This is a genomic window from Lyngbya confervoides BDU141951, assembly GCF_000817775.3.
Classification (GTDB): Bacteria; Cyanobacteriota; Cyanobacteriia; order Thermosynechococcales; family Thermosynechococcaceae; genus Lyngbya; species Lyngbya confervoides.
On sequence record NZ_JTHE03000057.1, the window covers coordinates 1 to 40,892 of the forward strand.

The window sequence follows — 40,892 nt, forward strand, 5'->3', positions numbered from 1 at the left end:
TAAGAATAGTATCAGATACTATTCTTATTCTTGCCTGTCCACCCTAACTTTTCTGTACCGTTTCTTAACTATTTGAATATCTTATTCTTTCCGCCTGCTGCAGCGTAGAAAAGATAAAGGAAGCAAAGAAGCATAGCGATCGCTGTGGGGATCGCTGTGGGCCTGAAATACGTGTGATGGCTGAAAGTATTGCTGTGCATGGGTTTTATCGCTATGAGATGAGGGTGCGAAGAGGTTTTGAGGTGTGTTTCTGTTCTAGAATGCTTGGGGATCGCCCTAAAATGATCACGATAGATAATATATTCTTATTCATTTATCTTTACTATTTCTTTTGTTCGGTTAACTATCTTGACTCTTTTGGTTTTAGTTGCTAGGTTTTTTCTTCGTTTTATAGGCGTTTCAGCCTTTCCTTTTTTCTGTTCTTTGTTGCCTTACTTTGATTATTAGATAAGAAGCTGTTAGAATGTAGTCAAGAAAGAGAGGGGCGTTGAAATGAATCGGTCGGATCGTATCGAGATTCAACGGCACTTGCAGTCGGGTTTAGATATTCGCGATGTTCCCTATCTCGTTCGGGTGAAGCCGGCTAAGCCGCCAGAAGCGGTCTGGTGCAATGGCAGGCTCATCATTGGCGTCTCTAGGAAGCGTTTGAGGGCTCTACATCTCTTCTATCGCTTCCGGTTTGCAGGTATTTAGGTTTCTCTTTATGGCACGTCGAATGCTCTCGTCTGTGGCTCAGCAGGCTAAGGATCTGAGGCAGCAATTGAAGGCTGTTTTTCCCCTTTGTAAGTTCAGGGTGAGATCGTCTAACTACAGCATGGGCTCTTCTATCCGGGTGAGCTGGATTGATGGCCCTACAGTCGCTGAGGTGGATGCGATCGCGAGTGGGTATGAATCTATCCGACGTGATGAAGGGTCGGGAGAAATCCTCTCGGGGGGCAATCGCTATGTCCACTGTGAAAGACGGTTCTCGATCGCGGTCTTTGAAGCAGCCGTCATGACGGTTTGTCGGGATTGGGGGGTGGAGCCAGTCCCTCCAGTAGTCTGTGGGCCATCGGAGTTCTCTTCGCCTCATATTCCTCATGAGGTTAATCCTCAGCGGGTTGGTGGAGGCGTGAAGGATCTTCAGTGGTTGGTGATGGATTATCTCGCTGAGCGGTCTTTCTATCCGGTTCAGGAGGTTGATGAGGAGGGCGATCGCGGTGGCGGCGGTGCTGGTGAGGCGGAGGTGTCTGTCTTGAAGCCGGGGTCGCCCTGGAATGCGTCAGCGCCTCATGCTACGGCGGCTGACCTACAAGCTGTGGAGGTGGTGGAGAATCACGCCAAAGATGGCTTTGAACTCTTTTTCCCCGGTAAGCCCGATCCGGCTACTCGACAACTTCTCAGAGCCTGTGGGTTTCGACCGGGCAAGAAGAAATCGGGAGATCGCTCCGGGCAGTGGTTTTGGTATGCCAAACGGACAGAAGGCACTACCGAGTTTGTACTGGGGCTGACGGGGTAGAGGTAGCGATTGCGGTGGAAGAGGATCGCGGGTCTGGTTGGGTTGATTTTGTCGTGTGATTGAAGGTTTAGAGAACGACGAATAACACACGCGATGGGTGGTGTCAGTTCGGTGGGAGGTTTGATGATGGCTTTTGATTTTCCAGTTTGTCCGGTTTGTCGAGGACACGGGCGCGTTGCGGTGAAGGGGGATTTGGAGGCAGTGGAGGGGCCGGTGTGTTCAACGTGTCAGGGCACCGGGGACTTACCGCGATCACTGCGAGAGGCGTTGCTGAGGGCCGCTGAGGCGGATTTAAGGGCGGCACGGCGGTACGGGGCAGTCGGCATTGCTCAGACGCATCACGGGCTACTCAATCTCAGCTATGAGCGGGAGGACCGAGTCTACGAGTTACGGCGTTTCGATGGCAGTGGAGGGGTATTAGCTCGTGGTCCTAAACGGGGGGTCTTACCGGCACTCATTCACAGTTATGTCCTGTTAGAGGCATAAGGCGGACAGCAGCAGTTTTGATGACAGTTCTTCAGATTTATGCAGGGGCAATCATAACTGGCTCTTTAGCTTATCTATTTTCATAGAACACAAACATAAAAAAGAATAGCCAAGAAAAGGAAATCAATAGAGAAAGACAAGAAAACGAAAAATAAGGCAGTCAGGGAAAAGAATAAATTCAGGCGTCAAGATAAATACCCTCATTTTGCCGAATCGTACTCATGACGACTTCGGTTTCTGATGGCCTGATCTTGTGTAGTTTTGTTGATTTCAGAGGCTCATCGCGATCGCATTTTTTCTTTGTCCTTTGATCGCATATTTTGTAACATTTGACGCCAACGTTCAGGTCAGATTACCCCCGTTTACCCACCGGAGGCTCGCAACAGTTGCCAGGTCGCCGCAATATCATGCAGTCGTTGCAGACCCCGCCACAGCGTTTTCACGCCCGGTTCGCCATCCCCTTTGCGGTCTAAAAACCCGCCGAGTTTCGCAATCCAGCGCACACACTGGCCAATACTGGGGGGTTCGAGCGGCAGTTCAGTGGTTTGATGAATCGTGCAGTACAGCGCTTGCCATTCCTGCTCTTCGAGAACGGTCTCCACTGAGTCATCAGGATGCACTCGCGCTTCATAGGTCAACCACAGCAGCCGCCAGGCCACAATCGAATAGGTCGCTAAAGCTCGCTCTAAACGGTCAGCGCTCTCTAGTTGCAAGGCTTCCAGACGACAGCCAGATTTTAGGGTGAAGTTATATCGTTCAATTAACCAGCGAAAGCTATAGCGTTCAAGGCATCGACAGGCGTCTTCAAAGTCATTCACGGGCAAGGTCGTCAGCAGTAACCAGCGAATTGCTTTCTCTCCGGCAGGCGGATGTTCTTCTTCGGCCAACACCACTTGAACGGCGATCGCTTCGAAGCTAGCCGCTTGCACGTGATCCTGGGGCGGTTGCAGCCAGAGCGTGGCATAGCGGACATTCAAGGTGGCCTGGCGGGGAGTGCGGTTCGGCGTGCGTTGGAGTTCTAGGGTTTTCTGGCCTTGGCAGGGTTGTTGGCGGCTCGCTTCGAACAAGGGTTGCACTTCTTCGGCGTAGGCGTCGCTTTTGGTGTTGCGGTTCTGGGCAGCGCGGATTAAAAACTCAGCGCGGGGGCGGCGCGGTTGGGCAAACAGGTCATAGATATCCCCTTCGCGATCCGTGATGGTGATGACCTCGACGGATTCGGGGATGAGTTGTTGGCTCGCGGCCTGATGCTCCAGCCAGCGGTAGCTTTCTTTCTCCTCGATCGCCGTTTGACGATCGCGATAGCCCGCACCACGCCGGGTCTTCTCTCTGGCCCACACGGTTTCTTGCAAGATGCCTAAAGGGACTCCGGCATCACTACTACACAGAGTGAGGTGGACTTTGAGTCCTGTGGCGGAGGCATCGCTAATCGGACCTAAGCCTCGGGTGCTGCGGTGAGTGCTGAAGTCCAATTCGGTCGTATCTTGGATTGTCAGCACCGTTGAGTGGTCTAAGCAGCGTTCGACTGTTTGATCCACGTGGCCGGACAGGATGGCAGATGGTGGAATCCGCCGATTTGACCAGAATTTATACAGTCCTTGAACGGCAGCGTCATCGCGGCTCGCTTGCAACACGCTCGCGTTCGGTTGGGCGATCAGGTCTTCCACGATCGTCAACAGTCGCTGTTCACGGCGACGATCACCCAAATTCGTGCTCTTTAACTCATCTTCGGCCCAGCTCATACTATCCACTCCTGACATTAGGGGGCTTTTAAAGTCATGAGCTTAGCGCGACTAGTAAACCTTGAAACTATTGATACATGACAGTTTATCTACTTCCTTATCTATCCATATCCAAAAGAAAAGTCGATTTTTGATCCCAAATGTCACCAAAACGAGGCTTCCTTATCTATTTTTTGGGCTTCCTTATTGGTCAGAGGCACGGCTGGGGCGAACACTGCAATCGCCATCGATCACGGCCTCGGTGAGCAAATACTCTCACTTCTTTTGAGTTTTGTATCAAGAAATCGCTACAGTCTTTGCCCAATAGGCATTCTGGCGGCTTTGGGTGAACTTTACTTGACCTCAATCAACTTCAACTAAGTCAATTCAACTTCAATTAACTTCGCCAATTCGTTACTAATCGTTGCTAAAAACACCGCTGAGGCTAACCACAAATTTCTTGGGAAACGCTCAAATCATTGCAGGTAAAGACTTTCAGAGCTTCGTGAATTGTTACGAAAGATGCGACTAAAGGATAGCCCAGAGGGAATTTAAGCTCCTTCAGCAGGCTGGGGTGAAGCGTATCATGGTGGATCCGTTTGACTTGAAGAACATCCCGGCAGATTGGGACGGGGAGGTGTTACTCGACAGTGGCGCGTATCGGGCTTTTAAGCAGCCTCGAAAGGCGTTATCGGTGGAGCAGCTCGTTGACTTCGTGATGGAGCACCGGCAGCGACTGACGGGCATTGTGGCCAGTGACATCATCGGTCAGCCGATCTCGTCGGTGCTCAAAACGTTACGGTTTCTGGTGCAGTTCGATCAGCGCTCCGTTGAGCTGGATGTGCAGGAGCGGCCTTGGATTATGGCGGTCTGGCAGTGGGGCGCTTCGCCACGATTGTTACCGGTCTTGATGCAGTGGGCTGATGTCGTCGGCATTGGTGGCTGTCAGCCCTGGCTCAAGGCCCGCAGTAAGGCGGAAAAGCAGCAGCGGGCGGAAAACTTTGAGGCGTTGGCTTTTCTCTGTCGATCGCTCTATCAGCGTTATGGCCCTAGAACTCACATCTTTGGTAATTGTTGGGAAAGAGCGATCGAAGAGTTAGCGCCTTTCGTCGCGAGTTCCGATACCAGTCATTGGATCACGCCAAAAAGAACCGGCTGTGTCGTGTTTCGGCATGACAAGGGGCATCTCGCTAAAGCGCCAGCAAGGGTGTTGTCGGAGGCACAAAAATGGTCGTTGGATGAACGGTGTGTCGAAAGTGCCAAGGCGATCGCATCATTTTTGGATGAGCCGGGTGACGCGCCCAGAAAAGTGCATCTCTCTGGATAACGGAAAGGGGGCTTTTCAGGTAGCCCTCATTGGTAAGCTGGAGGGCACCTTCACCCTTTAAGCACTGAAGTCGCTCATGAACGATGCCATCCTGGCAGAGCAGAAGACCGCATCACGGTAGATCCAGTTGAGCTAAATTGACAAAAAATGGTTTTGGGCTAACAGATGGCACATGTACCAATGCACAGTAAGACTGAACTGGTGGATGCATAATTTCCCGATCTTCCAGGACGGGCACAGTTTTTGTTCCAATGCTTTTTCCTCGGCTTCCAATGGGTTCCATCGGACCTCTATGATGGCTCAGATCCACTGTCTGCACCACCCGCTGCCCCAACCGCGATGCGGTATAGCGGGCTGTAGCTGCCGATACTCCACGTAGGGTGATGAGCGTATGGCAATTAGCCAATACAGCAGAGGTCGCACGGTCATCTCCAAGTTGGGCAACATCTTGCAGAGCCAAACAGATACCAACTTCTGCTGCTCGGGTTACAGAGAGCGCCTGTTCGTAGTCAATGCGAGTCTTAAGCCGAGCAGCTTCGTCGATGAGAAAGTAAAGCGAACGTCGATTACTTGTGTCACCGTCCTCAAAGCGTCGATACACATGGTTGAATAGCTGACTTAGCATCAGCCCAGAGAACGTTTCAGCAGCTTTGGCATCAGCCAGGGAAGCCCCAATCAACAGCAGAGTAGGCTGGGTATCAAGATCTGCTAAGCAAAAGTCGCTATGTCCAGTAACCTGCTCGATCGGTGGCACCGTGAATAGATGTAGTTCATTCAACAGACCGCTGACAGCACGGGACTGCTCATCAGGGCTGAAATCTAACAAATCTCGTAGATCATCCTTATAGTTGGTAAGGTCAGAATAACGGTAGAGCAGGTCTTTGAGTTTGTCAGGGTTAGCAACCAGGTGATAAAGATCTCGTGGTTTAGCCTGCTCTGCATAGACTGCTTTAACGACATGAATCAGGGCACGTAACCAGCGGCGATCGCGCTTGGTAAAAAAGAGATGAGGGTCGTTGGTATTCTCTCGTCCCATAATACTGGCGACTGCCGCTTCTACGTCCCGGTAGTCTTCAATGCCATCCAACCAATTCCAAGCGAGGGATTGAGTAGGGCGAGCAATATCCCAATACAGCACTTTGTAGCCTTGGTTTAGGGCTCGCTGTCCGAGGCCCCTCATCAAATCTCCTTTAACATCGACCATGACGACGCTATGCCCACCGCGTAGTAAATCCACCGCCCAGGGCTCCATAATGCCAGCAGTTTTACCAGACCCTGTCGGGCCAATCACAGCTGCATGTTGATGCAGGAGTCGGGTTGGTAAATAAAGTGACCCTTGGGGTAGTCCACCCGGCGATTGATAGCGCCCCAAGCTAACGCCTCCCTGCTTTAGGGGACTAAGTTCACTCGGGGCCGCCAACCCTCGATAGTCATGTACATCGCCTCGGGGAGGCAGTCTCGGCGAGTGATCTCCCGGTACCAAAATTTGGTTTCGCATAGGTTGAGGGCGATCTCGATAGGCATTCACCAGCAAAACCGCCAAACCATATATGACTTTGGATAACAGTGACACCACACTAAAAACAATCTGCAATGTCATTTGGAATACAAGCATCAGAAGACTAAACAGCATCATCATGGCTAAAACCTCTCTAGGGTAGGGTGAATAGGTTGTTGAGGTGTAACTCCGGGATGAGTTGGGGAAGTCCGGTCTGGCTGGGGCGTAGCCCCTCTAGCCAGGTACTCACCATCGCTGCGCAGGCGCTCTAGAGTGGCTCGATTTGGGGCAGATACATGGGCTGGCAGATGCTTCAACCCAGCTGTTTGAGCTAAAGCTAGGCGATGGCGACCGTTCACGACCTCATAGCGATCACCTACCCAATCCACTTTGATGTAGGCGCCATTCATTTTTGACCCGCTAGCATCATGGTCATAGAACTTGTGGTATGTATGCCCTAAAGATTGCTCAGATGGGTTTTGGCTTTGGCGTAGCCGTTGAAAGTCGCTAGCGGTGTAGTTTTTCTCTCGACAAAGTTGCTGAATCGCCTTTAGGTCTTGCATCCAAACATTCATTTGCTCTCTGGTATAGCCCTTACTGATCTGCCAATCAGAAGGCAAGTCACGAATAAAAACTTTGGAAAGATCGATTTCAAAGAAACCCGATTGCCAGGAAGGTGTCATAGCCTTTGCAGCCCTTCGGAAATGGAATTATTTACGTGAGTCTCTGTCCGTCAAGCAGATAAGCTAACTCCAATTGAAGTCATTGCTGGAGAAATCATCGAAAAAGCCCTCAGCTTATGAAGAGAGGGCCTTTCTCAAATGAACTACTCAATCATCCGATTTTCACTTTCGTAATCCACAGCCACTGGCTCGTAAGAACCATGGCCATTGTTAGATAACGCTCGATCAGCAGCGCTCCATTGGGGATAGAGTTTGGTAAAGTTCTCAACCTTAGTTGGATTCTCTTTGATCCAGCGCCGTACAGAAAGCTCCCATCGCTCATATTCCTGAACGGCTTCGATCTTGAGCACAGCTAGGGCCTTCTCTTGTTTTCGCAGTTCTGCTTGTTTTTCTCGCAGTAAGCTCTGGGCAGCGCCCAACTGCTTACGGAGATTCTGTCGCTCGCGGGCAATGTCTTCTTCCTTTTGCCAATATTGTTCTCGTCGCTGTAAATAAGTTTCATCCTGCAGCCGAGCTTCCTTAGCCTCAAGGTCTGTTAGCTTCTGTTCCTCGACGGCTTGCTCCCATTGCACAGTAACTAAGGCATTGCCCCAGGCAATCACCAAGTTAACGGTGGCTGCCAGGGCCGCCGCTGCAAAGGCAGTGAGTTGAAATCCAAAGTTTGCCTGTAACCGAGGAGGCAATTGGCTAATTAACCCCAGGAAGGCGAATAAAGTCTCTAAGAGTACGATAGTGAAGGAAGTCCACACCACTGGATTGCCAGTACGGATGTGGTGCCAAAAAGGAATTTGGTTAGCGTGGCGCTCATCGTCATGGTGCGATCGCCGGGGCTCAAACCGATAATAAGCAACAACAAAGCGGTAGATGCCCTGGAATTCGGCGAGGTTAAGGCAAACTGCACCGGCGATCGCAAACAGTAGCATCGGAATTTGATCGAGCGTTAATCCTTGCACCTCAATGCCTAATACTGCAGCAATACCCAAGAACAACATCAGGGATAGACCAACGGTTAGCGCCATTTCCCAAGGCTCGGGTTGAGGCTTAGGTGGGTGCTCCGAAGGCGGAAAATCATCGTCTGGGTTGGGATTGATATGAGGCTGGTTTGCGACCTCTGCTTCCAGAGCACCTACATCTTCAGTCAGCCGCTCAATCTCAGGTTGCAAGCTTTTAATATCTTCTTCCTGCCGAGTAACAGCATATGCTGGAGGGAGAACTTGGTGAAACCAACGCTGAAACAGCTCTGGGTTGCCAAATTCAAGGAGTTTAGCCAAGGGATGAGTATGAGGGTCTTTTAACAGCGAATCTTTATCGAAAGTGCCTAAGGACCAAGGCAACTGAGGGGAATCCCAAATCATTCCACCGAAAAGACCTAACCACCAGCGTGTAAACCACTTCATTAATGATGCTCCTTAATTTTTAAGCGTTCGATAAAACCAGAAATCCCGTCCTAAGGCTCAGTACAGAAACCCGATTTCTCTGGCTAAAATGCTGGAATCTAGTTGATTCGCCAACGCAGAAACCGGGTTTCGATAAACACTGAACAGATGTGCTAAAAGTTCCGCACCAGCGGCATCCATTCCGACGGATCTTGGCCCGCGAAATAGACATTGCCTGCAACTGGGGTAAAGGCGTTAGACAATGCCAATCGATTTTGCTCACTCAGCCCAATCACATAAATATGAACTTGACTGAGTTCTTCACCAGCGAAGGACGAAGTAACCGCTTTCAATTGAGAAACAATTTCTGGATTTGCAGTACCTTCAGTCACCAAATAGAAGTGCATTTCCTGGCCGCTAGGCAGTGCCTTAATGCGATCGCGCAAGCGCTGGATACCATTGACCAAAGCATCCTCAGGCGAGGGCGTTGGATCAAGCTCAACAGTGTCAGGATTGCTGTCTACTTCCCAATGCATAGCCTGCATAGCTTGCTTGGTTGCCGTAGCTGAATAGAGCACCTCTACATTGTCAGTGCTAGATAATCGACTAATCTCAACAAAATGCTTTGGACGAACCCGCTTAGACAGCAGATACAGTGAATCTTCAGTAACGAGTGCGGACTCAGGGGTGCTGGGCTGTAAGACAAACTGCACAAACACTTTTTGGCGTCCGGGCTCAGAGCACTGCAACTCAGGCAAATTACACGTTGACTCAGAAGTCTGGGGAGAGTTGCTGAGACTCCCCGCCAGGAGCAAAGCCGCTATAAACGAGACCCCGGTACCAATTAGGAAGGGTGCTTTCATCGTTGCAACTCCTACAGTAAAGTTCAAAATGCTTATCAACAGCATTGACGGGGCAGGTATGGGAACCCTGTAGCTGTAACTCCGTCTAGGTGCTAAGAGAAATAAAATCAGTCCAGGCTGTCGTCAAAGGGTTGCACGACCAAAGTCAGCCCTTCCCGGCCTAAGACTTGAACTGGGGTACCAACTGGCAGCTTAATCTTCAGAGGACAAGACGCCTTCCAGGTACCTCCATCTCCTCGATATTTAACTCGGCCAGTGCCGCGTTCATGAAGAGGGATTTCCTGAACCACCACAGCCTCTCTAAACAAGGAGGCTTGTGACTCATTAATAACCAAGCCAGGAGGAGGTTCTAAAGAGCGCAGTGAGTCACGATCTGGCTCTTTAGGGGTAAACGAATCTGACGGCAGCCTAGAAGACTGCCTAAACCCAAGAGAAAGTTTCATGGCAATATTGGGAATAGTAGTGCTGAAATACAGTGAGCGTGCTTAAGCTAGGAAGGCTTGGGGGGCTCAACACCTTCCGTAAGACGTGGTATCAAGAGCGACTCCGAGACAAATGCCTTTACTGCGCTCTCACAATCTATATGGCGACGCTAGGGGCAAAAAATCCGACACTTGCCTACAAATTCTCTTGCCAAGCAAAATGCACATGCTCGCAACTTTCGCTGTGCCAAAATTTACACTTCCCTTTTTTTGATGCTTAATCAGAGCATCTTCATTTGCGAAATGAGGCTATGAAAGAGACTACCTGACATGCACTTTGAGGTTTACAGCGATATCAGCACTTGCAGCAACTTCCTTCGTCAGCTGCTACAAGTGCTGCTAAACCGGCACTGACTAAGTTAAGGAGGGATAGATCCCAGAAACCTGCTCCAGGCAAGGGGCTTAGGCGTTTATCTGAAAATCGTCTGAATTCCTTGCTAAACAAGGGCTTTAGCGGTTCATCCCTCTTTTAGGACACCAGTGCCGCTAAACCTACTTAGTGGATGACACGCAAAACCTTAGTTAATCCGGCTGTGACATTTAATTCCAGCGATTGTATGCACCATGCTACAGAAAAAGATAGGTCAAGCCAGCACTCGGATAATGCATAGAGTACTACTAACCTACTGATGTTACTCAATCTTGGAGACCATGAACTACCCGCCAAGTTGCCATACGAGATTAAGCCATGCACTAGAGGCTGTTCCTAGATACCGCATAACGATGCAAGCGTGCTTGCCGGTCACAGGCTCAACTTTTAGCAAGCACCGTCTCTACCTAACTATTCGGCACTTAGCAGTGAAAGGGTGATATAACCTGAAGAGTCCTATCTGGCAGGGCTTTCAGTGGTATTTCTGACGACCAGCAAAAAGCCCTTCAGGCAGGGCAAGTGGTAGATCATCACCTCTCCAGAGACCAGTGCCCACAATTCAGACGCATGGATTACTCAGCCGTAGCTGCCCTCTATGGGAGAAAGCTAAGACTACCCTGCGCTATAGCGGACGTAATCCTCAGGTTCAATTGTCGGCAGTTGTCGGGAAACTCCACCTGCGATACTCCATATAAGTTTGAGGATGCACTGAGGGTATGCCTACTACCGACTACATAATGCAAGTAAACCTACAACCGTTAGAAAAGTAGTTTTTATGCCGCTTGACATCAATCCATCTGAGACCAGCGGGCCATATGTGGATGATTTCCTCAGTCCACAGCCTCAGCAGAAGTACTTCGTACCAATTTGTCTAAATACTTTTATGATCAATCGCCCATTTCTATATGAATATATCTATGAACTTGTACAGAAGAACCTAAACATGAATATCATTGTTGGCGATTATCTAGAACGTCATAATGTCATGTTTTTTTACGGCATGAGCGAGGATGATGCCCTAAGAAAGATTGACCGAAAAGCCAAGAAGATTTATCGGATAATCGATGCAGCAATAAAAAGCAGTGATGCCCATAATCTAGTGCAACTACACTCCTCTCGTGAATATGTCGACGCAGAAGAATGTCGTCAAATAGAACACACCATCAGACGATTCAAAGATATGAATAAAAATTTTGCAGAAGACATTAAAAAGCAATCAACACATATATTAAGTAGCACCGTTCGAAAGTCAGGCATTACTGAGAATGTTTACTCTTATAAAACAAACTGTGACCTGGAAAGTTATCTAATTGAGGAAATTTCAGCATACATATACTTATACAAAATCGGATTTATAGGAGAGATCTATCCAGGTAAAGACTTGGAAATTCTCCAAAAAGTTGCCAAAGGTGAATATAATGGCTTTCCTTTTGACTATTCGAATCGAACACATATCTCAGTTAGCCTATCCCTAGACAGTGGAAAGTCATATGCCAAATTGACTTAGTTAGGCACAGCGGTTCCTGCTCTCTTAAGGTATAGGGCAAGCTGCGAGGCCACTTCCGATCTTGAGATTCAAATCTGGCTTTGCATCTCATTCAGGAAAGAAACGCTGTATACCATTCAAGCAATTAATGAAATTCAAAATCTATAGTACAAGGAAAGAACAATGAACTTAGGTGCTTACATCGCAGTTTTTTCAGCAATCTTACTGCCCGCTATTCTCTATTTCTCAGTAGCTTATCGAGAACGCAGAAATGTCTTAAACATTCGAGACTTTTTCCCTTTGAAAAGATCAATATCTACAGGCGAATATCGATCTACTACTGTGGCGGCGGGTATGTCACTGGCGACTGTTATCATTGCCTTCATCAACTTAGCCCCTGCACTTGGGATAACTCTTTTTGTCTCTGTAATCACGTATTCGCTAAGCTTCGTACTGCTATATTTCTGTGCTGATCGCATCATGAGAGCTAATCCACAGAATGACACGATCCAGGCATATCTAGGGAAAAGCTATGGGAGTTATAGTGTTAAGAACATTGCCCTTATCTTTTCTCTCATTGGCTATATCAGCATCTTCAGTATGGAGTTGCTGGTTGGAGTCACTGTATTAGAGCCATTCTTGGGTGCAGGGACTTTTGTATTTTCCCTAGTCTACCTAATCTTTATCATTATCTATACGCTGATGAGTGGTTATCGAGCCGTCATTGCTACAGATAAATGGCAGCTACGGTTCATTTTGGTAAGCATAGCATCCCTATTGGTGCTAGCAATCGTTGAGACTCAGCAAGCACCAGCCGTTGACGTTTTATCAACCTTCTCTTCTGTAGCTACATCCTGGGTTCCCGCCTGGGCATTTATTATCGGCATTGCAGTTATTAACCTTCCTGCTCCCATTAGCGATGCGGGCACCTGGCAACGTCTATGTTCTACGACAGATAGCCAATCTGCAAAACGGGGGTTAATTCAGATTTCTCGTTTCTTTGCAATTCTATGGGCAATCATCGTCATCTTTGCCTGCTACTACGGACGTATCGCTGCTGCAACGGGTTTCGACCCAACTCAAGAAACACTCATGACACATATCATGAGAATTTTTGCGACCTCTGGACCCGGCTTTATCATTCTACTTTTCTTTTTCGTATTGGGGTTGTTTAGCGCAATGATCTCTACTGCAGACAGCCTTTTAATCGTAGTTGGTCAATTCTTCTCAATCGATATCTTAAAGCTCAATCCGGAAGATACCGAACCACAACGGATGATGCAAAAAGCACGGATTTCAACAGCTGCGATCGCTATTATTTCATTTGTTATTTTCACCATCCTGAAATTCTTACAGTTTGACGTTGTGCAACTAGTATTTGCTATTTATGGCGCACAGCTTGCCATGTTTCCATCCGTATTCTTTTCTTTGTTTTTCAGTGAACGTTTTAACCTAAGAAAAGTTCGCTACGCTGCTAGCTCATCAATATTCTCTGGGTTTATAGGTGGTTGGGCAAGTGCACTGTACGGAAGGTTTAGTGGCGATTCCAACTGGTTATTTAATGCTCCTGCAACTGCTCTTGTTGCAAGTTTAGTCGTATTCATATTGCTTGCAAGTCCTGAACTAATATCTCCAAAAAGAGAGGAATAGAATAGTTGGAAATAAGCCTCACAAAAATCAGAATGACAAAAACACAAGTTCTAATTGAGATAAATACAAAGGCATGAATTGATGACTCTAGCTCATCATGATTACCAATAAATCAATGAACTGAGTTGGCCACATTATAATAACCCTAAGTCAACTAAAAGCTTTCATTCAAGTCTTGATTTGTAGCGACCCCTGAAGGAATTTAGGAAATGTATTTATCAGATGGTTGTCACTTAGTTTCTCATGATGAATTAACGAAAAATGTTGAGGGTAACTCAATTTGGCAAAACTATATTGACCAGATAATTGATATATCTCTTCAGCATCCTGATCATTTTTTTCCTAAAACATCCAGGAAAATAATCCCTAGGGATGCAAAAAATCATCGACTATACATTTATTACAAGGATGGGAAAATCGATGCTTTTTGCATTATCGCAGTTTTCTGCGATGAGGCTGAATATCTGTGGGCTGCAACTAGGAGAGAAGTTGTTCGCAAGGGAATCATGCGGCAATTGTATTGGTTCATTGAAGATGAGATTAAATCTAAAGAGCCCGAAGTAGAGAGAATAAATGCTATGTGTGCTTCGTTAGATTCTAATTTCATTAATGACAGCAGCTTAACTCAGCAAGAAGTAGCAAAAAGAAAAGATTTTTGGAGAGGAACCCATATTTTTCATCACAAGATGAATTTTGACTTTACTTATAAGCTAAAGCATCGATGGGGTATTGGATATCATGCTTTAGTTTGTATGAAAGTTCGAGCTAATTTCGGCATAAGAGATCGCAGGCATTGCTCTCTCTACGGCTATTCTTTTAATCAGCTTCAAGAAATTCAAAACCAACTCAGAGAAAGCATATTAAAGACAGATAAAATTAATAAAGTAGATGGTAAGAATTTAGAAATAAACAAGAAGATTCAAGAGCATGTCAGAGCATGTCTCGATGCATTTGATGAATCATTTGTTAGAAATATTCAACCAGGAATCTCAGGAACAGAAGAATACATCTTTAATGACATCACTGATGGTAATCCAGATCACTTAACCCCTAAGTTAAAGGGATTTACCGGCCTCGCACTAGTAAATCCTTATACTGGGACTGCTACGGCATTCGCACATACCAGCAAAGACTCAAATTGGTCTTCTCATGAACTCTACGATGAATTTGAATATAGCATTCATTCACCAGGGCTCTTACAACAAATCATATCTGAATCAAGTAGATCAGGATTCTTAATACACCCTGCTAAGTTAGCCGAGATTAGTGAGATCAATTTAAAGCTGTACTTTGAAACATTCTATCCGAATGACAAAGGAAAAATCTACAGAGGTGATTACACCATCTTCTACCGTAAGCGTACAGGTAAAAATGGATTTTACTCAATCTTATATTTTGCTTGTCCTTTAATTCCAAATATTCTGTGGTATGAAGATCTATGGGATTCTTTCTCAAATTATTCCTTTTCATTGTTATTAATAATTCTGGGCTATTTTTCTTCTCTTAGAGATCTCGACTCATCTTTACGAAAAAGCGATTACTTCAACTGGCTAATACAAGCAGTGTCTCCTTCTGGTTCAGATGAGGAATGGACTACCAAGGATGAAGAATGGATCACTAAGATTTCGCGACTTGGTGAAGACATGATTCAGCAAGACGAGAATCAATATACTGCTCGCATTAGTCAGAAAAACCAGGCATTTAAAAATTCAGGCCATCTTATGCGAAATCGTTGTGACAATATTCTTCGGTGGCTTAGATTCGATCCGCAGGTTCAGTTATCCGAAGAATCCCTTTTATATAAAGCTATGAACTCCCTTTCTGATGCTTACCAAGCTCAACAGCTATGGGGATTTGACTCTTTAGATGAAATTTTTGAAGAGTATGCTGAACAGCATCCGAACAAAGATAATCGGTATAAAATAAGTCGTTTCCTAGAGAAAGATGATAAATTGTTTGACTTATCTGATTTCTTACAATCTAAGTTTCTATGCCGAGAAGCTTATCTAATTACTGAAATAAAAGAGAGCTTTAACGGGCATTCAAGTTTCTTGGTGTCTCTAGACCCAAAGCCATTTAAGCATAGTTATCATCTGCGATCCATAATCAAAAATGCAGAATATAGCCAAGAAGAATTCAGGCTAAGCAAACCTGTCCTTAGCAATATCTTCTTTGAAATATTCTTGAATATAGTTCGGCATGGCATGGTTAATTTATCAGAGCATAAAAATCGCCAGGGCCGTGGGACAGTATCGGTCTTTTTTAATTGTGATAGATTAGATGGCTCACCCGCTATTACTATTGCTAATCCAGTATTTATTACTCAGAGTCAGCAGGTTGCTAAGAACAGGTTTGAAAAACTACCAACGAATTATTTTAGGAAGGTAGCAGGTGACTTAGGTAGCGGTCTAGGGGGCATTGCCGAATACCTATCTAGATTGAATTTAGGCAAGATCGGAGAAAGGAGATTTTACGATCACGATCTAGGCTTAGATTTTTATGAAGTTGCCATTCATCTTAGAGGTTTAGAAGTTTCAGAGATTAATCAGGAGTAAGTCTATGGAAGCAGCCTTTGATCGTATCCGAATCCTTTGGATTGATGATTTACCTACTGGGCAAACCGCAGATCTTGGGAATTTTTCTGATCTCTTTGAAATTATAGGGAAACAGAATAAACCGTGCTGGATTCGGTCAATTGATGATTATGAAGAGTTGAGAACTGAATACGAGGATCACAAAAAAAGTAATTTAAGTAAGGATTCCTTACCACCGTATTTCCCTGTAGAGATTATTTCAGCAGATTATGATCTCTCAAAATTTTCAGGGAATGATACCGTTGGTCCTAGAAGTCTTGAAGATGTTAAAGACATAGAGAGACCATCAACGACTCAAACTTCTTCAGAAGAAGTTCACAGTGAAATAAACCATGATGATGTCAACCATGACGATTTTGATGGATGCCTCATTAATATGTTTTATCTCTCTGACTTTAGTAAGCATCCCTGCGGTTCCGTCGTAACTACTTATCAGCTACCTCAGCGCCGACATCGAGTAGCTAAAAAAATAGAAAGGCATATGGAGCGTAGTTATGGGATAGATCTTTCTTATTCGTCCCTAAGACGATGGAACCTAATTTTAAGTGCAGGTGTAGTTGCTTTACGAAATCGAATCCAACAACTTTACGAAGACAGCGAAGTTGTACTGTCAGTGAATGACTTAATTAACATAGCCGATGGTTCTACTAATGGCGTCTTGACACTAAAATCAAAGTTTGTTGCCCGAAAACTTCCTGTCGCGGGCTTATTCATTGACTGCGAGGAGTGTGAAAGTAAAACTGACACCATTAGCACATGGGCAGCCGAGTTGCTAAGCTCAAAAATCTCAAAAGAACATTATCAGTTAGCAGCAGAAATAGCAGACCGTATCTGGGAAACTTACGACAATGATGAACTCGTCGAGGCACATCAAGAATTCTCTAGTTTACACGTTTCTATCTATGGGACTAGCAGTCAAGACAGAGATATTTACGCAGTCGATGCTGATGAAAATCTGACACTGAAGTATCAAGAGTATGCAAAACGATTTGGTCTTCGAGCCACTGGTAAATCAGATGAAAGCTATGAATGTACATCAGACCTATGCTTAGATATTAAATCTATTAAAATTCCCGCAAAAAAGGAGTATCAAGACATCATCGTACGATGGGCAGTTATTCTTTTGATTCTGAAGCTTTTAGAACGCATATTGCTCTGTATGAGAAACAGTAGAGAGACTGCTAATCAGAATAGTGATAATAAAATAGAGAATGAGAAATTCGACACTATATTCCAACCTAGTTTAGATATTAACGACATTCTACTATTACTTTACCCTGTACCCAAAAGCCCTTTTCCTCTGCCATGGCATATTGATGATTCTAAAGCAAGATTTGCCCGAAAAGAAGCGTGGCATAAGTGGTTAGATCGTAGAGGCATCAAAATTCAAGATCTACTCAACGGCACTGCTTTAACTCAAGGAGAGCGCTGTTTAATACAAGGGATTATAATGAACACTACTAATACTCAACTCAATGAAGAGTCTTGGGAATCTTGGACGGTTGCCAGGCGTTTTGTATTTGGCTATTAATTGCTAATCCTAACTCAAAGCTAGATCGTCAAATCATGTCAAAAAGCAGAAAAACATCCAAAATTAATGTTCCAGATAGTATATCTCGCATGATCAAGGATCATATCAACGAAGAATACAATCTAAAAGATAAGTTTCGAGGCGCTGACAGAGAGGACTTGATTCAAGCTGGGTTAATAGGTTTTCTAAATGCAGTAAAGAAGTTTGATCCGGATAAGGGAAAGTCTATTGAGGCTTACGCATACAAGTTTATTGTACGCGAAATTCAAAAAGAGGCTTGGAAAACGGTTGTCGGCGAACAAAACGCTAGATATGCAGCTGCCGTTTACATGGCTAAGTCAGAGTTAGAAGACAACGGAGGTAGTGGCTCTAATTCTCCAGATATTGATCAAATCTCCAAAAGATCGGGAGTATCAAAGCAAAGAGTAGAGCAGATCCTTGCGGCTATAGCCTGTAAGACATACGGGGGTAACCTTTATGAGAACATTACTTCTCATGACGATATACCTGGTGAAGAGTTTCAAGACAATAATAATGATAACTATTGCATTCGCAAAAAGGAATACGGATTTGTTTTTCCGAATATTGCGTCTCGTCTAAAGGACAAAAAGCATGAACTGTTAACCTTTCATGAGAGAGAGGATTTTGCCAAAGAACTTTCTTCTAATGATTGTGTTTATAGAAAGAGGTTTGCCTTAAAAAGCCTGTCTGTAAACGGCGAAAATGATTCATCAAGGCTATTCAACTTGTCCTTTAAATTAACACTTAGCTCAGATAAAGTAGCTGTATGCCAAAGGCGTGAAATATGGAAAAATTCCTCAACATTTTTCCAAAATCCAAACTGTGAATAGCACTAGTGATTGTTTTGTTGACAGTTCACCAAATCTTTGTTTGAGCTAAACCACAAACCTGGAGTTAAAGATTACTTTCAAGGCAATTCCCGCGATCGCATACAGAATACAGTTCCGCTCAAATTTCACCCGTGACTGCACCCGACCCACACCCCGACGCGCTTGGATGGACTCGTACAGGTAGACCAGTGACAGGGCCATGCAGACAATCTCAGCCAGGTCGAAGGTAAATGTCTGCCGCCAGGGCGTAGCTGGCACTGAAATAAACAGCAGTAGGTACACGACCAGCAATGCGCCCAGAGTGATCTTGAAAGTTGAATCGCTCATTACAGCTCGACTCCCGATGATGGCTGGGCTGGGGCATTTACCTCATGCTGTTGGCGCGATTGATAGAGCGCTTTGAGATTATCGGGCGACCTGGAAGCAGAAATTTCCCAGTTCTCGCGATCTGCTTCAGTAAGGTTGGCCACCTGCGTAATCTCGCCTTCGCCGTTGGCTAAAACCCCGGCGCTCTGGTCATTTTTGACCACGCCAATGCCCTGGGGTGTCTCTCTGACAGTGTATTGCTTACCCCGCGCCTCAATATTGCCATTGGCGTCCCGCTCTACCAGGCCCGCTGCCTCCAGATTGCCTAGAAAGCGACGAGCGTGGTTCACGATGTTCGCCCCCAGGTCTTGCTGTTGGTCAAAGGCCGATAGGTCAGTCGCCATCCGCTGTGCATTGGACTCAGCCAGGTCATTGAGTTCACCCGCTTTCACCGCTTTCCCGATCGCCTCGATGTCAGACAGCTCATCATCAGAACGGCCCAGGGCTCTAGCAGCTCGATACCAGTCGCGGAATTGCTCAAGGCTGGGCGATTCTGGTTGCCCTTCCTCCGACTCAGCTAGTTGCTGATCCAGCTCCGGGTCATTTTGCGCGATCGCATCTTGAATAAAGGCTCCGGCTGATACTGACGCCTCTGATGAGGACTGAGCAGACTTCGCCATCTGCGCGGCGGCTTGGTCGATCGCAGCCAGTAGGCTCTCCTGTTGCGCTTCCGGCAGGTCTTGCACCACCCCCCGCAGGCAGGCCAGCGTCTCCTGATAGTTTGGGGAGCCCGTAGGTTGTTCATCTCCCAGTTCCTGAATCGGAGGTGGATTGACGGCGGCGGTTTCGCCCGTCCCCAGCACATCAGCAAAGGCATCGGAAGACTCAGCAGCCGGTTGAGGGGGTTCGGCAATCGGCAATCGCCCTACATCAGCAGTCGAAGGTTGAGTCTCCGTATCGGCTTCGACACCCAGCGATCGCGCTGGCTCAGCGGGTGTCGGCTCCGCTTTCGGTTCGGTAGTCATCTGTTGCTGAATGGCCTCGGCAAAGCCCTGCTTACGCAAGTTGCTGGCAAACATCCCAGCATAGGAACGGTCTAACCCACGAGACTCCCCCATCGGCCCCTGCACAGCGGTTTCGGTCAACGTCAGGGCTCCCTCTTCAGACAGATTGAAGACCATCTCGGAATCAATGAAGGCATCGCCGTTCTCCACCAGGGTGTGATACAGCATCAACTGCTCACCGTGGCGCTCGATATTCAGCGGCGTGAAGGGCTCATTTTCCACCTTGAGGTAAAAGTCCTCATCCGCCATCACCGCTGCCGCGAGTCCTGACTCTTCCAACAGCTTGCCGACATGCTTTTCGGGCTTACCTGGTTGTTCGCTCCAACCACCGACCCGTGCTTGATCTGGCGATGCGGATGGAGCCATCGACTCAACGACGTCAAAGACTTCCTCAACCTGCGCTGCCGGATCCGGTTCAGCCCCAGATGAGGTAATTTCTTCTGCACCAGGTTGGCCAGGATAGCGCACATCCTGGGCAGAAATCGCCAAGCCCTGCTCGGTAGGATCGGTAAACGAGATCCGAGCTGATTCACCATACTCATTCGCCAGGGCTTCGAGCTGCTCATCCCGCTGAGGGATCGCATTGGCCCGTTCCACTCCGGCTGCACTGGCGGTGCTATCCACTTCGCTGTAGCTGTTGAGCAAGCGGGCTCGCTCCCTGCTAATCGTTGTTGGCCCTGACGCATCCAGGCGGTAGGCGGAGGATTCAGACTTAGGCTGATCCGGCAAGATAGCATCGCGCCCCTGCCGCAGATACTCCCCTGCTGTTAGGCCCTGAAGCTGATTACGCAGAGATTGCTCCAGCGGTTGGGCCTCAGCGATCGCTGTATCGAGTTGGTTGGCGGCATCCGGCAGCTCGACCCATACCTCTTCTAAGGCTTCACCGCTGGTATCGATGCCGATTTGCAGTTGGACGCTGCCCTGCTCCAGGCGAATCTCATCCGGGTCAAACAGATCAAACTGGGGTGAATCGTCCTCGCCCGGTGCCAGACTGGTTTCCCATTCGGGAGTATTGGGATCCACATCCACCTGGAAGGTCATGACCATCCCTTGATCGGCCAGTTCCTGGGCCTGCTGCACTTTCTCAGCAAGAACAGATGGAGGGGCCTGCTGCCCAGTTTGATTCGCTTCCGATACAGCAGCGGGCTGAGTAGATTGCTCCTCGCCCCTGGGAACTGCGTCCGTGTCCCGTTCCTCCGGGTCGTTAGGCTCATCCGTCCGACTGCCCTCGGGCGCGGACTCCGACTCGGACTGAAAAGCCGTTTCCAGTTGAGCGCGGACCCCCTCCAGATTCGACAGGTCCACTGTAGGAGCCAGCCCCGCCGATTCCAACACGTCTTCAACGGAATCCGACCAGGCAAATTCCGGGATCTGCTCGCCCATTAGCTCGCGTGCCTGCTCTAAGTGGGTGGTGGCCTCTAGCCGCTGATGGCGACCATCCTGGAGATAGCTCACCACTTCTTCGAGGCGTTCCGAGGGAAACGCGGCTTCCATCCGGTCACTGACCGAATAGAACTCATCCCCTAGCGCTCCCATCAGGTCTTCGTCTAGATAAACATCCTTTTGCTTTTTGCCCGTCTGGAGCAGATAGCCTTCCGCGTTGGGAGCGGACTTCAGGGTGATTTGCTCATCGCTAGTTTTGACGATGCCCTGGCGATCGCTAACCTCCATGAATTGCCTGACGTTGCGAGTTGAGGGGAGGGCGACCGGCGACTCGGATAATTGCTGTTGCAGATCATAGCCACGCGGCAGCAACAACATGGGCTCAACTCCACCGGTAGACATGGTGGCGTTCACCACGTTGCCCTCTTTGCCATATTTGTCCGAGGCCCGCAGCAGGTTGCCCCGCAGCACCTGTCGCACCTCTCGTTCCCCGGTCTGACGTTCATCAAACTGGCCCATGACATCTTTGCCCATCATGGTTTTCTGGACGGGGGTCATATCCACCGCGCCCATGCGATCCGCGTTGATTTTAGAGAGAGGTAAGGGAATCTCGCGGCTGGAGTCCGCCAGCGACACATTCACCAGCCATTTCGAGGGCGCGACCGGATTGGAATCCCCCAGCCGATTTTGAGTCTCGGAGTCACCCTCAGCCGCCAGAATCTTATCCAGGGACGTGCCCCGTTTACTGACACCGGAAATCGCGCCGTAGAAAATACGTCCATTTTCGGTTGAGAGTCGCACCGTTTGCCCTGGCTGGAACCGTCGCAACTGCGTCAGTTGGGTTTGTTGTTTATCCAGGCGACGCGAGGCCCGGTTGAAGGCCGTTTGCTGTTTCTCAGGATCCGCAATCCGCTGCTCGATTTTGGCGGTCTGTTGGGCCAAATAGCGCTCTGCGGCTTGACCGGCTTTGCCGAGCAGATCTTCGGTGTAGGCTTGAGCGGCCTGCTCCACTGACTCAGCATCATTCTCCTCGGGGGAGGCCACCGGATCGAGGTCGAGGCCGGTGCGAATCTCATTGATGACTTCTAGCTGCGTCTTGGGTTTGCTCTGGGCCTTGGCATCAATCACCTCGGCCTGAACACCCGAGCCAAAGGCACTCTGCACCCCTGGCATGGCAGGAATCACTTCGGCCTGAGCCAGGGGCCGCGCATCGAGATTAGAGTTAAATCCGTGAAAAGGAGCTATATAAGTTCAAGCTGGAACGCTGAACTTTTTACTGAAGTTGGTTCTTCTACTAATGGAACTTTCAACTTCTCGCTAAAGAACATGACCTCTGACCCTTTATAGCGGTCCCTTGCAGAGTAGTGAATATCGTAGGTGAGTGACTGGAACCCTTTGTAAAACCTGCATATTTCTGGAACGTTATCGTAGGAGACCATCCAGTTATACTTGAGCTTTTTAACCTTCTTCGCCACGCTTTCATGGTCTTCTTTTTTATAGAACCGCGTGTAGAGATCTTCTGTGCCTTTCACAAAATATGGCGGGTCTAAGTAGATGAGGCTTTCTGGAGCTATCTTGCCGTTGAGTGTAGTGAGAAAATCGAGCGCATCGAGATTAGAGAGACGGATACGGTTTCTATATCTTCCTATTTTACAAATTCTGTGTACTAACTCTTCTTTATTAAAACGAGCGTCTATTTTCCACTTGCCCGTTTGTTCTTTTCCGCCAATAACGCCGCCGCTAATAATACCTGATCGATTGGTTCTATTTAGGAAAAATGTTGAAAAGCCTAGCTCAAGACGTGATATGCCAGAGTCTTCCTGCCGCCCCTTCTGTTGAATCTCTCGTTGCCGCTCCCAAGACTCGATTGTTACCGGGGTTGCTGTTATCAAGTCGCAGAGATGTTCTGTCTCATAGAGCACAGAGTGCCAGAACGAAAATACTGATATATCAATATCATTAATATGTACGTAGCGCACGTATTCATCATAAAGAAGATGCAGCGCAATACTGGCCCCACCAGCTTAGGGCTCTATATACTCTGAATCCAGTAAATTGTTAGATCTAAATACGAGCTTTACAAAATTGGCTAATTTTCGTTTTCCTCCTGGGTAGCGTAGGGGGGAGACGTAAAGCATAGACGTGTGCTGATAAGGCCAAATCATTCTACTACTTCCCAGATTTTCTGGATGAAGACCTGGAAATCATCCCATATTACTACCAATTCTGAGGCTACGGGCGAGAAGTAGCGATTGTGTACATATTGATTCATGGACTTTACTGATGCCGCTAACATCCCATCGCCTGTTGCAGCTTTCCGAATGGGGGCAAGCTCATTGCGCGTCATTATTTCCTCATCTTCTAGAAATTGAGCAACGCTGCTGATTTTGTGTTTTAGCTTTGAATTATCAGTCTGGCGCTCATCCCACCCAAGTTTCACCTCGACAAAATGATCAACGCTTAGCTCAATGAACACACGGAGCATGACTGCTCCAGCATTTGAAAAGTCAGTTAAATCAAGTCGTTTTAGTTCCTTGAAAAGATCATGTATCCGTTTCTGAGATATCGAGATCCTACAACTTCTGGGTATCAGAGTTTTCCTATTTGGAAACGTCGAAGATTGAGAGCGAGACTGTCCTTGCGTTCCCCCCATAGGAACAGCATCAACTCCCACCGAATTTGAACCGTTAGCATCGGATTTATCAGTAGTATCTGAACTCTCTTGAGAAGAGCTATTTTGTGTCACGACAGGCTGCGCGTTAAGCTGTTTTAAGGAAGTTGGTTGAGGGAGCGCTGAATGTGACGCAGGAAGTTCGTCGGATTCAAACTTATTGATGTAATCAATTCTCTGATCCTGTTTTTTGAGATCGCTGACAGTTATATCGCCGCTTGCTAACTCCTCAACAACTCGGCTTAATCCTTTTGCAACTTCGTTCTGTGGAAAGAGAAAAAGCACGTCCTCTTTTTCTTTATCAATCCCAAGTTTTTTGCGCACATAAGGAGTGCTCAAAAGGCGATTAAGCGTAGTAATCGGAAATTTACCTTCCTCGATCTTTCTCTGCGTGTCTTCGGAAAGAGACTCTTGCTCCTTCACAAAATCGAGAAGCTGTAAGCCAATATCTCTATGCCCTTTCCGACACTCATCGTAACGGGCTCCTACCTGCCCGTCCCATGCCAACATGCCAGCACCTTTGTTGAGTCCTCTGTGAGTAAGCTGAATCCATGGATCAGCTTCGGCACGATTGGCGAAGACAACGCAATTTAGCCTAGTTATCGGCGTTCTTTCAAACTGGTCAGAGAGCCTTTTCAACATTTGAAGGCTTTTCCTCGTCAGAATTCCTTCAGCTAAAAGAGGGGATTCAAGGAGCTTTAAGGCCGTAAGGCGTCTGTTCCCGTCGAGTACGCAAAACATATCAGCGTCGTTTTCAGACGGCATAACCATCATGAGACTTGTCGGATTAGCGCCATTTTCCAGTAGGTGCTCTGCCAAAGCCAACACTCTATCTCCCTGTACTTTAGTCATCGCTCGAATGGCATCATGGCCGTTTGCCTGAACTGACGTGAGTCGGGGATTCTCTGGGTCAAGGAATAATTGGGAAGTTTCAATAAGCGATGTTTGATAGCTATCTGACATAGACTTGACAAGTAAAAGGCTAAATGCTTTCCACAATGTTAGTCTACCCGTAGAAATTGAAAACGAGCTTGAGAAACCCTAGACGATAAAGATAATGCCAGGGCTTCTCAGGTACTTAGCTACAGATCGCGCCTCAACAGACTAAACACCTCACCCTGCTCTGGCGTGATCAAAATCCCCGACTCCGGAATCGTGATCGCCTGACTCCACGTCGCCTGCTCCGCATACTGGAGCTTGTGCAACGTATGAATCCCCGAAGCTCCCAAAGGGAGCGGCTACGCCTACGCATCCCTCCAGCAAACCAATCACCCCATGCATCACTTTCAGGGCGTGACCCGTCACCAAAGCCTTTGACAGTCATACTGAGCAAAAGCCGGATCTTTGGATACCAGCGTTGCTGTCTCAACCCGACTCTGAGCAATAAGCAGCCGATCAAAGGGGTCTTTGTGATGCCAGGGCAATTGGTCAAGCTCAATAATATGGGCAAGCGTCATGGGAAGAATCACCACACCATTCTGGCTTTCCTGTCGTTGAACGATATCCAGCAGAGGTTCTTTCAACTCAAGCTTGCCCAAATGCGACTTAATTTGAATTTCCCAAACGCTTACCAGACTGAGTAAAAGCTCATTATCAGAGCTGCTCAATGCATCCAACGTACCCGTAGGAATCTGGCTCGATTGACTATCCCACCAGATAAACGTGTGAGTATCCAGTAAAAGTTTCATCCTTCACCGAGCCAAAAGCTATCCGGCAAAGGCTCATCAAAATCGTCAGAGACTAAAAATGCCCCTGGATGCAAATCAGGCTGGCGCTGTTGTGGCGATCGAACATTATCCTGAGTCTGCATTTTAGCCTCAGCCCACTGCAACAAACGAGTGGCTAGATGCAGCTGCTCTTGCCAACTCAATCGTTGAGCCTCTTGTATTAGTTCTTGCAGAGTCATCAAAGTTGCCTCACCGCTTGTTTCTAGGATACCTGAGCCGAATAGGACATCAATACTCATTGAGCAACCCAGAACCGGATTCCCCTGTCAATGCTGAACGCAAAGCTTCAAAAATCCGGTTCATCCATTTGTCACTAACCATTTACCGCCCTAACTGGCTCTTGGTGCATCGCGCCTCAACAGACTAAACACCTCTCCCTGCTCTGGCGTAATCAAAATCCCCGACTCCGGAATCGTGATCACCTGGCTCCACGTCGCCTGCTCCGCATACTGGAGCTTGTGCAACGTATGGATGACAGACCGCACCCCCTCCGGCGAGCCAATCACCAGATGCAACAACCGCTCCCGCTCCGGCTGAGACTGCGTATTCGCGAGCAACACGGGTTTGAGGGACCGGGTGCTTTGAAAGCACCCAGTCCCTGGGATGTAACACAACATAATCGGGTTTCCTCCGATGAAACAAATGGGCAAGGAAACCCAAAAATCTGGCCGCCCCAGACGTATCGCAGTTCGGGACGGCCTAGAATACCTCTAGCCTCCGAGACAGCCACCACTGTTCTTGGGGGTTAGCCGCTGGTTGGTGGTACCAACACCTTCCAGTGGCGCATGACCAAATTTTTGGGAAATCAAGCTGCCCGCAGACAGCTCTAACTCAGAAATCTAACCCATCGCGATCGCTCAAGCAAGTCAAAATCGCTACAAGAGGCGATCGCCGTCGTGAACCTTAACACTGTCGCCAGCCAGCTAAGGCGTTAGTAGATAGATAGCGTTGCTAGTGGAGGTGAATGGATGGGTAGATGAGTAGATGGGTGGATGAGTCTCGTTTGCACCTTTACTGTCATCGGCTACAGCAGAGTATTCAGCTACAACACCTTTGCTGTGTCGCCGCCCACCCTTTCTGTCAGCCGTCACACCTTTCCTGTCAGCCCGTGATCCTTTGCTGCGATCGCGCAACTCTTTGCTGTCATTGCTCAATGCTTGAGTGCGATCGCGCCATCCTTTCCTGCAACTGCCCAACACAAGCGATCGCGGCGTCACACCTTTGCTGCAAATGCTCAATTGCCTCCTGCATCTATGCAACCCTTTCCTGTCATAGAGCAATCTCGACTCTACACCCGCCACACTTTGATCTGCTCAATACACACCGTTGCTGTCATTGCCATCACTCAATGATGTAGCCTTGACACCAAAATTGCGAGTCCAACCTCAAAGCCAACCCCTCTAAACATTCATCCCAACTTCACAGACATCCTGAGTTTCTGGTCACACTCTTTGCAATTGAGGCCGCGATCGCCCTGCTGCCCTGGGCAATCTTGGCAATAGACGAGACAAACAGACGCTTCACCCCTAATCGTCGTCTCCGACAGCCTGATCTGAATTCCTCCGTCACTCCCCCAAACTTTGCAATCGCTCCTGAACTTCATTCATTCAGGCTTTTCGATCCTGCTCATTTATTCAATTACTTGCAGAGGTGTATCACCATGCCTGTTGTCAATATCACGCGCCGTTTGCCCGTTAAAACCATCAGTGCCGACATCGATTCCCTAAACGGCCTCGGCACCGTCAACAATTATCTCCCCGTTCGCAGCGATGCCGCACCCGAAGCGCTCAGAGCCAACTTTACAGCCATGCAGGCCATGCAGCAGAAAGAAACCGAGTTGCAGGCGATGCTGAAAGCCGCTGCCGACGCCGCCCGTCAAGCTGAATGGGACTTCCACAACGGCGTGTTGGGCATGAAAGAAGCCGTTCGCGCCCAGTTTGGCCCCGATAGCAACGAAGCCCAAGCGATCGGCTACAAGAAGAAGTCGGAATACAAGCGTCCTCGTCGGATGCCTAAAGCCGAAGCGATGTAAACCGCTTGCACAATCTAACTTTTAAGGCTCGTGAGCATTGCTGGCGGGCCTTTTTTTACTCTTTTTTGCATCACTCGGTTACGCAAAAAAGAGTTTCTGACGATCAATTCCATGCAAAATGCTCAACTGCCCCAAACGCTGCACTTCTTTAATCATCCTGTCTGCATAATGCAATGGCATAGGTAGCCGACTCGATCTGAACGCGCTTGCCGGATGAAACTGACTTAGGGCAAAAATCTCGTTAGCCAGCAGCCGAAGTGATGCATCCCCATGTATTTTCACAACTTCAAGTGGTCTAGCACTTCCTCCCGCATGAGCTTGACTCGTCACAATTCTGAAAGCATCGTCTGCAATGCTGAATCCTGTTCCAGGATCTACTTCGTGAAAAACGTCATTTTGCAGCCGTTTAGCCATTCGCCCTGCCCCAGACTTATGAACTTCCAACAAGTCAACCGCAATATTTTCGGCTTCCAAATTATTGATAGTGTAATCAAACTCTTGATCGCGCACAAAGCCATCTCTGAGTAAAAAAATCCTGCCTGGATTCCTATTATTCAATCGATAGAATCGCTCAACGATACTGCTGGTTGCTTCCCAGATGGCTTGCGATGAAAAACTCTCCCCAAGTTGCGCTTCAGGTATTTCCCATCCCAAACTTTGACCATTTGCTAGAACTGCGAAAGCGCTTGTTCCATAAAACAGCTTTTTGTTAGTCCCTGCATCGAAGCCAATACATAAATCAGCCGCTTGTGGATCAGCGGGCATCTTCATCCCGATTGGTTGCCAACCAGCTTTTACTAAAAGTCCTAACGTAACATTAGCCGCTCGATATTGATCTAACCCGCGCATGGGACGCATAAACTGCAAAGCTATCCCCGCCTGAAGTGCCTCTCGCCGAAATTGCGCTTTACGAGCGTTACCTAACATCGGGCTAACGACAAGCATTGTTTTGATATTTAAATCCGAAATGGAACTCCAGAATCGGCGTCTCTCCATATCGCTTTCAGGTAAGTCTCGTCTGTGAAACCGATGGCTCAATTCAAGACTTACACCACTAGCTTTAGCTACTTTCGACAACTGATTTTTAACCGCTTCAGGCCAATCATTATCTTCTTGCAGCAAGTTCAAGTACCCGAACTGCGTCTCGCCTGTGCGTAAACAGCCCTTATTAAGGGCATCATTTGCACGCTTCACTTCGGACTCATTTCGGGCTATCAAGCTATGCGAGGTAAATAGAGTCGCGATTCTCTTTTGAGGAGAAACCTCACTACTCTCTAAGCCATAGATTTTTTTAGAAATGAACTTAGCTATGCCTTGGCCTTTACTCAACCTTTCGTTTATGGATTTTCGCACTCCTGTTAGAACATTCTCGGCATCCCGGTCACCTTGCTCAGCGACATAGCTCAAAACTTCCATCGAAACACTGGGTTGTAGCAGCTTTGAGAGATGAGCAACTCTATCTTGCTTTGCACCCCATTTTCTAGTGCTTCGAACATATACAACAAATGAGTCTTGAATGATTTGCTCAGAAACACCTTTATTGCGATGGTAATCCGCCAACGTAATCCCTAAATCCTTGATATCGATATCTTCTGGCCGTTCTTCACTGCCTTCCAGAAAGTACCACGATATATCACTACCTACGTTCCTCACAAAATTGACTGGCACGTCTGGATATCTAGTAAGCCATTGATGCAAAGTCCAGGGTGAGTAAAAGCGGTAATGGGTATCAATTTCGAGGTTTAATTGACCATTCTCATCAATGGCTACATCGACTAGAGCGCCTTTGAGAACCTGCCATCCATCTCCTGAACTTTCAATTTTCGATTCATCCCACCAAACTAATCCTTCTCCAGCACGTTCAACCTTTTGGCCTTTGATTTTCTGTAGTTCTTGCCTAAGATGTTTTCTAAATATCTGCTCTAAGGCTTTCCTCTCTACAGAACTTTCAGGCTTTAGTTGCATTTCATCAACGAATTGCAGATGCCAGCCCTCACCCTGAAGGCGGTCTTCTTCAATTGGCGCTGAAGTTATGATTCCGCTGTCTAATCTCGCCCCAGCTACGTAGCCAATTTGATAGAGAATTCTTCCGACAGCCTTATAAATATCTGAATTTTCTGGAGATTCTTCAAAGAAGTATCGGTATCTAAAAACTCTCAAGTCATCTTCGTCTAAGGAGCGAACTGGGAAACGATTCAAGTAGACTTCAGGACGTTGATTCATGCGAGCAACCTGGCTCTTACAGCGAAATATGTCTGTACTAGCTTCCGATTGTAGTTGCCACTTTCCATTAATGTCCACATTTAGTGGATTTTTGTTTTGCAAATGCTAGTCGTAGTGCTTTATGCCTCCATTGAAGCGATCGCGATTTCCAATGCCTTGATCGCGATGAGCCATTGATATTTGCAGCAAGAGAAGCGATCGCATTCAAGATCGACGGGAAACGGCAGCGGCCTACTCCGACAGCATTGTGCAGGGCGGGCAGATCATCATGCCGGGAGTCGGCATCAATCCGGGAGGAGTGTAACCGATGGTTGATTTGACCCACACCCTCATCCTGGCCCAGCAGGGATCCGAAGCCGCAGCGGATGTCATTCAGGGAGCCCTGCAGCTCAGTGAGGACACCATTGCCTCCTGGAATGAAACCTGGGTTGATCTGATTCGGGCCGATTCGCCTTTCTGGCAAACGATTGTGCAGTTCTCCAGGGGCATTCTGGCCCTTTGCTTCCTGTATATGTTCGTGCGCTTCGGCAACGAGATTATGAAGTCGCGCTACCTGGGCACGGTGGTGGAACTGTTTACCTTCCCGTTGGTAGTGCTGCTGTTTCTGGGCAGTAACGGCAGGCTCCTATCGGAATCCATCCTGGCGCTGCGGGCCGTGGGCTATCGGCTGACTTCGGGGCTGCTCTCCCAGCAGATTGTGGGCTACACCCTGCAAGATGCCGTGACCCAGTTCGGCCTCAACAACCTGGGCGTGCAGCGCATCAAGCAGGTCTACAGCGAGTGTGAAGGGCTGACCGGCGATCCGTTTTTGGAGTGCTGGGACAGTAAGGCCGACGAGGTGCGGGCCATCTATCAGAATCTGGAAGCCCAGAACGGCAATATCAGCTTTGGGCCGCTGGAAGCTTTTGCCGAATCCGCGATTAACCGCACTGGCATTGCCGCCATTGGCGATCTTGTAGAGGTGGGCTCCGGGGCACTGCAAGGGGACTTCAGCGGGGCCTTTGCCAGCGTACTGCAAGACCGACTGCTGCCGATTATCCAGACGATTCTCTACGGGCTGCAGTGGGCCTTCGTCAACATTGTCGAAGCCGCCCTGTTGATTGCGGCAGTGGTGGCTCCAATCGCCCTGGCGCTTTCCATTTTGCCCGTCGCGGGTCGGCCCATCTGGGCCTGGTTATCCGGCTTTGTGGGGCTGATTGGTCTGCAGATTGGCTACAACCTGCTCGTGGGCATCGTGGCGGCGGTGCTGGCCAACACACGGGGTGGGGCTTTAGAGGTGTCGCAGAATCTGGGCTTCTTGCTTTTTATCTCGGTGTTTGCGCCCGGTCTGGTCACCGCGTTGGCCACCTGGAGCGCCACGTCTTTGTTCTCCGCCATCAGTCGGCGGGCCAACAGCATTGCCAGCACTGTCACGGGCGGGCTGTCCACCGCCGCCAAATTTGCCGTTCTCAAATCAAGATGATGCAGCAGCTCAAAGGATTCTTTCACTCGCAACCGGACGATGAGCCGTTTACCACCGCGCAGGCCGGGACGGCGGAGACTGCCCGGAATGATACGGAGGTAGAAGGCACCGAGCAACCCGTTTACCTGCCTATCAAGAGCGAGAACTCGCTAATTATCCTCCTGGGGATTCTGGGGGTGGGGCTGCTGGTGAGCCTGTTTGCCAATGTCTTTTTGCTCTTCAACAACCGCGCCCTGGCGCAACGGGAGAGCATCTACGTGCAGCAGCCCGATGGCACCACTGCCAAGGCCGCTGCCTTTGATGTGACCCACCGCGAAGCAGAAGTCATTAAGAATACCGCCGTGCGCTGGATGCAGCTCACCTTTGAATGGGACAACCAGATTCCGGGCTCCAATGCCGAAGACCAGGGCTACACCGTCGAGGGCACCACCCAAAAAGTGCCGACTGAGGTGTATCTGGCTTCTTATCTGATGGACACAGGTTTTCGGCAGGAATTTCTGCGTCTGATGGGTACCGAGAAAATCTCTCCGGGCGTGTTGCAGGGCCGCATCAAATCTTCCGTGCGCTTCTTTGCCATTTCCGATCCCCGGCAGGTGGGTGAGGGCCTCTGGGAAGTGGATATTGTCGCCACGCGCATTGAGCGCGATCGCAATCGGGAAGTGGCGGAGGTGCCGATGAATCGCACCATTACCCTGAAAGCGATTCCGCCCGTTGAACCTGTCTTTGAAGAGCTAGAGCCGCTGGCCTGGCGGCAGCAAATGTATGACCTGCTCGCCAATGGCCTGGTCATTGTCAAAGTTGAACCCCTGGAGGTGGATTAATGAACGGAATGCAGCAAGACCATCAACCCAGGGCATTTCCAGGGGATGAGGCAGACTTTACGGGCAGTCGCATTGAAACGGCTCCCGTTGAGCCCGCTGCCGAGGCCAATGGTCACACGGCCAACGGCCAGGGAGACGATGAGATCCCCTATGAAGAGCGAGCGCAGTTTGCCGGAGTGGAAGCCGATGACGATGATGAACTCGTCACCACTGATGAGCTGATCGAGGCTCCCAGCAGTGCCGCCGATCGCGGGGTGGAAAATTCTCCCCTGACGCGACTGAGTTTTGTGGGCAGTGCCTTGGGAGCGATCGCCTTAATTATCTGGATGTTCTCTGGCTTCTTTACCGGGGGCAATCAGCAGGCTCAGGAATCCGAAGCGGAGAGTCCCCTGCCAGCGGAGTCAGCGAGTGCCTTTGGCGAAGATGACCGGATGCGGGCGGAGCTGGCCCTGATTGAGCAGGCGCGATCGCAACCGGAACAGCGGTTGGCGGAGACGCCGCAGCGACCGACATCTGAAGCTGAGGAAGAAACCCCGGCAGAAGCAGACGCACCGCCAACTACCCCGCCGACGCGAGTCTCACGTCCGACACCAGCACCGACACCGACTCGTCCAGCGGCCACACCACCTCCAGAACCCGCCGCCTCGCCGACAGTTAGGCCATCCTCTGTGGCAGAAGAAGCAGAAGAAGTTGATCCGCTAGAGCAGTGGGCGCGGCTGTCAGAAGCAGGGGCAGCGGGAGCTGATGTGGCGCTGGTGCCAGAGCCGGAGATTGATGAGCCCGCTGGGGATACAGAGCAACAGCAACCCACCAGGGGCAACCCGAATGCCCGTCGTCAGAGCCCTCGCAGCGACTCAGAAGCTTTGCCGTTTCCCGCCGCCACCGTGGGTGATGATCCGGTGCCGCTACTCAATGAGGGGGGCATCAGCAACAAGGAAGCCGAGCCCGCCACTAGTCAGAATCCTAATGCCGAGGTGCGGTTAGCGTCGTCATCACCAGGAGCGACGGGCATCATCCAGCAGCGCCCGGTCACGCCAGCCGCTGGTGAGGCCGCCGAGATGGATCAGCTTCAGCAAGTCGCCATTGGGGAATCTGCTCCCGGCACCGTCATCGTGCCGGTAGTCTATGCCGGAGGGGAGGTCTCAGCGCGGGGACGCTTCGTGATCGAACTGACTGAACCGCTGCGGGACATTGACGGCGAAGTAGCACTAGCGGCAGGCACGGTGCTGATTACCCAGCTCACTGAAATTCTCGATGCCAATATCCTCCGGCAGCAGGTGGTGGCGATCGTTTACCGGGATGAACAGGGCCAGGTGCGGCAGGAAGCCATTGAACCAGGCGTGCTGATGGTGCGCGGGGAAGATAATCGCCCCCTAGTGGCCCAGGTCCGAAATGATGATGGGGGCAGTGACTTGGGCGACGATGTGCTGGTGGGTGCCCTCTCGGCCCTGGGCAATATCGGGGCGGTGTTAAATGCCCCGGATGCCGTGACCACAGCTACCTCGGAAGCCGCAGGCGGCACTTCTTCGACCAGCACCACCACGACGGTCACTAGCGGTCAGGAGGATGATCTGGTGGCAGCGGCCTTAGAAGGCTTCTTCACGCCAGTCAGTGAGCGCGTAGCTGAGCGCTTTGAGCAGCAGCGTCAAAACACCTCCTCTCCATATCTGTTTGTGCCGGAAGGACAGGCCGTTTCCGTGTTCGTCAATGGTGTATTGGAGGTGGCCCAATGAGACCCATCCGCTCATGGTTTCCTGGATTAATGCTCAGCAGCATGATGCTGGTCGCTACGGGAGGCAAGGCCCAGGCGCAGTCCTCAGCCGCGCTGCCGGAGGTGCCAATTCCCGCTGCCAGTCAGGCCATTCCTGCCACCAGCATCGTCTCCCAGGAGCGGGCCAGACAGTATGCCTCGCCCGTGCGGCTCTTTCCCGGTCGCAGCAGCGTGATTGATTTCTCCAGCACCGGCGAGGTCATTACCTACGTGCAGCTCAGCGACCTCTCCCGCATTGTCTACAACACCAATGCCCCCATCGACAGCGGGGCCGCTCGCACCATCATCTTGCGACCGATCCAGGCGCTGCACATTGAGGGCACCTATACCGCAGCGGTGCCCAACCTGGTGGTGACGACCGTTGATGGGGCCGGGAATACCTACACCTATCTGTTTGACCTTTACCGCAGTGCCGAGGGCTTTCCCGAACAAAGCGAATCCAGCGGCATTACCATCGCCCCGGCCAGTGAAGTCAGAGCTACGCGGCTGGAGAATACTGGCACAGCAAGGCCCAATGTACTCAGCACCGAAGCTGGTGAAGCCACCCTGAGCGACATTGAGCGGGGACTGGCGATCGCCATTGAGTCCGACTATACGCCCCCTGATGATCCGGTGGTGTTGGCGGTGCGCGAGGCGATCGCCCTGGCTCGCAATGGCACACCTCTACGGAATGCAGCGCGTCAGCTTCAGCTCGATCTGGCGGTGCTGACTTCCCTGGGCGAGCTGGGGATTGAGGCGGGCATTGAAGAGGCGGTGGAAGCACTGCCGGAATCGCCGCCCCTGGAGCGGCAGACGGAAATTGAGGAATTGATCTAATGCTGTTGGCAAACGCTTTTACCGAGCCGTTTATTGAAGCGTGGCAGGTCATTAAAGATATTCTCTGGACGCCACGGGGACTGTTGATGATTGGCCTGGTAGTGGGAGTCTATCTGCTCAGCGCGATCGCCCCCAAGAAAGCCAATCTTACGTCGGGGCGCTTTGCCGGACGGGGGGACAAGCTGAAGGCGAGTAACAAATCCTATCGTCAGCTTAAAAGTGGCGAGGCCGATGACGTGGTGCTCTGGTGTGGTTCCCCGCCTGGCTGGCAACACAATGGGGTGATGGCCGGACTCACCACGGCCTGCATCGGGGAGCCGCCCACGGTCTATGTGCCGGAGGCTAATCGCAGTTCGGTGGTGATCGGCAAAGCCGGGTCCGGTAAAACCTTTTCGGTAATTGATCCGCTGGTGACTTCTGCCGTGGAGCAGGGCCATCCGATTTTGCTCTATGACTATAAAGCCGATGCCTACGGCAAAGGGGGGCAGCTCAGCTACCTGGCAACGCTGGCGGCGCGGCGCAAGTACAACGTCCAGGTCTTTGCGCCCGGTCGGCCCTATAGCTGCATTATCAATCCGTTAGACTTTTTAGCCGATGCCAATGACAGCACCACTGCCGGGGTGTTGGCGGAGGTGTTTCACCGCAATCTTACCCGTGGGGGCGGCAAGGCCGATGCCTTCTTTGGTCCGGCTGGACAGCGCTTAATTCAAGCCTTACTACAGTTCGCTAAATCCACCCAGTACCCGGATCTGGCGATGGCGTTCTGTGTGGTGCAGTTGCCCAATCTGGTGAAGCGGCTTTCCCATGCGGCGAAAGAGGAGCGGTTGCCCTATTTCGTTCAGGTCAACTTTGCCCAGTTCATGAGTACCGGAGCCAGCGAGAAAACGGCTTCGGGGATTCTGGCGACCGCCAGCGATGTGCTGACGCGGTTTATGGCTCCTGACCTCTTGCGATCGCTGTTGGGTAGCACCAATGTTGCGGCCATTCTGGAGCGGCGGGAGCTATTGGTGTTTCAATCTGACATCTTCCGGCAGGATGTGATTAATCCGCTGCTGGCCGCCATCATCAACGTAGTGGTGAATTTGAACTGTTCGGTGCAGCGGGAAGCGCCGCTGATCTTCAGTGCTGATGAGTTTCCGACCATCTACATGCCCCAGGCTCCCAGTTGGCCCAACCAGCATCGCTCCAAGGGCTTTACGGGCATCTTTGGCTTTCAGTCGTTTCCGCAGATCGTGGAGACCTACGGGCAGGAGCAGGCGAAGGCATTGCTATCGGCCTGTAGTACCCGCTTCTGGTTTAATCCCGGCGATGTGCAGACGGCCCAGCGCTACAGTGATGAGCTGGGGGAAACCGAAGTCACTTTTCGCACCCACTCCTACAGCCGCAGCCGGGGCGATGATTGGGGACGTAATCGATCCACCTCGGAACAGGTACGCACTAAAAAGCTGATGACGCCCGATGAGGTGATGCGTTTTGGGGTGGGGGAATGTCTGTATATCAATCCGGCCTACAACCAGTGGCCCATTCACTACGACCGCATCCCGATTCCCAAGCGCGATATCCAGCTCAAGAAAGAATGTGAGGGCATGTGGGAGACGATTCGCGATCGCATGATTCGACGGGAACACAACCGCAGGCCCGACCTCGACATGGAAGAACAGATCCGCATCCGGCTCAAAGAAGCGGATCGGTTACTGCCCCTACCTTCAGACGAAGAGGAGGTTGACGGCAATAATGCCGGTTCATCCGGAAAGCAGGCCACGGGCGTTATCAACTTGCCGGACGGGCAAGAGTTCTAGGCATCCAACTCCAGTAGGTAGCGCTACGGCTGATCCTGAATAGCCTCTAGCAATTCATCGGCCAGGGATTGTAGCCGCTGAAATTTGCGTTTCAGCTTGGCATCTGACTGGATACGCTTCCAGGCTTTCTTGCTGTAAAGCTTCTGAGCAGACTGACGAAACTGCTGCGGAGGATCAGTTTCAGCATCGCTATTAGCATCAGAGTTGGCCTGCTTGAGTTCTTTGACTCGCTCTAGCAGAGCGCTTTTAGCCAACCCGCCCTCGACTTCTTGCAACAAATCTTCCTGAACCTCAGACGGCAAGCTAGAACGACGGATGACATCTGCCTTGGAAAAAGCAACGCGCCCCGCTCGAACGGCTTCTAGCAGGTTTTCAGGCATCTTTTGTACGGCAATCAACCGATTCGTCACAAAGCTTTCCAGCGTCAGCCCAAACTGAGCAAAGATTCGGTCAATCTGAGAAAGGGCATCTAGGGTTATTATTCCGGAATAATAGTCCCTCATCTCCTCCACGACCTGTTCATCATCAAGGCTACGAGCACGACGCAAATTCTTAATTCTGATGAGTGCTTGAGCAAGACTGTCAGTATCCAGATCAAACTTCAAACCGATGAGTGCGATGATGCTGTCGGTCTCCTCGACCAAATTTAGATTCTCTCGAATCAGATTGGAGATCAGCGCAATTTCTAGGGCCTGCTCATCATTGAGATCACTTTCAATGGCAGGCAGTGTCTCCAGATTCAGATCTTTACTACACCGCCAACGACTCTCACCAGAAATAATCTCAAGTTTATCGTCAGCACCTCGACGAACTAACAGCGGCTCTCTGACACCTACCTTCGCGATGGATTGTTTGAGCTTCTCCATCGCGGCTGGCTCAAAATACTTGCGCGGTTGAGTCAAGCCTTCGCGCAGGCGGAGGGGTACAAACTCCTGGATCGGGTACTGTGGCACCCCACTAGAGGTCGGTGCCTTCTGTAAATCTTCTAATTGCTGCCTGAGCTGGGCAATCTCTTCATCTCGCTGTTGAAGCTGTCCAGCCTGAGCTGCTCCCACCTGCTGGAACTTTTCAAAGATAGGCTGCTGAGTCGCTTGCCGTTTCTGTGCCATTGTCTTACCTATAATTTCTTACCGCACGTCTATGAGAGCTTGGGCAATCTCTTTGAAATTCTGATTCGCTTTGTGACCGGGTCGATAAGCCCGCAGTGGCATTCCCGCAGCGGCAGCATTACTGATTTCAGCAGAATCTTTGATGTAGTCAAAGCAGTGAACCCCAATCTGACCGAGCAAGGCTGGCAAGGTTGGGAAGCCATCGCCAGCAGGTTTATTCGTCAAGCCTAGATTGTCTCTGTGGAGGGCTCGATCCTGCACTCGATTAGGGACAACGCCCAGAATCCTTGGGGCAGGACGCAACCTGAGCTTGTCGGACTTTTCCATTACCCAGCCCAGTAAAGTCGCCGCACTCATCATGTCTTTGGAATCGGGCTGAATGGGGATGATAACGAAGTCAGCCGCTGTCAGTGCCATCTTATGGGCAAGATCGATGGTGCCAGGGCAGTCGAAAATCAGGTAGTCATGGGGGAGGGGATAGTCTTCCAAGCGGTCCCGGAGAATTTCGGTCTTGCGATCAGCGGTTGAGAGCCTTTCAATCAGTTCGCTCAAAGACTCATCTCCCAACAGGGCCTGAATACCCTCTTTGTCCCAGCAGTCGTAGAGAGGCCATGCACCATTGAAGTCATCCTCAAGGATGCAATCGATCTTTTGGTCTGGTTCTGGATTCTCACCGCCCAGGCCAACAAAGGTTTTCAGTGAAGCATTGGGATCGAGGCCAAACAGGCAAACTGAGAAGCCTGCCGAGAAAAGCTCATAGCCAACGTTGACCGCCAGAGTAGTCTTCCCCGACCCTCCAGCGTTACTCATCAAGGCGACTCTAATCTGGTTTTCAGTCATTTTATTGCCGTTGAGACTGGCTATTATTCTGGAATAATAGGTGCGCACATCGCGCTGATGTCTCAATACTACGGCAAAAGATCGAAAAAGAATGAATGAATCTTGTGTTTGCAATCAATTTCCAGAAATATCGCAAAAGTCTTACAGAGCAATGGTTTCAACGTCAACAAGAAAAGATTTATTTTCAAGAAAGCCCATCTCCTGGGGATAGGGATTGTCATGATGCTTTAAGAGAACCGCATCCCAAACCTAATCGAGTAGTTTCTTACGGTGAGGTTCTGCTTGCATAGGTAGATGACCTGAAGAGAGAGGATGAATAAACTCTAAACAGGTCCAGTCCTGAATCGGAGCACTGATCATACTAAATCATTCCACCTATTAACCCGTATGGGGATCTTCGGTGGAAACTTTACCTCTACAAAAGAGTTAGGCTTCCACATAAAACGGGAATACTCACTTGTAGTAGTTTTGTGAACCTATAGCTACTTCAAGAAAAATCATATCTTTAGTGGTTTGTACTCTAGTAGAGCACACAACGGATTCTGTAATACTTGTACAGCAAAGCTTTCAAGATATTACATCGGGTCAAGCACCGCTATAGTTGATTAAGATTCACATGTAGTTGTAGCTTCTTAATATGCTAGGAAAGTTCAACTATGGAAATCGAATTTGGTCATGTTAAAGATTACAAAGAAAATGGTTTTGGTTTTCTGAGCAGAACCTTCAGGAATCCCCAAGGCCGAGTTTGGTTTCACATAACAAAAATCAAGTGTAAGTACCCAGAATTGGCTAAGGGCTTGGATTCTGGCTCTTATTCAGACATAAAATTTTGGTATGAAGTAGATAAAGTAAATGGTAAAAAGCAAGCTTCTCAATTGTGGTTAGATTCGCAAGATATTCCTGAAGATAAAAGAGAAGAATTAGTTAAGTACGTTGAGGGAATATGGTCTAACACATCTAATAAAATAATTCCTGGATGGTTAGATCGCATAACTATCGCTTTAGTAGGTCAAGCTCGTAGAGATGAATTATTCAAGAATCGTAGTTCGATACTAAGCAGCCTAAAAAGGCTAAGAAAAGCCCAGTCTCTCGCAAATGAATCATCTTCAGATCATGATTCGAATGCTGCGATTTCTTTAGATTATATAAGAAAGTTACAGGAACAGGCTCGAATTGTAAAAAGGGAGGCTCAAAGGGAGAGACAAATCCCATCAACCCGCGATCGCTTTCGCGCTGAAAGGGGTGTGATTGAGGCAATTTTTGCAAGTAGTGAAATGCATGGGCTACCTCTTGAATTGCAAAGAATTGTTCGTCGATGTCCAAGAGGTAGTAGAACGAATCCTCTTTCTCATCAACCTGGTGGCAGTGACGTAGTAGTTGCTTATAGTCTCGGTGATGCCATCCTATATGACTGGATTAAAAATGTTAATTGGTATATTAGTTCTTTTGAACGAGAAGATCCTGGTTTTCATTTACACATAATGTCAATATACGGACGTTTCTATGAAGATCCAGATGAACGTGGGATTGGCGTTTTTTGCCCGATATGGACTCGTGACAAACATGGGGCGTTAAAGTCGTCTGTTAAAGCTTGTGTCAGTAGGTATCAAAGACAAATGGAGATCGGTCATACAACATTACATCAGCAAGCGAAAGAATACTGGAAGAATAAGTACAGTCTTTCTGAACAAGAAGTAGAGAGTTTACCCACCCTATATAAGCAATACATGAAAGAAAGAGGCGACAATCTTCTGGACTAGGCAAATTATTGCTTACCTTGTATAGGCTAAATATTTCTCTGCACCGAAATATCTTAAAAACACTAGATAAGTTTTAAAGTTCATTTTTGCCCAATTCTTGCAACTGTTATTCCGAATGAATATTAAGCTATATGAAACATTCAAATATGGGTTTACTTGTAATTAATATGCTCAATATATTTTGAGTAAAAAATAATTTAGAGGGTATCTATATGCTTGGTATTGATCCAAATATATTTTGGGAAATACACCGTATAAAAATCAATTTTTCAGATGACATAGGAAATCAAAAATCTGGTTATGGTACTGGATTTTATATGCTTTCAATGAGTGGCAAGAAGATTTTTGTCACTAATAAACATAATGTTGATCCGTGTATCAAATTCCCCAATCAGCCAGCATTAAAACTTGACAGACTTTCTATAGAGTTGCGCTATTACAAATCAAATCAGCCTACAGAGAATACAGATTTCTTTGATGTAAAGAATATACATAGCTGTTTGTTATCTTCCCTGTCATCTGACTGCTCTATTCTTGTTGAACCTGAATTTCATGAAGAAGCGCCATTCAATCCAAATAGCAAAATTCTTGAGTTTGATAACCTTATTGACGAGGTGGAATTTGCTAATCCTCTTATCATTGGACCGATGGAAACATCCTTCTTTGTTGGTTTTCCGGGAAAAAATGGTCGGCAT

32 protein-coding genes and 1 pseudogene are annotated in these 40,892 nt (G+C 48.9%); 16 read left to right on the plus strand and 17 right to left on the minus strand.

Annotated features, from left to right (window positions below):
• Positions 1–715: 715 nt before the first annotated feature.
• A complete protein-coding gene (locus QQ91_RS09935; protein WP_236096154.1) occupies positions 716–1,498 on the plus strand; it encodes an LPD29 domain-containing protein in 783 nt (260 codons plus the stop codon).
• A gap of 123 nt (positions 1,499–1,621) precedes the next feature.
• A complete protein-coding gene (locus QQ91_RS09940; RefSeq protein WP_166282029.1) occupies positions 1,622–1,984 on the plus strand; it encodes a hypothetical protein in 363 nt (120 codons plus the stop codon).
• Between the two features lie 362 nt (positions 1,985–2,346).
• On the opposite strand, the gene QQ91_RS09945 is transcribed toward QQ91_RS09940, so the two are convergent.
• Positions 2,347–3,723 carry an IS4 family transposase gene (locus tag QQ91_RS09945; protein WP_201277411.1) on the minus strand — a complete coding sequence of 459 codons (1,377 nt, stop codon included), beginning with the start codon at positions 3,721–3,723 and terminating at the stop codon, positions 2,347–2,349.
• A gap of 583 nt (positions 3,724–4,306) precedes the next feature.
• On the opposite strand from QQ91_RS09945, the gene QQ91_RS09950 reads away from it, so the two are divergent.
• Positions 4,307–5,029 carry a hypothetical protein gene (locus QQ91_RS09950; protein ID WP_250833320.1) on the plus strand — a complete coding sequence of 241 codons (723 nt, stop codon included), beginning with the start codon at positions 4,307–4,309 and terminating at the stop codon, positions 5,027–5,029.
• Positions 5,030–5,141: 112 nt separating this feature from the next.
• On the opposite strand, the gene QQ91_RS09955 is transcribed toward QQ91_RS09950, so the two are convergent.
• The 5 genes from QQ91_RS09955 to QQ91_RS21840 form a co-directional block, all read right to left on the minus strand.
• Complete coding sequence (locus QQ91_RS09955) at positions 5,142–6,629, minus strand: type IV secretory system conjugative DNA transfer family protein (RefSeq protein ID WP_250833321.1); 1,488 nt, start codon at positions 6,627–6,629, stop codon at positions 5,142–5,144.
• Between the two features lie 41 nt (positions 6,630–6,670).
• Positions 6,671–7,090, minus strand: a complete 420-nt coding sequence (locus QQ91_RS09960; RefSeq protein ID WP_166282037.1) for a hypothetical protein — start codon at positions 7,088–7,090, stop codon at positions 6,671–6,673.
• Positions 7,091–7,353: 263 nt separating this feature from the next.
• The gene (locus QQ91_RS09965; RefSeq protein ID WP_039723484.1) at positions 7,354–8,607 is read right to left on the minus strand and encodes a hypothetical protein; all 1,254 of its coding nucleotides are present in this window, start codon (positions 8,605–8,607) and stop codon (positions 7,354–7,356) included.
• A 152-nt stretch (positions 8,608–8,759) separates the two neighbouring features.
• A complete protein-coding gene (locus tag QQ91_RS09970; protein WP_044147057.1) occupies positions 8,760–9,449 on the minus strand; it encodes a hypothetical protein in 690 nt (229 codons plus the stop codon).
• Between the two features lie 107 nt (positions 9,450–9,556).
• Positions 9,557–9,892: an NfeD family protein gene (locus tag QQ91_RS21840; protein WP_072041248.1), complete on the minus strand. Its 336-nt coding sequence runs from the start codon at positions 9,890–9,892 to the stop codon at positions 9,557–9,559.
• A 1,352-nt stretch (positions 9,893–11,244) separates the two neighbouring features.
• On the opposite strand from QQ91_RS21840, the gene QQ91_RS09975 reads away from it, so the two are divergent.
• The 5 genes from QQ91_RS09975 to QQ91_RS09995 all read left to right on the plus strand — a co-directional run bounded on the left by QQ91_RS09975 (position 11,245) and on the right by QQ91_RS09995 (position 18,413).
• Entirely contained in the window at positions 11,245–11,808 is a 564-nt protein-coding gene (locus QQ91_RS09975) for a hypothetical protein (protein ID WP_152624453.1), read from the plus strand.
• Between the two features lie 162 nt (positions 11,809–11,970).
• Positions 11,971–13,437, plus strand: a complete 1,467-nt coding sequence (locus QQ91_RS09980) for a sodium:solute symporter family transporter (protein ID WP_044147055.1) — start codon at positions 11,971–11,973, stop codon at positions 13,435–13,437.
• A 209-nt stretch (positions 13,438–13,646) separates the two neighbouring features.
• On the plus strand, positions 13,647–15,992 hold the full coding sequence (locus QQ91_RS09985; RefSeq protein ID WP_039723480.1) for a hypothetical protein: 2,346 nt from the start codon (positions 13,647–13,649) through the stop codon (positions 15,990–15,992).
• Between the two features lie 4 nt (positions 15,993–15,996).
• Positions 15,997–17,562 carry a hypothetical protein gene (locus QQ91_RS09990; protein ID WP_039723479.1) on the plus strand — a complete coding sequence of 522 codons (1,566 nt, stop codon included), beginning with the start codon at positions 15,997–15,999 and terminating at the stop codon, positions 17,560–17,562.
• A 35-nt stretch (positions 17,563–17,597) separates the two neighbouring features.
• Positions 17,598–18,413, plus strand: a complete 816-nt coding sequence (locus QQ91_RS09995; RefSeq protein ID WP_084606812.1) for a sigma-70 family RNA polymerase sigma factor — start codon at positions 17,598–17,600, stop codon at positions 18,411–18,413.
• 45 nt (positions 18,414–18,458) lie between these two features.
• Here the strand turns inward: QQ91_RS09995 and QQ91_RS10000 are convergent, their stop codons facing one another.
• The 8 genes and pseudogenes from QQ91_RS10000 to QQ91_RS10030 form a co-directional block, all read right to left on the minus strand.
• Complete coding sequence (locus QQ91_RS10000) at positions 18,459–18,740, minus strand: hypothetical protein (RefSeq protein WP_039723477.1); 282 nt, start codon at positions 18,738–18,740, stop codon at positions 18,459–18,461.
• On the minus strand, positions 18,740–22,339 hold the full coding sequence (locus QQ91_RS10005; protein ID WP_039723476.1) for a DUF6908 domain-containing protein: 3,600 nt from the start codon (positions 22,337–22,339) through the stop codon (positions 18,740–18,742). The genes QQ91_RS10000 and QQ91_RS10005 overlap by 1 nt, the downstream gene beginning before the upstream one ends.
• A gap of 68 nt (positions 22,340–22,407) precedes the next feature.
• A pseudogene (locus QQ91_RS10010) lies at positions 22,408–23,178 on the minus strand (DNA adenine methylase); the annotation flags it as partial.
• Positions 23,179–23,327: 149 nt separating this feature from the next.
• Positions 23,328–24,800, minus strand: a complete 1,473-nt coding sequence (locus tag QQ91_RS10015) for a hypothetical protein (protein WP_039723475.1) — start codon at positions 24,798–24,800, stop codon at positions 23,328–23,330.
• A gap of 119 nt (positions 24,801–24,919) precedes the next feature.
• A complete protein-coding gene (locus tag QQ91_RS21640; protein WP_284707168.1) occupies positions 24,920–25,042 on the minus strand; it encodes a hypothetical protein in 123 nt (40 codons plus the stop codon).
• Between the two features lie 96 nt (positions 25,043–25,138).
• Positions 25,139–25,525, minus strand: coding sequence for a type II toxin-antitoxin system VapC family toxin (locus tag QQ91_RS10020; protein ID WP_039723474.1), 387 nt, complete (start codon positions 25,523–25,525; stop codon positions 25,139–25,141).
• Positions 25,522–25,743: a hypothetical protein gene (locus QQ91_RS10025; RefSeq protein WP_039723473.1), complete on the minus strand. Its 222-nt coding sequence runs from the start codon at positions 25,741–25,743 to the stop codon at positions 25,522–25,524. Before QQ91_RS10025 ends, QQ91_RS10020 begins: the two co-directional genes overlap by 4 nt.
• 150 nt (positions 25,744–25,893) lie before the next feature.
• Positions 25,894–26,181, minus strand: coding sequence for a hypothetical protein (locus QQ91_RS10030; protein ID WP_039723472.1), 288 nt, complete (start codon positions 26,179–26,181; stop codon positions 25,894–25,896).
• A 1,043-nt stretch (positions 26,182–27,224) separates the two neighbouring features.
• Between QQ91_RS10030 and QQ91_RS10035 the strand changes: the two genes are divergently transcribed.
• Complete coding sequence (locus tag QQ91_RS10035; RefSeq protein WP_039723470.1) at positions 27,225–27,596, plus strand: hypothetical protein; 372 nt, start codon at positions 27,225–27,227, stop codon at positions 27,594–27,596.
• A gap of 78 nt (positions 27,597–27,674) precedes the next feature.
• Here the strand turns inward: QQ91_RS10035 and QQ91_RS10040 are convergent, their stop codons facing one another.
• Positions 27,675–29,819, minus strand: a complete 2,145-nt coding sequence (locus QQ91_RS10040) for an argonaute PAZ domain-containing protein (RefSeq protein ID WP_039723517.1) — start codon at positions 29,817–29,819, stop codon at positions 27,675–27,677.
• Between the two features lie 307 nt (positions 29,820–30,126).
• On the opposite strand from QQ91_RS10040, the gene QQ91_RS10045 reads away from it, so the two are divergent.
• The 5 genes from QQ91_RS10045 to QQ91_RS10065 are packed head-to-tail and all read left to right on the plus strand — an operon-like array spanning position 30,127 to position 36,488.
• Positions 30,127–31,281 carry a hypothetical protein gene (locus QQ91_RS10045; RefSeq protein WP_039723469.1) on the plus strand — a complete coding sequence of 385 codons (1,155 nt, stop codon included), beginning with the start codon at positions 30,127–30,129 and terminating at the stop codon, positions 31,279–31,281.
• Positions 31,278–32,102 (plus strand): hypothetical protein, encoded by an 825-nt coding sequence (locus QQ91_RS10050; RefSeq protein WP_039723468.1) that lies wholly within the window; start codon positions 31,278–31,280, stop codon positions 32,100–32,102. Before QQ91_RS10045 ends, QQ91_RS10050 begins: the two co-directional genes overlap by 4 nt.
• Positions 32,102–33,835, plus strand: coding sequence for a hypothetical protein (locus QQ91_RS10055; protein ID WP_052287948.1), 1,734 nt, complete (start codon positions 32,102–32,104; stop codon positions 33,833–33,835). The genes QQ91_RS10050 and QQ91_RS10055 overlap by 1 nt, the downstream gene beginning before the upstream one ends.
• A 41-nt stretch (positions 33,836–33,876) precedes the next feature.
• A complete protein-coding gene (locus QQ91_RS10060) occupies positions 33,877–34,689 on the plus strand; it encodes a hypothetical protein (protein WP_250833322.1) in 813 nt (270 codons plus the stop codon).
• Complete coding sequence (locus QQ91_RS10065; RefSeq protein ID WP_052287946.1) at positions 34,689–36,488, plus strand: type IV secretory system conjugative DNA transfer family protein; 1,800 nt, start codon at positions 34,689–34,691, stop codon at positions 36,486–36,488. The genes QQ91_RS10060 and QQ91_RS10065 overlap by 1 nt, the downstream gene beginning before the upstream one ends.
• A 23-nt stretch (positions 36,489–36,511) precedes the next feature.
• On the opposite strand, the gene QQ91_RS10070 is transcribed toward QQ91_RS10065, so the two are convergent.
• Together QQ91_RS10070 and QQ91_RS10075 are read right to left on the minus strand one after the other, a co-directional pair.
• Complete coding sequence (locus tag QQ91_RS10070; RefSeq protein WP_039723467.1) at positions 36,512–37,597, minus strand: ParB/RepB/Spo0J family partition protein; 1,086 nt, start codon at positions 37,595–37,597, stop codon at positions 36,512–36,514.
• An 18-nt stretch (positions 37,598–37,615) separates the two neighbouring features.
• The gene (locus QQ91_RS10075) at positions 37,616–38,407 is read right to left on the minus strand and encodes a ParA family protein (RefSeq protein WP_166282041.1); all 792 of its coding nucleotides are present in this window, start codon (positions 38,405–38,407) and stop codon (positions 37,616–37,618) included.
• Between the two features lie 686 nt (positions 38,408–39,093).
• Here QQ91_RS10075 and QQ91_RS10080 point away from each other — a divergent pair.
• Positions 39,094–40,197 carry a hypothetical protein gene (locus QQ91_RS10080; RefSeq protein WP_044147052.1) on the plus strand — a complete coding sequence of 368 codons (1,104 nt, stop codon included), beginning with the start codon at positions 39,094–39,096 and terminating at the stop codon, positions 40,195–40,197.
• 212 nt (positions 40,198–40,409) lie between these two features.
• A partial coding sequence (locus QQ91_RS10085; protein ID WP_166282043.1) for a hypothetical protein occupies positions 40,410–40,892 on the plus strand: 483 nt, incomplete at its 3' end.

Bases quoted from the DNA above. Each gene is read 5' to 3' on its own strand.
- QQ91_RS10070 (WP_039723467.1), bottom strand. From the start codon at position 37,597: ATGGCACAGAAACGGCAAGCGACTCAGCAGCCTATCTTTGAAAAGTTC.
- QQ91_RS09935 (WP_236096154.1), top strand. From the start codon at position 716: ATGCTCTCGTCTGTGGCTCAGCAGGCTAAGGATCTGAGGCAGCAATTG.
- QQ91_RS10000 (WP_039723477.1), bottom strand. From the start codon at position 18,740: ATGAGCGATTCAACTTTCAAGATCACTCTGGGCGCATTGCTGGTCGTG.
- QQ91_RS09985 (WP_039723480.1), top strand. From the start codon at position 13,647: ATGTATTTATCAGATGGTTGTCACTTAGTTTCTCATGATGAATTAACG.
- QQ91_RS10040 (WP_039723517.1), bottom strand. From the start codon at position 29,819: ATGAATCAACGTCCTGAAGTCTACTTGAATCGTTTCCCAGTTCGCTCC.
- QQ91_RS09995 (WP_084606812.1), top strand. From the start codon at position 17,598: ATGTCAAAAAGCAGAAAAACATCCAAAATTAATGTTCCAGATAGTATA.
- QQ91_RS10065 (WP_052287946.1), top strand. From the start codon at position 34,689: ATGCTGTTGGCAAACGCTTTTACCGAGCCGTTTATTGAAGCGTGGCAG.
- QQ91_RS10025 (WP_039723473.1), bottom strand. From the start codon at position 25,743: ATGACTCTGCAAGAACTAATACAAGAGGCTCAACGATTGAGTTGGCAA.
- QQ91_RS10055 (WP_052287948.1), top strand. From the start codon at position 32,102: ATGAACGGAATGCAGCAAGACCATCAACCCAGGGCATTTCCAGGGGAT.
- QQ91_RS10030 (WP_039723472.1), bottom strand. From the start codon at position 26,181: ATGTTGTGTTACATCCCAGGGACTGGGTGCTTTCAAAGCACCCGGTCC.
- QQ91_RS10005 (WP_039723476.1), bottom strand. From the start codon at position 22,339: ATGCCAGGGGTGCAGAGTGCCTTTGGCTCGGGTGTTCAGGCCGAGGTG.
- QQ91_RS10060 (WP_250833322.1), top strand. From the start codon at position 33,877: ATGATGCTGGTCGCTACGGGAGGCAAGGCCCAGGCGCAGTCCTCAGCC.
- QQ91_RS09970 (WP_044147057.1), bottom strand. From the start codon at position 9,449: ATGAAAGCACCCTTCCTAATTGGTACCGGGGTCTCGTTTATAGCGGCT.
- QQ91_RS09960 (WP_166282037.1), bottom strand. From the start codon at position 7,090: ATGCAAGACCTAAAGGCGATTCAGCAACTTTGTCGAGAGAAAAACTAC.
- QQ91_RS10075 (WP_166282041.1), bottom strand. From the start codon at position 38,407: ATGAGTAACGCTGGAGGGTCGGGGAAGACTACTCTGGCGGTCAACGTT.
- QQ91_RS10020 (WP_039723474.1), bottom strand. From the start codon at position 25,525: ATGAAACTTTTACTGGATACTCACACGTTTATCTGGTGGGATAGTCAA.
- QQ91_RS09990 (WP_039723479.1), top strand. From the start codon at position 15,997: ATGGAAGCAGCCTTTGATCGTATCCGAATCCTTTGGATTGATGATTTA.
- QQ91_RS09940 (WP_166282029.1), top strand. From the start codon at position 1,622: ATGATGGCTTTTGATTTTCCAGTTTGTCCGGTTTGTCGAGGACACGGG.
- QQ91_RS10050 (WP_039723468.1), top strand. From the start codon at position 31,278: ATGATGCAGCAGCTCAAAGGATTCTTTCACTCGCAACCGGACGATGAG.
- QQ91_RS09975 (WP_152624453.1), top strand. From the start codon at position 11,245: ATGAATATCATTGTTGGCGATTATCTAGAACGTCATAATGTCATGTTT.
- QQ91_RS09965 (WP_039723484.1), bottom strand. From the start codon at position 8,607: ATGAAGTGGTTTACACGCTGGTGGTTAGGTCTTTTCGGTGGAATGATT.
- QQ91_RS10035 (WP_039723470.1), top strand. From the start codon at position 27,225: ATGCCTGTTGTCAATATCACGCGCCGTTTGCCCGTTAAAACCATCAGT.
- QQ91_RS21840 (WP_072041248.1), bottom strand. From the start codon at position 9,892: ATGAAACTTTCTCTTGGGTTTAGGCAGTCTTCTAGGCTGCCGTCAGAT.
- QQ91_RS09945 (WP_201277411.1), bottom strand. From the start codon at position 3,723: ATGAGCTGGGCCGAAGATGAGTTAAAGAGCACGAATTTGGGTGATCGT.
- QQ91_RS10015 (WP_039723475.1), bottom strand. From the start codon at position 24,800: ATGTCAGATAGCTATCAAACATCGCTTATTGAAACTTCCCAATTATTC.
- QQ91_RS10045 (WP_039723469.1), top strand. From the start codon at position 30,127: ATGGTTGATTTGACCCACACCCTCATCCTGGCCCAGCAGGGATCCGAA.
- QQ91_RS09955 (WP_250833321.1), bottom strand. From the start codon at position 6,629: ATGACATTGCAGATTGTTTTTAGTGTGGTGTCACTGTTATCCAAAGTC.
- QQ91_RS10080 (WP_044147052.1), top strand. From the start codon at position 39,094: ATGGAAATCGAATTTGGTCATGTTAAAGATTACAAAGAAAATGGTTTT.
- QQ91_RS09980 (WP_044147055.1), top strand. From the start codon at position 11,971: ATGAACTTAGGTGCTTACATCGCAGTTTTTTCAGCAATCTTACTGCCC.